The following is a 46,832-nucleotide window of genomic DNA, read 5'->3' on the forward strand; positions in this document are numbered from 1 at the left end:
CGACGGACAACCGTCCGTCGCGCCACCGCCTTGTCCGCATACGTTCTTCCCGCTGCGAGCCGCCGGGTCAACGACGGCTCACCAAACGGGAGATCGGGAGTGCGCGTGCGCATCGGACTGCTGACGGAGGGTGGCTATCCGTATGTGAGCGGTGACGCCGGACTCTGGTGCGACCGGCTCGTGCGCGGCCTCGAACAGCACGAGTTCGAGGTGTACGCGCTCAGCCGGACCGAAGGCCAGGAGAACGCCGGCTGGGTCGCGTTGCCGCCGCAGGTCAGCCGGGTGCGCACCGCACCGCTGTGGACGGCGCGGGACGACGGGGCCGTCCACGGCAGGCGGGCGCGCCGGCGATTCGCCGAGTCCTACGGGGAGCTGGCGGCAGCCCTGTGCGAGGGGGACCCGTCGGACGCGGCCGCGTTCGCACAGGCCGCTCCGACCGCTCAGGCGGACCGTTTCGCCACTGCGCTGTACGGCCTCGCCGAACTCGCCCGCGACGAGGGCGGCCTGGTGGGAGCGCTCCGCTCGGAGGGCGCCGTGCGCGCCCTGGAACGTGCCTGCCGCGCGCCCGGCGCGCTGCGCACGGCGCGCGAGGCGCGCGTACCCGATCTGCTCGCCGTCGCCGCACACCTCGAAAGCGCCCTGCGCCCCCTCTCGCTCGACTGGTACGACGACCTCGGCGAGGAGGGAGGCCGGGGCCTCGCCGCGGTCGACGTCTGCCACGCCGCGTCCGGCGGCGCGGCCGCCCTGCCCGGACTCCTCGCACACCACTTCTTCGACGTGCCGCTCCTGGTCACCGAGTACGGGGTGCGACTGCGCACGCACTACCTGAGCTCGGGGCACGGCGCCTCTTCCGCGGGCCCCGGGGGCACGCCGTCCGCTGCTGTGGCCGCAGCCCCGGCCCCTGCCGCCGTCCCCGCCGCTCCCGCCGTGCGCGCCCTGCTCGCGGCCTTCCACGGCCGGCTCGCGGCCGAGGTCTACCGGCAGGCGGCGTGCGTGACACCCGGCAACGCGCACGCCCGCCGCTGGCAGGAGCGGTGCGGCGCCGACCGCGCCAAACTGCGCACCGTCTACCCGGGCATGGAGACGTCCCGCTTCGCCGACGTGGGCGACTCCCCGGACACCGCCGACCCCCGCACACTGGTCTGGGTCGGCCGGGTGGAACCGGCGAAGGACCTGGTGTCCCTGCTCCACGCCTTCGCGGAGATCCGCAAGGAGGAGCCACGCACCCGGCTGCGGATCATCGGCGCGGCGTCCGGCGAGGAGGGCCGGGCCTACCTCGGCCACTGCCGGATGCTCGCTGCCCAGCTCTTCCCCGACGAGGCGGCCGGACCGCACGCCGTCGGCGACAACCCGGTCTCCTTCGAGGAGATCGGCGGCCCGGAGTCGGCCACCCTCGCCGAGGCGTACGCGGCCGGGGCGGTCGTCGTCCTGTCCAGTGTCGTCGAGGGCTTCCCGGTCGGCCTGGTCGAGGCGATGCTCTGCGGCCGGGCGACCGTGTCGACCGACGTCGGCGCCGTGGTCGAGGTCATCGGAGGCACCGGTCTGGTCGTGCCGCCGCGCAATCCGCGGGCGCTCGCGGACGCCTGCGTCGCCCTGCTGCACGACCCCGAGCGCCGTGCGCGCCTGGGCGCGGCCGCCCGCGCCCGCGCCCTCGAACTGTTCACCGTCGAGCAGAACGTCACGGCGTTCCACGGCATCTACCTCGAGCTCGTCTCCCAGGCCCCGATGCGCCGGTACCTCGTGGACGACGACGGCGACCCCCGCCCGTTCGCCGTCCCGCCCGAGGCGTGTCTGCCCGGCCTGTGGAGCGGCCCGGGCGCGTCGGTCACCGTCCGCCCGGGACCTGCCTGGGCTGCGGCGGACCGACAGACCCGGGACGCCTCGCCGGTCGCCGTGACGGAGGGAGCACGATGAGCGGGCCGGACGGACTGGACGGACGGGACGGACGGGACACACCCCGCGATACCGGTGCTGGTGCTGGTGCTGGTGCTGGTGCCGGTGCCGGGGTCGTCGCCTCCGGCGCCGCTGACGGGGGCGCCGCGGCCGGCGGTCCCGGGCCGGCCGCGCCCCGCCGCGGCGGAGCGGACCCGGTGAAGACCCTGATGCACCGTCACCGCGAACTGTGCGAACGGGCCGTCGACCCGCTGGAGATCGCGGCCGGCCTCGAGGCCCACGGGGTCACCGACCGCACCGCCGCACGCTTCCGGCACCGCGACGTCTTCTCCCTCGCCGAGGAGATGTACGCCCGGGTCCCGCGCGACGGGGACGCACCGCCGCCCGCCGCGCCCACCGCCGCCCCGCGGCCCCGCCTGGACTGGGCGCTGCTCACCCTGCTGCCCGGCCTCCTGTGCGCCGCCACCGTGACCGGCGTGCGCCTCACCCACGGGCGCACCGCTCTCCTCGTCGCCGCCGGGGGCCTCCTCGCCGTCGTCCTCGCCGTGCACGCGGCGCTGCGCCGGGGACCGTTGAGCCGGCGTCGCGGCGCCCACCCCGGTCCGCACCGGACGGAGGCCTGGACCTGCTGGCTCCTCGCCTATGCGGCGCTCGGCGACAGCCTCCTGCGCGCCGCCGTCGGCGGCGGCCCGGACGGCCTGCCCGACGGGACGGCGGACGGCCCCTGGCCCGCGGCCGCCGCGCCGCTGCTCGCCCTCACCCTGGGCTGCGCGCCCGCCGCCTGGTGCGCCCACCTGCTCGCCGCGCGGGCCCGCCGCCGCCTGGACACCAGCCGCGGCCTCGACGAGTTCGCCGCCTCCGTGCAGCCGTTGCTGCTCGGCGTCCTCGCTCTGTTCCTGGGCGCGCTCGCCGCGCTGACCGCTCTCAGCGCGGCCTTCCTGGGCGAGCCCGCCGGATACGGCCACATCCTCACGCTCGGCGGCCTCCTCTTCCTGGCCCGCCTCCTCGTCGTGCACGGTTTCGCCCACGCCCCCGCCGTCGTCCTCGGGGCGGCCGGCGCGGCCGAGGCGCTGGCCCCGGCCGCGGTCTTCTCCGGCCGCCTGCCCGGCTGCGACTTCCTGGCCGTGCCCGTGAACGACCTGGTCGCGGCCTGGGGGCCGGCCGGCGTTCCGGTCCTCGTCTGCGGCAGCGCGGCCCTGGTCCTCCTGGTCCACGCCGCCCGCACGCTGACCCGGGCCTCGGCCCACGCGGGAACGGACCAGCCGTGCTGACGCGAGCCCGCCCCCGCCCGTCCCCGCAGCCACCGCGAACACCTCACGCGGCGCATCCCCCACTGTGCCCCGACCGCACGACGTCCGCGCTCCCGCACTTCGCCGCAGCCCACCGCAACACCCCAGAAGGAGAGACCAGATGACCACCTCCCGATCCGGAACGACCGCAGCCACCGGGGCGCCCGCGGTCGCCGGCGCCCCGGCCCCGGCCGCCCCGGTCCCGGCGTCCGCGGTTCCGGCAACCCAGGTCCCGGCGCACACCCAGGGAGCCGCACGATGAGGGTTCTGCTGATCGGAGCAAACGGCTACCTCGGCCGCTTCGTCGCCGACCGTCTGCTCGCCGACCCCGCCGTCCAGCTCACCGCGCTCGGTCGCGGCGACGACGCGGACGTCCGCTTCGACCTCGCGTCCGGCAGCCCCGGCGCGCTCACCCGCTTCCTCGACGCGGTCCACCCCCAGGTCGTCGTCAACTGCGCGGGCACCACCCGGGGCGGCGCCCGCGAACTCACCCGGCACAACACCGTCGCCGTCGCCACCGTCTGCGAAGCCCTGCGCCGCAGCGGCTGCGGCGCCCGGCTGGTCCAGGTCGGCTGCGGCGCCGAGTACGGCCCGAGCCAGCCCGGCTCCTCCACGGCCGAGGACGCCGTGCCCCGGCCGGGCGGCCCGTACGGCGTCAGCAAACTCGCCGCCACCGAACTCGTCCTCGGCTCCGGACTCGACGCCGTCGTGCTCCGGGTGTTCTCGCCCGCGGGCCCGGGCACGCCCGCCGGCTCCCCGCTGGGCCGCCTCGCCGAGGCCATGCGCCGCGCCATGCAGTCCGGCGACGGCGAGCTCAAACTCGGCGGTCTCGGCGTGCAGCGGGACTTCATCGACGTCCGTGACGTGGCCCGGGCCGTGCACGCCGCCTCGCTGTCCGCGGCGCAGGGCGTCATCAACATCGGCTCGGGGCGTGCCGTGCGGCTGCGCGACGCCGCGGCCGTCCTCGCGCGCGTGGCCGGATACGGCGGCGCCCTCCACGAACTCGACGGCCCGCCCGGCGGCCACCTGCGGTCCGCCATCGGCCACCCCCGCCCCGAGGCCGACCACGCAGGCCCGGTCGCGTACCCGTACCCGGACGGCTGCGGCAGCTGGCAGCAGGCGGACGTGCGCACCGCCCGCGACCGGCTCGGCTGGCGCCCCCGGATCAACCTCGAGGAGTCCCTCGCCGACATCTGGATGGAGGCGGCATGTCGTATCTGACCGGAAGACCGGCGGGCAGCGCGCACCCCGGCACCACCGACGTCCGCACCGGCCTCGGCGTCCCGGGCCTCGCGCATCCGCTGCTCGCGCCCGCCGAGTGGGGCGAACTCGCCCGGCCCGGGCGGCCTCTGCACTGGGTCGCCCTGGACGTCTGCGACGGACCCGGCTCGCGTCCCGACCCGAGCTGCCTGGAATCCGCGGGCCGGCTGCGCAACGCCGGCGTCCGCGTCCTCGGGCGCATCGACGCGCTGTACGGAGCCCGCGCCCTCGCCGAGATGATCTCCGAGGCACAGCGCTACCTCGACTGGTACCAGGTCGACGGCTTCCTCCTGGACCGCTGCCCGGCCGACCGCAGCACGCTGCCCGGACTGCGCCGCACGACCGGCGCGCTGCGCACGCTCCACGACGCGCCGCACGTCGTCCTCGACCACGGCATCCACCCCTGCGCCGGCTACGCCGAGCTGGCCGACCAGCTGGTCACCTTCTCCGGCCCGTGGAGCGACTACCGCTGGTCGCAGGTGGCCGAGTGGACGGCGGAGCACCCGCCGGAGCGCTTCTGCCACTTCGTGCACGGCGTGCCGCGCGGGCATCTCGACGAGGCGCTGCGCATCGCCCGCTGGCAGGGCGCCGCGACGATCTGGTTCACGGACGGCGTCGAACGCGGCGGCGCACGCGACCCCTGGGAGACCATGCCCGGCTACTGGGACGAAATCGTCTCGCGGATCGGAACAGGTGTCTCGGAATGAAAATGGCCATGGCACTGTTACGGGGAGAACAACCGTCATGACTGACCGACCAACGGAGTCCCCGTGTCGCTGCCACCCCTGGTCGAGCCGGCCACCGAGCTCACCGTAGACGAGGTTCGCAGGTACTCCCGCCACCTGATCATCCCCGACGTGGGGATGGACGGGCAGAAGCGGCTGAAGAACGCCAAGGTGCTCTGTGTGGGCGCCGGCGGTCTGGGCTCGCCGGCGTTGATGTACCTGGCCGCGGCGGGCGTGGGCACGCTCGGCATCGTGGAGTTCGACGAGGTCGACGAGTCGAACCTGCAGCGGCAGATCATCCACAGCCAGGCCGACATCGGCCGCTCCAAGGCCGAGTCCGCCCGCGACTCCGTCCTCGGCATCAACCCGTACGTCAACGTGGTCCTTCACGAAGAGCGGCTCGAGGCCGAGAACGTGATGGACATCTTCAGCCAGTACGACCTGATCGTCGACGGCACCGACAACTTCGCGACCCGTTACCTGGTCAACGACGCGTGCGTGCTGCTGAACAAGCCGTACGTGTGGGGCTCCATCTACCGCTTCGACGGCCAGGCGTCCGTCTTCTGGTCCGAGCACGGTCCCTGTTACCGCTGCCTGTACCCGGAGCCCCCGCCGCCGGGCATGGTCCCCTCCTGCGCCGAGGGCGGCGTGCTGGGCGTGCTGTGCGCGTCCATCGGGTCGATCCAGGTCAACGAGGCGATCAAGCTGCTCGCGGGCATCGGCGAGCCGCTGGTCGGCCGCCTGATGATCTACGACGCCCTGGAGATGCAGTACCGCCAGGTCAAGGTCCGCAAGGACCCCGACTGCGCGGTCTGCGGCGAGAACCCGACGGTCACCGAGCTCATCGACTACGAGGCCTTCTGCGGCGTCGTCTCCGAGGAGGCCCAGCAGGCCGCGGCCGGCTCGACGATCACTCCCAAGCAGCTCAAGGAGTGGATCGACGACGGCGAGAGCATCGAGATCATCGACGTCCGCGAGCCGAACGAGTACGAGATCGTCTCCATCCCGGGCGCCAAGCTGATCCCGAAGAACGAGTTCCTGATGGGCACCGCCCTGGAGGGCCTGCCCCAGGACAAGAAGATCGTCTTGCACTGCAAGACGGGTGTCCGCAGTGCGGAAGTCCTCGCCGTGCTGAAGTCGGCGGGCTTCTCCGACGCCGTGCACGTCGGCGGCGGCGTGATCGGCTGGGTCCATCAGATCGAACCGAGCAAGCCCGTCTACTGATTCGGGCGTTCGCTCGGCCCGGCAGATCTGTCGGGCCTCCCGGCGGGATCGGCGGGGGTTTCGCGCACCAGGGGTGTGCGAAGCCCCCGCCGCCGTCATGAGCAGACCGTGCCGTCCCGCGGGACCACTCCCTTCAGCAGGTAGTCGTCCACCGCGGAGTCGACGCACGAGCTCCCGCTCCCGTACGCGATGTGCCCCTCGCCCTTCCAGGTGAGCCGCACGCCCACGCCCTTGCCGAGTTCGTCCGCCATCTTCCGTGTGCCCTCGTACGGCGTCGCAGGGTCCCCGGTAGTGCCGACCAGCAGGATCGGCGCCGCTCCCGCCGCGCTCACCTCCGGGGTGTCGTACTGCCCGGCCACCGGCCAGTCGTGGCACCAGCCGACTGTGTCCCAGGCGAGGAAGTCCCCGAACACGGCAGAGACCTTCTCGAACTGCGGCACCAGCAGCTTCGTCTCCTGCGCGGTCGGCCGCCGCCTGTCGTCCAGGCACGATATGACCCGTTGGGAATGGGCCGTCGTGCCGTAACGCCCGGAGGAGTCCCGCTCGTTGTAGCGGTCGGCGAGCTCGAGCAGTTCGGAGCCGTCCCCTGTCTGCGCGGCCTTCAGGGCCCTGGTGAGCCTCGGCCAGCCCGCCTCGCTGTACAACGGCAGGACGATGCCGATGACCGCCAGCGCCTGTGTCAGCTTGCGCCCGTCCGTCCCGGGCAGCGGGCGGGCGTCCAGCCGGTCCAGCAGGGCCGCGATCCTCGTGCTGCCCGCCTGCGGGTTCTGGCCGGTCGACGCGAGGTAGTCCTCCAGCGCACGCTGGAAACCCCGTGCCTGGTTCAGGGCGTGGCCGACCGCGTCGGCGCTCGGGTCGACGACCGCGTCGAGGGTGAGCCTGCCGACGTTCTGCGGGAACAAGTGGGCGTACACACCGCCGAGTTCGGTGCCGTACGACATGCCGAAGTAGTGCGTCTTCCGGTCGCCGAGCACCTGGCGCATCAGGTCCATGTCGCGGGCCGTGTCGGTGGTCGACACGTGGGCCAGCAGCGTGCCCGCGGCCTTGCGGCATCCCTCGCCGAAGGCGGTGGCGTCCTGGAAGAACGCCTGCTCCTCGGCGGGGGTGTCCGGGGTGGAGTCGAGGGACTCGGCGGCCTGGATGTCCTTGTCGCTGCGGCAGCGGACGCCGTCGCTCGCGCCCACCCCGCGAGGATCCCAGCTCACCAGGTCGTAGCGGTCGCGGAGCGAGGAGACCGTCGAGCCGTAGGAGGGAAGCGTGGACACCCCCGAGGCGCCGGGGCCGCCGAAGTTGAACAGGAGCGAACCGATGCGGTCGCTGCCTTCGGCGCGGGACTTGGCGCGCACGAGGGCGAGATCGATCGTGCGGCCGCCGGGTTGCGACCAGTCCAGCGGCGTCTTCAGCGTGGCGCACTGCCAGTTGCCGCCCGGCGCCGAGGAGTCCGCGGTGGGTCCGCACCGGCCCCAGTCGAGTTTCTGCCCGGTCAGCGCGGCGGGCAGGGCCGCCGACGGCGTGGCCGCGGCCGAGGCGGAGCCGGCTGTGGGCCGGGCGTCGGCCGTACCGCCCCTGCCGCCGGCCTTCTCTTCCGACGCGCCGCCCCCGCCGCAGCCCGTGGCCAGCAGTGCGACGGCGGCCCCCCACGCCGTCCACCGTGCGAATCGCGCCATGCGCGCCTCCCCCCTTGCAGGCCGTCCGCGCTCGGCGGCGGATGGCTCTCAGGCCATGTTAGGCGTCGGCGACCCCAGCCGTCCGAGCCTGTGGATAACCCTGTGACCTGCGAATATCGTGCGCTCGGTCTCGATGCCTGGGCGGGTGTGGCTGCGGTTTGCGGCGGGTCGCGGGGCGGTGCGCGCCCGGCCGGTGCGGTGGGATCCGAGGCCTTTCGCCGCCGGTGATCTGGAGCCGCCGGCCGTCAGGAACAGACGGTCCCGTCGGCCGGCGTCGTGCCGTTCAGCAGATAGCCGTCCACCGCCCGCTGCACACACGGGCTCTTGCTGCCGTACGCGCCGTGGCCCTGCCCCTTGTACGTCAGCTCGATCCCGACCCCCCGCCCCAGCGCGTCCGCCATCTTCCGCGCCCCTTCGTACGGGGTCGCCGGGTCGCCGGTGTTGCCCACCACGAGGATCGGCGCGGACCCGGGCGCGCTCACCTCCGGGTGGTCGGCGGCGCCGGGCACGGCCCAGTCGGTGCAGCCGACCATCGACCAGGCCATGAAGTCGCCGAACAGCGCGGAGGCCGCCCGGAACTGCGGCAGCTTCCTCTCCACGTCGGCGGTCGTGTAGCGCGGCTTGTCGTCGGCGCAGTTGATGGAGACGTTGGCGGCCACGCTGTTGCTGTACTCGCCGTTCTCGCTGCGGCCGTTCATCAGGTCGGACAGCAGCATCAGAATCCGGCCGTCGCCGTCGTAGGCCTGTTCCAGGCCCTCGGTGAGGTACTCCCAGAAGTCCTGCGAGTACAGCGCCTGCGCGATGCCGTTGGTCGCGGCGCTCTGGGTCAGCGAACGGGGGAAGATCCCCGGGACGGGCTTGGCGTCGAGGCGCTTCAGCAGCGCGGCGATACGGGCCTCGACGTCCTGTGCGGTGTCCCCGACGGGACAGTCCTCGAGCTTCGACGTGCAGTCCTTCGCGAAATTGTCCAGCGCGCGCTGGAAACCCCTGGCCTGCCCGAGCGAGCCCTGCTCGGACGTCTGCGTCGGGTCGACGACCGCGTCGAAGACGGCCCGTCCCACCTTCTTCGGGAACAGATGGGCGTACACGCCCCCGAGTTCCGTGCCGTAGGAGATGCCGAAGTAGTGCAGCCGGTCGTCGCCGAGCACCTGACGCATCAGGTCCATGTCGCGGGCCGCGTCGGTGGTCCGCACCCGCGGCAGCATCTTCTTCGAGTGCTTCTCGCAGGCCGCGTTGAACTTCCTGGTGCTGTCCAGCAGCGCGGTGCGCTCCGCGGCGTCGTCGGGGGTGGCGTCCTGCTGGAAGAACGCGTCGAGCTGCTGGTCGTTCTCGCACCGCACGCCGGCGCTGCGGCCCACTCCGCGCGGGTCGAAGCTGACCAGGTCGTACCGGGTGCGCAGGGTCGCGTACTCGTCGCCGAAGGCCGGCAGGGTCGAGACGCCCGAGCCGCCGGGACCGCCGAAGTTGAAGATCAGCGAGCCGATGCGCCGGCTCTTGTCGCCGCTGGCCCGGGCCCGCACCAGCGCCAGGTCGATCGTGTCGCCCTCGGGGTCGTCCCAGTCGAGGGGGGCCTTCATGGTGGCGCAACTCCACGGGTCACCGTCCGGCAGCGGAGACGGCGCGCTGCCGCCGCCCTCCGACTGGGACGGCGCGGGACAGTCCTTCCAGCTCAGCTTCTGCTCCGTCAGATCCCCGGACCCGCCGGACCCTGCGTCCTGCGCACAGCCCGCCACCAGCGAGGACAGCAGCACGGCGGTGGCGGTCACGGCGGCTGCACGCGGGCGGCAGGGGATCGGCATGATCCCATCCTGAGGTGGCGTACGGGCCCGCGCGCGGGGCGCGGGCCGTCCGGGGTACGGGCCGTCGGGGCCCCGTCTAGAGAGCGCCCTTGCGGGTCAGATGGTTGAAGGCCAGCCAGCCCGGCAGCACCGGCAGCCACAGGGTCAGCAGCCGGAAGAGGAGCACCGCGGGCGCGGCGACCTCCTTGGGCAGACCCACCGCGATCAGGCCGACCGTCAGGGTCGCCTCGACCGCGCCGACTCCGCCCGGCGTCGGCGCCGCGGAGCCGAGCGCGTTGCCGGCGAGGAAGACGACGGCGACGCTCGCGATGCTGAGCGACGTCGACTCGTCGCCGAACGCGCGGATCGACGCGTCCAGGCACATCACGAAGCAGGCGGTGAGCAGCAGCATGCCGCCGATGCCGGTGACCAGCTTCTGCGGCCGCTGCAGCACGTCCAGCATGCGCGGCACGACGCCCGCGAACAGCGACCGCACGCGCGTGCTGACGAACTTGCGCAGGAAGGGCACCGAGGTCACGACGAGCACGAGCACCGCCACCGTGAGCAGGCCGGCGATGACCGTGCGGGACGGCGACAGCGACGGCGTCTTCTCGGTGCCGGTCAGATAGCCGAAGGACAGCAGCATCAGGATGTGGCAGCCGAGCCCGAAGAGCTGCGAGGCGCCGACGCTGGCCACCGCGAGCCCCGGCCGCACTCCCGCGCGCTGCAGGAAGCGCGTGTTGAGGGCGACGCCGCCGACCGCGGCCGGCGCGACGATCTTCACGAAGGACCCGGCGACCTGCGCGGCCACGGTCCGCGGGAACGGCACCCGCTCGGGCACGAAGCCCAGCAGGCTCATCGCGGCGGCGACGTAGCTCAGCGCCGAGAACAGCACGGCCGCGGCGACCCAGCCCCATTCGGCGTTGGCGATCAGCGGGCCGAACTCGATGTGGGTGAGCTGGGTCAGCAGGAAGTACGCGCCGATGGCGCCGGCGATGAAGCTCATCAGGGTGCGCGGCCGCACCCGTTCCAGCCTGGCGGGCTCGACCGGCGCCTGGGGGCGGATCAGCAGCACCTCGTGCCGGATCTGCGTCAGCAGGTCCTCCTCGCGCGCCCCCTCCAGCGCCTCGTCGATGGCCCGTTTCTCGGCCCGGGCCTCCGCGCGCACGGCCTTCTTGCCGGGCTTCTCCGCGACGGCTGCCTCGGTGTCGGCCTCGGCCGCCTCCGCGCGGGCCTGCTTGGCCAGCTGGGAGGCCTCCAGTACCGCTTCCCGCTCGCGCTGTGCGCGCTCGCGGGCCAGCCGGCGCAGCGTCGCGCGCGTGGAGCGGGACAGCGCGATGGGCTGGAGCATCGGAAGACAGTCCGCGACCGCGTCCGGCCCGAGCACGCCCACCGCGGAGGTCACCGCCCGCTCGGCGCCCACCCGCAGGCCCAGTGTCGTCACCAGCTGGGCGACGTCCATCCGCAGCAGCAGGTCGCCGGCCGCGATCTCGCCGCCGCGCAGATCGGTGAGGATCACCGTGCCGGAACGATCCACCAGAATCGCGTCGCCGGCGAGCCGCCGGTGCGCGATGCGCCGTGACTGCAGGGCCCGCACCTGGTGCCAGGTGTTGCGCAGCAGGTCGTCGGTGATCTCCTCGTCCGCCAGCGAGTCGAGGGTGCGGCCGCCGGTGTGCTCGTAGACCAGGATCACCGCGTCGGGCCCCAGCTCGGAGGTGGCGATCAGCTTCGGCGCGTTGGCGCCGGCCGCGATGGCCGCGTAGGCGAGCAGCGCCTCCTGCTCCAGCGCCTGGCGCAGCGACTGCAGGCTGCTGCGGGTGGCGAAGCCGCGCAGGGCCAGATTGCGCCATGCGCGGTAGAAGAAGCCCTGGGCCTGCTGCTCCCGGTCGACGACCGTCACGTCCAGCGGCGGTCCGTCCTCCAGGGTGACGAAGTAGCGTCTTCCCCGGTCGCCCTCCGCCGCGTCCGGCGTCTCCTCGCGGGCGGCGCTCACCGGACGGAACCCGACGTGCCGCAGGCCCGCCATGAGGGTCCGCCCCGTGGGTCGCACATTGGGCGAGCCGACGGCGTACAGGGTGCCGTACGCGACCGTCCAGCCGATCAGCACGGTGAGGATGATCGAGAACGGCGTCGTGTATCCGGTGACGAGCATCGAGAAGGCGTCGAGGAGCAGCACGATCCACAGCACCGAGCGCCAGCGGGGGCGACGCGACATGCCGACGGCCGTCATGTACGCGATGACGGGTGCGAGATATCCGTGCACCGGGTCGGTCAGGGCGTGGATGTCACCGGGGGAGGGCTGGGTCAGCGCCTCCTGGATGGAGCCCGGAGCGGCCTTCGCGACCCACAGGTCGGTGGCGAGCGTCACACCGTGCGCGAGGACCGCCGCGAGCACGCCGTCGGCGATGCGCAGCCCGTCCCGCTTGATCAGTCGCTCGATCGCGAAAGCGACCGGGACCAGCAGGATCGCGATGCTCGACGCCAGGCCGGCGATCTTGATGAGCAGGTCGGGCGCCTGTCCGGTGCCCTTGTTGATGTCCTGTTCGAGGCCCGAGGTGGTGCCGTGGGCGAAGGCGGCGATGCCCAGGAGCACGATGACGGCGAGCACGCCGATCATGAGCCGCATCAGGTCGGAGGGGCGGTGCACGCGCGCGGGGAGCAGGGGTTCGTCACCCTCGACCTCGTCGATGTGCACCTCCTCCCGTGGCTCGTCGGGGATGTCCGGGCGCGACGCGGCGTCAGAGGCGCCCTGCGCGTCCTCTGCGTGCACGCCCTGCTGTCTCATCGTCTCTTCTTGGTCTCGTATCACCGGTCACCGCCCGCACGATGGTGGCATGCTCCGCCGACACACGGGGGCATCAGGGTGCAAATGCGGGGGCGCACAGTCTGCCCGAAGCCTCGCCCGGGAGCGAGGGTCACACTGCGTCGCGGGCCCGTCGCATTGTCGGTGCGGTGGGGCAGGATGGGGCGGATGAGCGAGCAGAGCCTTCCGGACGACGCCCGCCCGGAGTACACGCACGCGCTGCCGGAGTACGCCGAGCGGGTCCTCGAGGTCGCGGAGCTGATCCCGCCCGGGCGGGTCATGACGTACGGGGACGTCGCCGAGTGGCTGGAGGAGGGCGGTCCGAGACAGGTCGGCCGGGTGATGGCCCTCTACGGCGGCGCCGTCCCGTGGTGGCGTGTCGTGCGCGCGGACGGGGTCCTCCTCCCGGGGCACGAGCTGCGGGCGCTGGAGCGCTACCGCGCCGAGGGCACTCCGCTGAAGGCGGCGAGCCGGGCCGCGGAGGGCCACGTCCCGCGTCTCGACATGCGACGGGCGAGGTGGGACGGCGGCGAACGCGCGGCGGGTCACACCTGACAGCTTCCGCCATCGGGCGGGCTCGGGAGGCGCCTGTGGCCCGTACGGGCGAAAGGGCGCGTACAGGGCACGCCCGCGGCATGGCGTACGTTCGTGGGGCGTGGGACCTCCGAGATGTGCGGGGCCCGAGGGAAGAAGCGGAAGCCGTCCTTCCGGGCCGGTCGTCGGCGTAGCGTCGGCGGCACGCGTCCCTCTCATCCCGCGATCACCGACCTCCCCGGACGACGATCCGTCGACCAGCACACCCACCAGGACCGGCGAACCACGTGAGCACCTCTTCCTCCAGCAGGCGCCTGTCGCCCCACCCGGGGCGACAGGGGAGCCGTGGCGCTTACCGACTGGTGCGTACCCCGCCCGCCCGGGTGGTTCCCCCTCGTCTGGACGCAGCACAGCGCTCCGTGGTTGATCACGGCGCCGGACCCCTGCTCGTCCTCGCGGGTCCGGGCACGGGCAAGACCACCACCCTCGTCGAGTCCGTGGCGGCCCGGATCGCCCGCGGCGGCGACCCCGCGCGCATCCTCGTCCTCACGTTCAGCCGCAAGGCCGCCGTCGAGCTGCGCGACCGGATGGCGCGGCGCATGGGCGCCGCTCGCGCCCCCCAGGCGACCACCTTCCACTCGTACTGCTACGCCCTGGTCCGCGCCCACCAGGACGCCGACCTGTTCGTGGAGCCGCTGCGGCTGCTGTCCGGCCCCGAACAGGACGTGGCCGTCCGCGAGCTGCTCGCCGGCCAGCTCGACCTGCAACGGCTCGGCCTCGCCCACGTGCGCTGGCCGGACGAACTGCGCGCCTGCCTCACCACCCGCGGCTTCGCCGACGAGGTCCGCGCGGTGCTGGCCCGCAGCCGCGAACTGGGCCTGGACCCCGCGTCCCTGGACGCGTTCGCCCACCGCATCGGCCGTCCCGACTGGCGCGCCGCGGCCGCCTTCCTCGCCGAGTACCTCGACGTGCTCGACCTGCACGGGGTGATCGACTACGCCGAACTCGTCCACCGCGCCGTGCTCCTCGCCCAGCGCGCCGAGGTCGCCGAGCGGCTGGCCGCGCAGTACGACGCCGTGTTCGTCGACGAGTACCAGGACACCGACCCGGCTCAGGTCCGGCTGCTGCACGCCCTGGCCGGCGGCGGCCGCACCCTGGTCGCCTTCGGTGACCCCGACCAGTCGATCTACACCTTCCGGGGCGCCGACGTGAACGGCATCCTGGAGTTCCCGCACGCCTTCTCCCGCCCCGACGGCACACCCGCCCCCGTCGAGGTGCTGCGCACCTCCCGGCGCTCCGGCGCGGCCCTGCTGGCGGCCACCCGGCTGCTGACGCAGCGGATGCCGCTGACCCGGCTGCCGGCGGAGAAGGTCCGCGCCCACCGCGCCCTGACCGCCGCACGCGCCGGCGGCCGGGTCGAGGTCTACACGTATCCGACGCCCGGCGCCGAACTGGACAACGTCGCCGACATCCTGCGCCGCGCCCACCTCGAGGACGGCGTCCCCTGGGGCGAGATGGCCGTCCTGGTGCGCGCCGGATCGCGCACGATCCCCACGGTCCGCCGCGCCCTCACCTCCGCGGGCGTGCCCCTCGACATCGACGGCGACGACCTCCCCCTGCGCCACGAACCCGCGGTGGCGCCCCTGCTGGCGGCCCTGCGGGCGGTGGCGACGGCAGAGGCCTGCGCCGCGCCGACCGAGGACGCGCGCGGCGCGCAGAGCGACGCCGCGGCGGTCGGCGAAGCCGGGCAGGCCCTCGGCTGGCTCGACGCCGAAACCGCCCTGACGCTGCTGGCCTCACCCCTTGCCGGCATGGACGCCGCCGACCTGCGCCGCCTCGGCCGGGCCCTGCGCGAGGAGGAGCGGGCCGCGGGCAACCCGCTGCCGCCGCCCTCCGACGAACTCCTCACGCGCGCCCTGGCCGAGCCGGAGCGCCTCGTCGCCCACGACCCCACGTACGCGCGCGGCGCCCAGCGCCTCGGCGCGCTGCTGGCGACGGCCCGCGCGCGCCTCGCCGAGGGCGGCACGGCCGAGGAAGCGCTGTGGGACCTCTGGGACGGGACGCCCTGGCCCGCGCGCCTGGAGCGGGCCGCCCGTCGCGGCGGCGCCGCCGGCCGCAACGCCGACCGCGACCTGGACGCGGTGTGCGCGCTGTTCGCCACCGCCGCGCGCGCGGAGGAACGCACCGGCGGACGCGGCGCGCTGAACTTCCTGGCAGAGATCGAGGCCGAGGACATCGCCGCCGACACCCTCGCCCGCCGTGCCGTGCGCCCCGACGCCGTACGCCTGATGACGGCACACCGCGCCAAGGGCCTGGAATGGGGTCTGGTCGTCGTGGCAGGCGTCCAGGAAGGCCTGTGGCCGGACCTGCGTCGCCGCGGCTCCCTCCTGGAGGCCGACCGCATCGGCCGCGACGGACTCGCCGAGCCGCTCACCCCGGGTGCGCTGCTCGCCGAGGAACGCCGCCTCTTCTACGTCGCGGCCACGCGCGCGCGGGACCGTCTCGTCGTCACCGCCGTCAAAGCGCCCGCCGACGACGGCGACCAGCCCTCCCGTTTCCTCACCGAACTCGGCGCCGAGCCGAAGGACGTCACCGGCCGCCCCCGCCGGCCCCTGTCGGTCGCCGCGCTCGTCGCCGAACTGCGCGCCACCACGGTCGACCCGCGCGTCTCCGCGCCCCTCCGCGAGGCGGCCGCCCGCCGCCTCGCCCGGCTCGCCGCGCTCGCCGACGAGGAGGGCCGGCCCCTGGCGCCCGCCGCCCACCCCTACCGCTGGTGGGGCATGTTCGAGCCGACCGAGAGCAAGGTGCCGCTGCGCGACCGCGAGCAGCCCGTCGTGCTCTCCGGCAGCGCCCTCGACCAGCTCGCCAACACCTGCGCCCTGCAGTGGTTCCTGGGCCGCGAGGTGAAGGCCGACGCGCCCGCCACGGCCGCCCAGGGCTTCGGCAACGTGGTGCACGTCCTCGCCGACGAGGTCGCCTCCGGGCACACCCCGGCCGACCTCGACGTCCTCATGGAACGCCTCGACTCCGTGTGGAACGCCCTCGCCTTCGACGCGCCGTGGAAGTCCACTCAGGAGAAGGCGCACGCACGCGTGGCGCTCGAACGCTTCCTCCAGTGGCATGTGATGGACCGCACCGGCCGCACGCCGGTCGCCAGCGAGCACGACTTCGACGTCACGCTGGAGGCCGGCGACTACGAGGTGCGCATCCGCGGCCAGATGGACCGCGTCGAGGCGGACGGCGACGGCCGCGCCTACGTCGTCGACTTCAAGACGGGCAAGCAGACGCCCACCGCGCGCGAGGTCGAGCGCCACCCCCAGCTAGCCGTCTACCAGCTCGCGGTCCGCGAGGGAGCCCTCGACGACGCCTTCGACGGGGCACGCCCCGAATCGGGCGGCGCCGAACTCGTCCACCTGCGCCAGGGGGCCGCCCGGCGGGACGGCGGCGACGCCCTGCCCAAGGTGCAGGCGCAGGAGCCGCTGGAAGGCCAATGGGTCGGCGAACTCCTCGCCACGGCCGCCGGCAAGGTCCTCGACGAGCGGTTCACCCCCACCGCCGGCCAGCAGTGCACCCACTGCGCGTTCCGCGCCTCGTGCAGCGCCCGGCCCGAAGGACGCCACGTCGTCGAGTGAGGCGCGGACCGGGCCGTGTGCGGGGGCCGGGACCGTGCGCGGGGCGGACCGGGCCGGGCGCAGGGCGGGCCGTGCGCCGAACGGGACCCGGGCCGGGTCCGGGGCGGACGGTGTGATGGACCGCACCACCTGTCCTGACCTGCAGACATCTCCCGGCGACGGGTGATTTGTCATCGACTGTCAGTGCCCGCCGCTAGCCTCTCCCCCATGCCCGCCCGTATCAGCGATCCCGAGCAGCTCAAGGAGCTCCTCGGGATCCCGTTCACCCCGGAGCAGACGGCCTGCGTCATCGCGCCGCCCGCCCCGCAGGTGATCGTGGCCGGAGCCGGGTCGGGCAAGACCACGGTGATGGCCGCGCGCGTGGTGTGGCTGGTCGGCACCGGCCAGGTCGCCCCCGAACAGGTCCTCGGCCTGACCTTCACCAACAAGGCGGCCGGAGAACTCGCCGAACGCGTCCGCAAGGCCCTCGTCAGAGCAGGCGTCACCGACCCCGACGTCATCGACCCCGACAACCCGCCGGGCGAGCCGGTCATCTCCACCTACCACGCGTTCGCGGGCCGCCTGCTCGCCGACCACGGCCTGCGCATCGGCCTGGAACCGACCTCCCGCCTGCTCGCCGACGCCACCCGCTACCAGCTCGCCGCGCGCGTGCTGCGCGAGGCCCCCGGCCCCTACCCCTCGCTCACCCGCTCCTTCGCCGACCTGATCAGCGACCTCCTCGCGCTCGACGGCGAACTCGCCGAACACCTCGTGCGCCCCGAGGACCTGCGCGCCTGGGACGCGGAGCTGCTGCACACCCTCGACGGCGTCGCACTCACCAACGCCGACCTGCGCAAGGCCCCCGAGGCAGCCGCAGCCCGACGCGAACTGGCCGACCTGGTGCTGCGCTACCGGGCCGCCAAGCGCGAACGCGACCTGCTCGACTTCGGCGACCAGATCGCCCTGGCGGCCCGGCTCGCCCAGGTGCCCGAGGTCGGCCCGCTCCTGCGCGACGAGTTCCGCGTCGTCCTCCTCGACGAGTACCAGGACACCTCCGTCGCCCAGCGGGTGCTTCTCGCCGGACTCTTCGGCGGCGGCTCCGGCCACCCCGTGACCGCCGTCGGCGACCCCTGCCAGGCCATCTACGGCTGGCGCGGCGCCTCCGTCGCCAACCTCGACGACTTCCCCGAGCACTTCGCGCACGCCGACGGCGGCAGGGCGCGCCGCCAGTCGCTCAGCGAGAACCGCCGCAGCGGCGGCCGCCTCCTGGACCTCGCCAACGGCCTCGCCGAGCCGCTGCGCGCCATGCACGCGGGCGTGGAGGCCCTGCGCCCGGCTCCCGGCGCGGAACGCGACGGCGTCGTCCGCTGCGCCCTGCTGGCCACCCACGCCGAGGAGATGGACTGGATCGCCGACTCCATCGCCCATCTGGTGCGCACCGGCAAGGCGCCCGGTGAGATCGCCGTCCTGTGCCGGACGGCCACCGACTTCGCGCAGATCCAGGGCGCGCTGGTCGCCCGGGACGTCCCCGTCGAGGTCGTCGGACTGTCCGGACTGCTGCACCTGCCCGAGGTGGCCGACCTGGTCGCCGTGTGCGAGGTCCTGCAGGATCCCGGCGCCAACGCCTCCCTGGTGCGTCTGCTCACCGGCCCGCGCTGGCGCATCGGACCGCGCGACCTCGCCCTCCTCGGCCGACGGGCCCGGCGGCTCGTCAGCCACACGCGCGGGGGCGACGACGACCCGGACCGGCGTCTCGCCGAGGCCGTCGAAGGGGTGGACCCGTCCGAGGTGATATCGCTCGCGGACGCCCTGGACACCTTCCTGGAGACGCCGCTGTACGGCGGCGACGGCGGGGACGACGACGGGCTGCCGTTCTCGCCGGACGCGCGCGTGCGGTTCGCCCGCCTCGCCGCCGAACTGCGCGACCTGCGCCGCTCCCTCGCCGACCCCCTGATGGACGTCCTGCACCGCGTCCTCGCCGTCACCGGCCTCGAGGTCGAACTCTCGGCGTCCCCGCACGCCCTGGCCGCTCGCCGCCGGGAGACGCTGTCCAACTTCCTCGACATCGCCGCGTCCTTCGCGGCCGGCGAGAGCGAGGCGAGCCTGCTGGCCTTCCTCGGCTTCCTGCGCACCGCCGCCCAGTACGAGAAGGGCCTCGACAACGCCCTCCCGGGCGGCGAGAACACCGTCAAGGTGCTCACCGCGCACAAGTCCAAGGGCCTCGAGTGGGACGTGGTGGCCGTCCCCGGCTTGGTCAGCGGGACTTTCCCCAGCGGACAGGGCCGCGAGAAGTGGACCGCGCAGGCCAAGGTGCTGCCGCACGCACTGCGCGGCGACGCCGACACGCTCCCCGACCTGGCCTCCTGGGACGCGCGCGGCATGAAGGCCTTCCACGAGGCCATGAAGGACCACCAGCACACCGAGGAACTCCGTCTCGGCTACGTCACCTTCACCCGCCCGCGGTCCCTGCTCCTCGGCTCCGGCCACTGGTGGGGTCCCGCCCAGAAGAAGCCCCGCGGCCCGTCCGGCTTCCTGCTGGCGCTGCACGACCACTGCGCGGCCGGACACGGCGAGATCGAGGTCTGGGCCGACCCGCCGCAGGAGGACGAGGAGAACCCCGCGCTGCACCGGGCGAGCGTCGACCAGGTCTGGCCGCTCCCACTGGACGATGCCGCCCTGGCCCGCCGACGCGCAGCCGCCGAGACCGTCCTCGCCTACCTGGAGGACCTCGAGGACCTCGCCCCGCACGACGACGGCCGCCCCCCTGCCGCCCACGACCCGGACGCCCACGACGACCCCGACTGGCCGCCCCCGCCGGACGACGAGCCGCCCCACGACGAGGACGACCCCTTCGGATCGGACCCGTTCGACGCGGACCCCTCCGAGGTGGACCTCTCCGACGTGGATCCTTTCGACGCCGACCCCTTCGAGGGCCCCGTCGAGCACCCCGCCGCGCACCCCTCGATCCCTCATCAGGGCACGGCGCCGGAGGCGTCCGGCGCCCGCCGGAACTCCCTCACCCCGGAGGAGGCCCGCACCGTCGCCTCCTGGGACCGCGACCTCGACGCCCTCGCCGGGGAACTGCTGCGCGCCCGCCGGACCGTCACGGACGTCCCCCTGCCGACGAGCCTGACCGCCTCGCAGGTCCTGCGCCTGGCCGCCGACCCGGACGGTCTCGCACAGGAACTCGCGCGCCCCATGCCACGCCCCCCGCAACCGGCCGCACGCCGGGGCACCCGGTTCCACGCCTGGGTGGAGGCCCGCTTCGAGGAGTTGACGCTCCCCCTGCTGGAGCCGGACGAACTGCCCGGCCGCGACGTCGAGATCGACGACGAACACGACCTCGACGCCCTCAAGGAGGCCTTCGAGCGGACCGAGTACGCCCGCCGCACGCCCTACCGGATCGAGGCCCCCTTCCAGCTCGCCCTCGCGGGCCGTGTCGTGCGGGGCCGCATCGACGCCGTCTACAGAGAAGGCGACGGCGACTCGGCCACGTACGACATCGTCGACTGGAAGACCCACCGCGCCCATACCGCGGACCCCCTCCAGCTCGCCCTGTACCGGCTCGCCTGGGCCGAGCAGCAGGGGGTGCCCGTGGAATCCGTCACAGCGGCATTCCTGTATGTGCGCACCGGGGACGTCGTACGACCGGAGGGGCTGCCCGATCGTCCCGCCCTGGAGCGCCTGTTGACCGGGAAGGAGGGCGCCGGCGACGCCCGCGACGGACCGGCCGGGCGCGTCGGCCGCGCACCGGGGCCCGGCGAGGACGCCGGTGCGGGCCGATAGGCTCGTGACCATGAGCCATCCCGTTGACAGTGCCGTCAGCGCCGTCCGCACGTACGTCGAGCAGCATCGCGCCGCCTTCCTCGACGACCTCGCCGAATGGCTGCGCATCCCGTCGGTGTCGGCGCAGCCCGAGCACACTCCGGACGTACGGCGCAGCGCGGACTGGCTCGCGGCCAAGCTCATGGAGACCGGCTTCCCGATCGCCGAGGTCTGGCCGACGCCGGGCGCGCCGGCCGTCTACGCGGAGTGGCCCTCCGGCGATCCGCAGGCGCCCACCGTCCTGGTCTACGGCCACCACGACGTGCAGCCCGCCGCCCGCGAGGACGGCTGGGACACCGACCCCTTCGAACCCGTCGTCCGCGGAAACCGCCTCCACGCGCGCGGGGCGGCCGACGACAAGGGACAGGTCTTCTTCCACACCCTCGGCGTCCGCGCCCACCTCGCCGCCACCGGACGCACCGCGCCGGCCGTCAACCTCAAGCTGCTGATCGAGGGCGAGGAGGAGTCCGGCTCCCCGAACTTCCGGGCCCTCGTGGAAGAGCGGGCCGCGCGTCTCGCCGCGGACGCCGTGATCGTCTCCGACACCGGCATGTGGTCCGAGGGCACTCCCACGGTCTGCACCGGAATGCGCGGCCTCGCCGAGTGCGAGATCCGGTTCCTCGGCCCTGACCAGGACATCCACTCCGGCTCCTTCGGCGGGGCGGTGCCCAACCCGGCGACCGCGATCGCCCGCCTCGTCGCCGGCCTGCACGACGAGCACGCGCGCGTGGCCGTCCCCGGCTTCTACGACGGCGTCGTCGAGCTCACCGACCGCGAGCGGGAGCTCTTCGCCGAGCTGCCCTTCGACGAGGACCGGTGGCTGCGCACCGCCCGGTCGCACGCCGCCCACGGGGAGGCCGGGCACACCACCCTGGAGCGGATCTGGGCCCGCCCCACGGCCGAGGTCAACGGCATCGGCGGCGGCTACCAGGGACCCGGCAGCAAGACGATCATCCCGTCCTCGGCCTTCGTGAAGCTGTCCTTCCGGCTCGTCGCCGGCCAGGACCCGGACCACGTCGAGAAGGCCGTCCGCGCCTGGGTCGCCGAGCAGGCGCCCGCCGGCATCCGGTACGAGATCGCGTTCAGCCCGGCCACCCGCCCCTGCCTGACCCCGCTGGACCACCCCGCTCTGCGGTCCGTGGTCCGCGCCATGGGCCAGGCCTTCGACAAGCCCGTCCGCTTCACCCGTGAGGGCGGCTCAGGACCGGCCGCCGACCTGCAGGAGGTCCTCGGCGCCCCGGTGCTCTTCCTGGGCGTCTCCGTCCCCTCGGACGGCTGGCACGCGCCCAACGAGAAGGTCGAGCTGGACCTCCTCCTCAAGGGCGTCGAGACCGCCGCACACCTGTGGAGCGACCTCGCCGCGCACTGGCGTCATGCGCCCTGACGACCCCGACCGGCCCGGAGCGAACGCACGCGCGGCGCACACTGAAGCAGCAGCCCCGCACCGCATCGCTCCACGACCGGTCGCCCCCTGCCGTACATCCCGCTGAACCGCCCGCAGAAACATCCGTTCCACCGGGGGAGTTGGAAGTACCCGTGACCACCTGGACCGACCAGAACGCCGATCGACCCATCTCGCTCACCGCGCCGAGCGGCGTGGACCGGGCCGCCCACCACCGGCTCGACGAGGCCTGGCTCGCCGCGGCGTGGAGCCACCCCACGACCCGCTGCTTCGTCGTCTCCGGAGGCCAGGTCCTCATCGACGAGACGTCCGACGGCCGCACCGAACTCGTCATGACCCCGTCGTTCGAGGCGCCCCTCACCGAGGCGCACCGCTACTTCCTCGGGACGGACGACGACGGCGTCAGCTACTTCGCCCTCCAGAAGGACGCGCTGCCCGGCCGTATCGACCAGTCCGCGCGTCCGGCCGGTCTGCGCGAGGCGGGCCTGCTGCTGTCGCCGCGCGACGTGGGCCTGATGGTGCACGCCGTGGGCCTGGAGAACTGGCAGCGCACCCACCGCTTCTGCTCCCGCTGCGGCGAGCGCACGGTGATCGCCGCCGCCGGGCACATCCGCCGCTGCCCCGCCTGCGGCGCCGAGCACTACCCGCGCACCGACCCGGCGGTGATCATGGCCGTCACGGACGAGAAGGACCGCATTCTCCTGGGCCGCCAGGTGCACTGGCCCGAGGGCCGCTTCTCGACCCTCGCCGGTTTCGTCGAGCCCGGCGAGTCCATCGAGCAGTCCGTGCGCCGCGAGGTCTTCGAGGAGGCCGGCGTCACCGTCGGCCAGGTCGAGTACGTCGCCAGCCAGCCCTGGCCCTTCCCGTCCAGTCTCATGCTCGGCTTCATGGCCCGTGCCACGTCCACCGACATCCACGTCGACGGCGACGAGATCCACGAGGCCCGCTGGTTCTCCCGTGACGAGCTCGGCGCCGCCTTCGAGTCCGGCGACGTGCTGCCCCCCTACGGCATCTCCATCGCGGCCCGACTGATCGAGCTCTGGTACGGCAAGCCCCTCCCGACCCGCAGCCTCGTCTGACCGCGCCCGACACGACGAAAGGGCGGCCGCCCCACACCGGGACGGCCGCCCGAGTCGTGTCAGACCCGAGTGCGACACTGCGGTCCATGTCTCTCGCTGATCTCACGTTCGACCAGTGGCGATCCTTCGAACCGTCCACCGCGCGCCGCGTCGCCGAGGAGGCCGCCGGCTCGGTGGACGGTCGGGTGACCCTCATCGAGACCACAGAGCACCTCGGCGCCCCGTTCCATCGCGTCCGGATCGAGCGGAAGGGGCAGGAATTCGCTCTGATACCCGGGGGGCCGGTGTCCCTCGGCTTCGACCTGGACAGCTGGCAACCGACCCCGCAGCAGACCGCCGACTATGCCGAGAGCCTGGAACAGGGCTTCGGCCACGGACCCGACCTGCGGGCTCACCTCGCGCAGGTGCTCAGCCCCCGCCGGAGCGTCGTCCTGGCCACCGTCCTCATGGCGGTGGAGGACGAGAACCTGACCGAGTCGCCTGCCGACACGCCGGCTGTTCTCGCGGCGCGTGGGCTGCGGATGCCGAGCCCGGACGAATGGGAGCACGCCTGTGGAGCTGGGGCGGACACCCTGTTCCGGTGGGGGAACGACTGCCCTCTCGACCGCATCCCCTACGGGGACCGTACCGGCCCGCAGAACCAGCTGAACGCCTTCGGCCTGCGCATCGCCTACGACACCTACCGCACGGAGCTGACGGGCGACGGCACAGCGGTCCACGGCGGAGACGGCGGCGAGTCGGTGTGCGGCGGCTACGGCCACATGCTGGCATGGCTGCCCCTGGCCACCGCCAACCGCAATCCGTCCATGGTCGAGTTCGTGTACGGCCCGGACGGTGAGGACCTCTCCGAGGACTTCTCCACTCGGCCTGTGCTCGCGCTCTGAACCTGGGGCTCCGCCAGGGGAGCACAAAGCCCCCGACCGGCGTCAGCGGCCGGTCGGGGGCTGCGTCCCGCGAGGGTCAGGCGCTGAGCGCCTGCTTCACCTGGGCGAGGCTCGGGTTCGTCATGACGACCTCAGCCCCACCGCCGGTGGGAAAGACCTGAACCGTCGGCACGGTCTGGTTTCCGCCATTCGCCTTCTCCACGAACGCCGCGGACTCCGGGTCCTGCTCGATGTTGATCTCGGTGTACGCGATGCCCTCGCGGTCCAGCTGCTTCTTCAGCCGCTGGCAGTAGCCGCACCACGTGGTGCTGTACATCGTCACAGTGCCCAGCATGTCTCTCATGCTCCTTCGGCGGTCGGGGGACGGGCGGTCCTAGGGGGAACGCGGCCGACGGGGCCGCCATTCCCGGCAGGAACGTCCGCCGTCGTCAGCGGGGACGTCGGCCGTCGTCAGCAGGAACGTCCGCCGTCATTAGTACGACTGCGAGGGCCCGCCTGTGGACAACCGTCCCGCCCGTCTCCGCCGACCTGGCAGCATGGCGGTGTGACAGCAGCAACGCACTCCACCCTGTTCCCGCAGGCCCCGGACTCGGCCGACGCGGTGCTCGACGGGCTCGACCCCGAGCAGCGCGAGGTCGCCACCGCCCTGCACGGTCCGGTGTGCGTGCTGGCCGGAGCCGGCACGGGCAAGACCCGGGCCATCACCCACCGCATCGCCTACGGGGTGCGCGCCGGCATCCTGCAGCCCTCCAGCGTGCTCGCCGTCACCTTCACCAACCGGGCCGCCGGCGAGATGCGCGGCCGGCTCCGCCAGCTCGGCGCCCAGGGCGTTCAGGCCCGCACCTTCCACTCCGCGGCGCTTCGGCAGCTGCAGTACTTCTGGCCGAAAGCGATCGGCGGCTCCCTGCCCCGGCTCGTCGACCGCAAGGTGCAGCTCGTCGCCGACGCGGCCGCCGCCTGCCGTGTCCGGCTCGACCGCGGCGAGCTGCGGGACGTCACCGCGGAGATCGAGTGGTCCAAGGTCACCCAGACCGTCCCCGCCGACTACGCCCTCGCCGCCGTCAAAGCGGGCCGTGAGGCCCCCCGCGACCCCGCCGAGATCGCCCAGCTCTACGCCGCCTACGAGAATCTCAAGCGCGAGCGCGCCGTCATCGACTTCGAGGACGTCCTGCTGCTCACCGTCGCGGTGCTGCAGGACCGGCACGACATCGCCGAGCAGGTCCGCGCCCAGTACCAGCACTTCGTGGTCGACGAGTACCAGGACGTCAGCCCGCTCCAGCAGCGCCTGCTCGAACTGTGGCTCGGCGACCGGGACGACCTGTGCGTGGTCGGGGACGCCAGCCAGACGATCTACTCCTTCACCGGCGCCACCCCCGACCACCTGCTCGACTTCCGCACCCGTCATCCCGGCGCGACCGTCGTCAAACTGGTCCGCGACTACCGCTCCACCCCCCAGGTCGTCCACCTCGCCAACGGTCTGCTCGCCCAGGCCCGCGGCCGAGCCGCCGACCACCGGCTGGAGCTGGTCTCCCAGCGCGCTCCCGGACCCGAGCCGGGCTACGCCGAGTACGCCGACGAGCCCGCCGAGGCCGAGGGCGCGGCCCGCCGTATCCGCGAGCTCCTCGACGCCGGGACCCCGGCCGCGGAGATCGCCGTCCTGTTCCGCACCAACGCCCAGTCGGAGACCTACGAGCAGGCCCTCGCCGACCGCGGCATCCCGTACCAGCTGCGCGGCGCCGAGCGCTTCTTCGACCGGCCCGAGGTGCGCAAGGCGGGTGTCGCCCTGCGCGGTGCGGCCCGGTTCGGCGGCAACGACACGCTCCTCGAGGACGCCGTCGACCTGCCCTCGCAGGTGCGTGCCGTCCTCTCCGGCGAAGGCTGGACCACACAGCCCCCGGCCGGCTCCGGGGCCGTCAGAGAGCGCTGGGAGTCCCTGGCGGCGCTGGTCAACCTGGCGCAGGACTTCGCCGCGGCCCGGCCCGGGGCGACCCTCGCCGACCTGGTCGCCGAACTCGACGAGCGGGCGAGCGCCCAGCACGCCCCGACCGTCCAGGGCGTCACCCTGGCGTCCCTGCACTCCGCCAAGGGGCTGGAGTGGGACGTCGTCTTCCTGGTCGGCGTGGCGGAGGGCATGATGCCGATCACCTACGCCAGGACCGACGAGCAGATCGAGGAGGAGCGCCGCCTGCTCTATGTCGGCGTCACCAGGGCCCGCGCGCGGCTGCACATCTCGTGGGCGCTCTCCCGCTCACCGGGCGGCCGCCCGAGCCGCCGCCCGAGCCGCTTCCTCGACGGTCTCCGTCCCGGTTCGGGCGCCGCCGTGGGCCGTGGGGGCGCGGGGGGCGTCGGAGGCGTCGAGCGGGGGTTCCCGGGCCTCGCCGCGGGCGCCGGCCAGGCCCCGCGCCGGACACAGCGCACCCCGGCCCGCTGCCGGGTCTGCGGGCGCACCCTGACCGACGCCGGCGAGATGAAGCTGATGCGCTGCGAGGACTGCCCCTCCGACATGGACGAGGGGCTGTACGAGCGGCTGCGGGACTGGCGGGCGGTCCAGGCGAGGCGCGCCGGCCAGCCGGCGTTCTGCGTCTTCACCGACAAGACGCTGATGGCGATCGCCGAGGCAGTCCCCGACGAGGAGGGCGAACTGGCCCGGATCCCAGGGGTCGGTGTGCGCAAGCTGCACCGCTACGGAACCGACGTCCTGGCCATATGTGCAGGCCAGGACGTGGTGGAGGGTGACGAAGGGGACTGAGGGAGGGGCGGCCGAAGATTGATCCGAACTCGTCGGAAAAATAGTTTGCGCATGCCCCGGCAATCCCCATAGGTTCTTAGACACCGGAACGGCGGCCTTCTCGAAGGCCCTGATTCCGTGTTGTACTTGCATATCCGTCGGACCGGCTCACCCCGGTCCCCCGAGACGCCGAGAGGAGGCGATTCCAGTGATCATCATCAACCGCAGCTCCACCGCCAAACTGACCGATCGCTCGGTCGTCTCCACGTGCATGCTCGGCGCCTCGGTCCTGGGCACCGGTCTGTCCGGCATTCGCGCCGACCGGCCGGCGTCCGCCTCTGTCTCGCCCGTGAGTCTTCTCGGCCGTGAGCGCAATGAGCGACCGACCAAGGCACTGGAAGCAGTAGAGGCACAGGCCCATGCCTATGCCTTCGCGGCGACCGGTGCCGGATTCCGCAAGCAGACGACGCAGCACCACCTGATGTGGGCCTTCCGTGGGCCAGAACCCTGGAGTGATCCAGCCTGATCTTCGATCAGGCCGGCGCCTTCAGGGCCGCGGAACCCCACCCGGGATCCGCGGCCCTTCTGTTTTCCCCGAACGGGGACGACGGAGCGAAGGGGCCTCGGGACAAGAAAAGAACCCGGTACCCAGCCGACACCCGGTCCCACAGGGCCGGACCGACCAGACGAGGAAGACGAACCGTGCAACTCGAAGCGCACGCCCCGTCCGTACCGCCTTCCGAAACGATCACCCCGCCCGGCCTCACGGAGGACTCCACCTTGACCCCGCTCACGGCGCTCACCGCGCTCGACGACGCCATCGAGAACCTCGGCGTGCCCGTCCCCTGCCGTTCCTACGACCCGGAGGTCTTCTTCGCCGAGACGCCGGCCGACGTCGAGTACGCCAAGTCCCTGTGCCGCACCTGCCCGCTGATGGAGGCCTGCCTCGCCGGCGCGAAGGAGCGGCGTGAGCCCTGGGGCGTCTGGGGTGGCGAGCTGTTCGTCCAGGGTGTCGTCGTCGCCCGCAAGCGGCCGCGTGGTCGCCCGCGCAAGAACCCGGTCACGGCATGAACACCGCAGGAACAATCGACCGTCCCCTCACGCAAGACCCCAAGAAGCAGGCCCCGATGAAGCCGTTCACCAGCGAGCCCGCAGGCTCCGCGACCGAAGACCTCCCGATCACCACCGGCGCGTACGACTCGCGTCAGAACAGGACACGCGAGATGCAACTCATCCCAGAAGCCCTGGCTCGTGCGCATATGCACGACCGCCTGCACGAGGTCGAGCGGGAGCGTCAGGCCGTGCGCCTGGTCGCCGCTCGCCGGATGCAGCGTCGGGCCGAGCGCGCCTCGATGCGCGCCCGCCGGGCGCTCGCCATGGCCGTGATGCAGTAACCGCACACACCTGAAGCGGTGGCCTCCCGAGAGGGAGGCGAAGCTCTCCCCGCGGGGCCGGTCCGTCCGAACGGACCGGCCCCGCGGTGCGCTGTGCGCCCCATCCGGAGCCGCGGCGTATCGTCCTGGGCATGGCGAGTCCGACCGAAGACGGCGACCGAGACGGTTCACCGGTGGAGCCCCTGCCCGTGGTGTGCGGCCGCTGCGGAGCCCTGGCCGCGGATCCGCCGCCGGTCACCTGGACGTGTTCCGTGGAGAACGGCGTCCGCCGTCACTTCTGCGAGACCTGCGCCCGGGAGAACCTCCGGGCGATCGAAGGACGGCTCGACTCCGACTGGTGGTGAGGTATCTCACAGGCGGGCAGGAGTCCCTGTCCGCGGCTCAGGCCTCCGCCACCGCGTCCTCTACCAAGGGGTCCTCCGCCTCCCGGGACGCCAGGTCTTCCGCGGCCTCCAGCTCCTCCTCCAAGAGGAACCCCGGCAGCCAGTCCTCCAGTTCGTCCCGCAGCCGTACCGTCGCGCCGAGCTGGCACAGCACGCCGATCGTGCTGAGGGTCACCCGGTGGATCAGCAGGTACGCCGGCGGCAGGTTGAGCTGTTTGCCCAGCTGGTGGGCGGGAGAGCGGGGGTCGGCTATCCGGGCCGCCTGACTGCGCATCCAGCCGCGGGTGAAGGTGAACTCCTCCGCGCGGGCCGGTTCGATGATCGGCAGGAGGTAGTCGAGGACCGCGTCGGGGTCGAGCTCGATGGTGTCCTTGACGAAGCCCTCCGCGCGGAGGAGTTCGTAGACCGCCTCCGCGTCGCCGTTCAGGGTCATGCGCAGGGACTCGCCGATCGGGTCCGGCAGGCCGCCCGTGAGCCGGTCCACCGTGCCGAAGTCCAGTACGCCCAACCGCCAGTCGTCCTCACCCTCCGGCCCGCCGGGCAGCAGACGGAAGTTGCCGGGGTGCGGGTCGGCGTGCAGCAGGCCGGTGCGCGCCGGGCCGGAGAAGAGAAAGCGCGACAGCAGCTGGCCGGCACGGTCACGCTGCTCCTGGGTGCCCTCGGAGATCACCTCGGACAGGGGAACGCCGTCGATCCACTCGGTGACCAGGATCTGGTCGCACTGATGGACCACCGCCGGCACCACGACGTCGGGATCGCCGGCGAACTCCTCCGCGTGGGCCTCCTGGGCCTGCGCCTCCAGACCGTAGTCCAGCTCCTCCGAGACCCGGTCGCGCAACTCGGCGATCAGCGGCTTCACATCCATGCCCGGGATGAGCGGGCCCAACAGGCGTGCGAAGCGGCTGAGTTGGTTCAGGTCGGACAGCAGGGCCTCGCCGGCCCCGGGGTACTGGACCTTGACCGCGACCTCCCGGCCGTCGTGCCACACCCCTCGGTGCACCTGGCCGATCGAGGCCGCCGCGGCGGGCTTGTCGTCGAACTCCAGGAACAGCCCGGCCCAGTCCTCGCCGAGGTGTTCCGTGAGCACGGCGTGCACGGTGCGGGTCGGCATCGGCGGCGCCGCGTCCTGGAGCTTGGTGAGGGCCGCGCGGTAAGGGCCGGCCACTTCCTCGGGCAGGGCCGACTCGAAGACGGACAGGGCCTGTCCGAACTTCATCGCACCGCCCTTCAGCTCGCCCAGCACCTTGAAGAGCTGCTCCGCGGTGCGCTGCTGCAGCTCGCGGCCGACGATCTCCGCGGACTCGCCCACGATCCGCTTGCCCAGACCCCAGGTGGCGCGCCCGGCGAAGCCGAGCGGAAGCGCGGCGAGCTTGGCGGTCCGGGTGACCGCCTTCCGGGGAAGATCAGACATGCGCCCTCCAAGTCCCAGCCAGCCGCGCGGTGTCCGTCGTACCGCGTAACTCCGTCGAATGCCGTTGCTCTCCCATTGTCGCGTGCGAACCCCCCTCCTCGGAGGTGTGTTCCCGCTTACCTTTCTCCGCGGCCCCGCATGGGCAGGCCCAGTGTGCCCACACCGGCCGGGAGTGCCACTGGAGCGCGGGTGCCGAGACCTCCCACCGAGCGCCCACGCTCGACGGGGCGCGGCCGTCGAGGAAGGCGAGCGCGTGGGCGGCGGCCAGCCCGGCCACCGTCGTGGCCAGCGTCACATCACAGGCGCGCGCCGTGCGCCGGTGACCGGAGTGCCACTGGGCGACCAGCCGCGGCCACGCCGGGTCCCGGTCGGTGCGCTCCTGGTGCAGACAGCCCGCGCAACCCGTCTCGCCCGGCAGGACGAGCGGGCCCACGACGCCCGTGCCCTCGACGACGCCGGCGTACAGATGCGGGGTGCCCGAGGCGATCAGCGACTCCGCCGCGGAGGGGGCGGGCGCGTGCACGGACACGTCGTCCCGCGGGGCGAGGATCACCAGGGAGAAGCCAGGGGTGTCCTCGGTGGGGGAGTTCCCGCTCCGCCGGGGCGGCCGGCCGGGGGCGGCCCGGCGCACGACGCGGCCGGCCGCCTCGTCCCGACGCTCGCCGACCGCCTCGGCGGGCAGCCCGCCGGGCGTGACGTCGCCCGGCTCCACCCTTCCGCCGTCACGCACGTCCACCGCGCCGACGCCCGCGCCCGACAGCAGCGCCGCCAGCGCCGCGCCCACCCGGCCCGCGCCGCGCACCTGCACCCGCATCCCGCGCCGGGCGGCCAGGTGCTCGACGGCGTCACCCGGCTGCGAGGTGACGAGGGACAGTGCGGCAAGATCGGGCCGCAGCCGGTCCATCACGTCCTTCCTCTCCCGCAGGGCGCAGGCCTGCGGCCCGCCGCCGTGTGCGTCGTCGAGCAGCCCCGCCCGGGCCAGCCGCTCGACCAGCCGGTCGACATGGCCGTCGGGCAGATCCATCCGGCGGCCCTCCTCCCGCAACAGGGGGAGCCCGCGGGTGCCGTCCAGCAGGTCGAGGAAGCTGCCCGTGGCCGTGTCCACCGGGCCGAGTGTCAGTGCGTGCGCCGGCGTCATGCCGAACTGCACCGTGTTGAGGTCGCGCCAGCCGCGCCGGAGCGCGGGTTTCACCGTCGGATGCATCGAAGGCCCCCGTATGCCTGGAAAACTCCCCGTCATGTCGACGGAGCGGGGCGTGGGGTGTCCTCGCTCCGCCGACGACTGCCAGCATGCCGGGCCCGCCTGAGCCCCGCCGAAAGTTGTCCACAGGCACGTGAATTCGTCGTATAAATGCGTCGTACGAGGCAAAAGCAGCAGGTCGGATCGGAACCCACCCGACCCGGAGTCGGGACTTCCCCCCTGGGCAACGGGTAACGTCGGGGCGTGCCCGCCGACCCCCTGCACCGCGCCGGACCACCACAGCGCAGCACGACGAGCCCGCCGCCGAGCGGCTCGGGGGCGAGCCCGATCGAGGTCCGCAGAAGCGCCCGGCGACGTCGGACGGTCTCCGCGTACCGCGAGGGCGATCGCACCATCGTGCTCATCCCTGCCCGGATGTCCGAGGCCGAGGAGCAACGCTGGGTGACGGTCATGCTCGACAAGCTCGCCGCGCAGGAGAGCCGGCGCGTGCCCGGCGACGCGGAGCTCGCCGAACGCGCCGAGCGCCTGTCGGCCCAGTGCTTCGGCGGCCGGGCCCGGCCCGCCTCGGTGCGCTGGGTGACCAACCAGAACACCCGCTGGGGCTCGTGCACACCGGCCGAGGGCAGCATCCGGCTGTCGCACCGCCTGAAGGGCATGCCCGAGTACGTCATCGACTACGTCCTCGCCCATGAGCTCGCGCATCTGCTCGTGCCGGGCCACGGCCCCGACTTCTGGCGGCTGCTGGAGGCCTACCCGCGCACCGAGCGCGCCCGGGGCTACCTCGAGGGCGTCGTCGCGGCGGAACGCCTGCCCCACCCGCCGGATACAAACGGGGAGTGACCTGCGGCGCGCGTGGGGTGAACCTCGCGGGCGTCCTGTGACGTCGCTTGTGTACCGGCTCTGTACCGACATCGTGCGTTGTCGGACTTTGCCGTTAGCCTGACGCGACGCACTCGCAATCCGGATGGGGGACGGTCGTTACGCATGCCCAGGGAATTCCAACGCGGCCACAAGGCCAGGATCAGTGACCTCACGGCGGGTACCGATCTGTACGTAGGCGTGCAGATCACCGCCCCCGGCCTGACCTTCGACATCAGCTGCTTCGGTCTCGACGCCGACGAGCGTCTCTCGGACGACCGGTACTTCGTCTTCTTCAACCAGCCCAAGTCCCCCGAGGAGTCCATCCAGCTCCTGGGCGCGCAGGCGGGCGACACGGAGTCCTTCCGCATCACCCTCGACCGGATCCCGCCGCAGATCCAGAAGCTGTCCTTCACGGCGACGCTGGACGGCGCCGGGCAGATGTCGCAGATCAACCCCGGCTACCTGCGCATCGTCGCGGGCGGTGAGGAGGTGGCCCGCTACGCGTTCAACGGCTCCGAGTTCACCAGCGAGCGGGCCGTGATGCTGGGCGACTTCTACCTCAAGGACGTATGGCGGTTCGCCGCCGTCGGCCAGGGCTTCGACGGCGGTCTGGAAGCGCTGCTGAAGAACTTCGGCGGAGAGGTCGCGGAGGAGGAGGCGCCCGCCGCGCCGCAGCAGCCGCAGACCGGCGCCGCTCCGAGTTTCGCCCCGCCCGCCTTCGGCGCGCCCCCCGCTCCGGCACCCGCGCCTCAGCAGCCGCAGCCCGCCGCGCAGGGCTTCGCGCCCCCGCCCGGCGCGACCCCGCCCCCGGCCCCGGCGCCCCCGGTGCACGCCGCGCCGACCATCGTCGCGCCCCTGGTCCCTCCCGGCGGCCACGTCCCGCCGCCCGCCCCCGCCCCGGCTCCCTATGGTCAGCCGCCGCAGCCCCAGCCGTACGGCCAGGGCCCCGCGCCGACCGCGCCGATGCCCCCCGGCTACGGACAGCAGCCCCCGGTCCCGCAGGCCCCTCAGGCTCCGCCCGGCTACGGACAGCCGACCCCGCCGCCCGGCTACGGTCAGCAGCCCCCCTTCGGGCAGGTCCCGGGCCAGCAGGCCTACGGCGTGCCGCAGGGCGCGCCCCAGGGCGGCGCCGGCGTGGCGTCGGCGCTCCAGCAGTTCAAGGAGACGCCCACCGGGCAGCGCTGGACCCAGCAGAACAGGAAGATGATCCGGGTCGACCTCGGCATCGGCGGCCAGCCCGTCCTCGCCCGCCAGGGCAGCATGGTCCTCTACCAGGGCAAGGTCGACTTCAGCTACAAGGGCGCCGGGTTCGCCGGCCGGATCGTCGGCAACGCCACCGGCCAGGAGATGCAGCTGATGCGCTGCACCGGCCAGGGACAGGTGTTCCTCGCCGAGAACTCCACCCATGTGCACCCCATCGAGCTCCAGGGCGACGCGATCTGCGTCTCCGCCGAGAACGTCCTCGCCTTCGACGAGAGCCTCCAGTACGAGGTCCGTCGCATCGAGGGGCACGGCATCCCCGGCGGCGCGCTGTTCACCATGCAGTTCCAGGGCGCCGGCACGATCGTCGTGAAGACGCACGGCACCCCCGTGGTCCTGCCGGTGACGCCCACCACGTTCGCCGACTGCAACGCCGTAGTCGCCTGGTCGGCGGCCTCCCAGGTGGTCGTCTCCAGCCAGGTGCGGATGCGCCGCAACGCCTACCCGGGCGACACCGGAGAGAGCGTCAACCTCCAGTTCCGGGGCGCTCCCGGCAACTTCATCGTCGTCCAGCCGTACGAGGTCTGAGGGAGCCCGTCATGAACCAGCCGCTCGCGGGCTACGCGCCCGCACCCGTCACCGCCCGCATGGAGAACCACGGCAACCACATGCTGAAGGTCGCCATGCAGACCGGTAACGACCTCTTCGCGCGCGTGGGCTCGATGGTCGCCTACGAGGGTTTCGTCCAGTACGAGCCCAACCCGCCGGCCGTACGCCAGATCGCCCGCGACTGGATGACCGGCGAGGGCGCGCCCCTCATGAAGTGCACCGGCGACGGTCTGCTCTACCTCGCCGACTACGGGGCGAACGTCGTCGTCATCAACCTCAACGGCGACGGCATCTCCGTCAACGCCACCAACCTGCTCGCCTTCGACGCGCACCTGACCTGGGGCGTCGAGCGCGTCAAGGGTCTCGCGAAGTTCGCCGGCCAGGGGCTGTGGAACACCAAGATCTCCGGACAGGGCTGGGTCGCGCTGACCTCCCGGGGCAAGCCGATCGTCGTCGACTGCGGCGGCGGCGAGGACGAGACGTACGTCGACCCCGACGCGCTCGTCGCCTGGTCCCCGAACCTCAAGGTGAAGGGCAAGCGCAGCTTCAAGGCGCAGTCGCTCATCGGCCGGGGCAGCGGCGAGGCCTACCAGATGGCCTTCTCCGGCCAGGGCATCGTCGTCGTCCAGCCCAGCGAGGACAGCACCGACCGCCTCCGGGTACGGGGCTGAGGGGGAGCCGGAAACACCATGCAGAGCTCACTTTTCGCACACAACGACTCGCAGACCCAGGACCGCTGGAGTCTGCAGAACAAGCAGATGCTCCGGGTCACCCTGGAGGGCCACGACGACATCCTCGCCCGCAAGGGGACGATGGTCGCCTACCAGGGCCTCATGGAGTTCGACGCCGAGTACCAGAGCAACCAGCAGGGACGCGCGCGTGCCCAGACGGGCGAGGGCCTCAGCCTGATGCGCTGCCACGGCCAGGGCACCGTGTACCTCGCCAACCTCGCCCAGCACATCCACGTGATGGACGTGGAGCAGGACGGGCTGACCGTGGACAGCAGCTATGTGCTGGCCATGGACTCCTCGCTGCACCACGAAGTCATCGCCGTCGACAGCCTCTACGGCATCTCCGGCTCGGGGAAGTACCAGCTCAACATCACCGGCCGCGGCAAGGTCGCCCTGATGACCTCGGGCGCGCCGCTGATGATGCAGGTCACCCCGGACAAGTACGTCAACTGCGACGCCGACGCCATCGTGGCCTGGTCCACCGGACTGCGGGTGCAGATGCAGGCGCAGACGCACTCCTCCGGGGTCTGGCGGCGGCGCGGCAACACCGGTGAGGGCTGGGAGCTCAGCTTCATGGGCGCCGGCTACGCGCTGGTCCAGCCCAGCGAGCTGCTGCCGCCGCAGAACGCCCAGTTCGGGTCGGGTATCGCCGCGCAGTACGGCATGGGCCAGCAGGGGGCGCGGGGACAGAACCAGGGCAACGTCTGGAGCTGACCCGACCGCCGCACGCAGAGGTAAGGGGCGATCACCCGGGGGTCGCCCCTTACCCGTCCCGTCACAGTCGCGCGCGGGCCGCCTCCAGCAGACGCACGACCGACGCGTCGGCCACGCTCCCCACCTCGTCGTAGGCGAACCAGCGCAGGTCCAGGGACTCGCCGCTGATGCTCTCCACCGCCCCGGCCGGGGCGAGCGCCGCGTACTGGACGTCGTAGTGCCAGGCGCAGGGCGTGTGATGCCGGTCCAGGCGCACCGGACCGCCGGGCAGCAGGCTCAGCCCCGGCACGCCCGACTCCTCCGTCCCCTCCCGCAGCGCCGCGCCCGCGAGCGTCGCGTCGACCGGCTCGCAGTGACCGCCCGTCTGCAGCCACATCCGCAGCTTCCTGTGCAGCGTGAGCAGCACCCGGCCACGCTCCGGGTCGATCACCAGCGCACTCGCCGTGATGTGCCCGTCCGCGCAGGACTTCCACACGCCGTCGGGATGGGCCGCCAGATGGTCCAGATACATCCGGCACAGCTCTTCCTGCTCCTCGTACCCCTTCAGGACGAGGACCGCGTCGTCGTGCAGGCTCACTTGGCGTCGTCGCCCCTGGAGTCGTCCCCGTCGTCCGCGGCGTCGTCCTTCTTCAGGTTCGGCCCGTCGCCGAGGCCGCCGCTGGCCGCCTCGCCGAGCATCTTGTCCAGCTCCGAGAAGTCCATCTGCTCGCGGTGCACGAAGCCGTCCGGGTCGTCCAGGTCGGAGGCCGTGGGCAGCATGTCCGGGTGGGCCCACAGGGCGTCCCGGCCGTCGACCCCGCGCGCGTCCGTCAGCGAGGCCCACAGGCGGGAGGCGTCGCGCAGACGGCGCGGGCGCAGCTCCAGGCCGATCAGCGTCGCGAACGTCTGCTCGGCCGGACCGCCCGTGGCCCGGCGGCGGCGCAGGGTCTCACGCAGCGCGTCGGCGGACGACAGGCGCGGCTTCGCAGCGGCGTGCACCACGGCGTCCACCCAGCCCTCGACGAGCGCCAGAGCCGTCTCCAGACGGGCCAGGGCCGCCTTCTGCGCCGGGGTGTCCTCCGGCTGGAACATGCCCTGCTGGAGCGCTTCCTGCAGCTGCTCGGGATTGTTCGGGTCGAACTGCCCGACCACGTCCTCCAGCTTGGCGGTGTCGACCTTGATCCCCCGCGCGTACCCCTCGACCGCGCCGAACAGATGCGAGCGCAGCCACGGCACATGGGCGAAGAGGCGCTGGTGGGCGGCCTCGCGCAGCGCCAGGTAGAGCCGCACCTCGTCCTTGCCGACGCCCAGGTCCTTGCCGAAGGCCTCGATGTTCACCGGCAGCAGCGCGGCGCGCCCGGCCGGACCGAGCGGCAGACCGATGTCGCTCGAGCCGACGACCTCTCCCGCGAGCACGCCCACGGCCTGGCCGATCTGCGAGCCGAACATCGCGCCGCCCATGGAGCGCATCATGCCGATCAGCGGGCCTGCCATGGCCTGCATCTCCTCCGGCAGGACGTCGCCCATGGCCGCGCCGACGCGCTCGGCGACCGGGTCCACGAGCTCCTTCCACGCGGGCAGGGTCGCCTCGACCCACTCCGCGCGGGACCACGCCACGGCTGAGGCGGCGCCCGACGGCAGCGATGTGGCGTCGTCGAGCCACAGGTCGGCCAGGCGGACGGCCTCCTGCACGGCGGTGCGCTCGGACGGACCGACGCTGGAGTCCTTGACGCCGTCGGAGGTGCCCTGGGCGACCGTCTGGCGGGCGATCTGCTTGGCCATGTCCCAGTTCACCGGGCCGCCCTCGTACGAGAGCATCTGACCGAGCTGCTGGAACGCGGCCCCCAGGTCGTTGGGGTTCAGCGAACCGAACATCGCGGCGAGCGGGTTGTCCGCGCCGGGGGCGCCGAAGCCGCCTGCGCCGGGCAGCCCGCCGAAGCCGAACGGGTTGGCCTGTCCCTGACCACCGCCGCTCTGCGAGTCCTTCTTCTTGCCCTCGTCGCCGTCTTCCGGCTCCTCCGGCGGAAGGCCGAATCCGAATGGGGTGTCACTCACGGGGTTCCTCGGCTGGTAAGGCCACCGGTTTGCGGCCGGCGGCGACTGCCCTGCAACACCACCCAGCGTAGACACCCCGGCTCGATCGGGCCTCGGTGCTTCGCCGACTCCTGCGCTGCGGCAGGATGGATGCCACCTGGTACGTACGCGTCACTCGCGCCCGTATGCCATGACAACCGCTGGAGACACCTGGTGAGTTCCCCAGATCCGCAGGTTCGCGCAGCGCGAAACCCTTCGCCCCGGGCCGGGGCCCGCGGGCCCGTCGTCGCCGTGACCGGCGCGGCGACCGGGGTGGGCGCGCTGCTCACGGAGCGGCTCGCCGCGTCGGAGGAGATCAAGCAGGTCGTCGCCGTCGACGAGCGGCGAGGCGAGTGCGACGCGGCGCAATGGCACATCCTCGACGTCCGCGACCCGGCGATCGCCGACAAGCTGCGGGGCGCGGACGTCGTGGTCCACCTCGCGCTCGACCTCGACCTGGGGAGTGACGCCGCCGCCCGGACGGCCTACAACGTGCGCGGAACGCAGACCGTCCTGACGGCCGCCGCGGCGGCCGGGGTGCGCCGCGTCGTGCTGTGCACCTCCGCGATGGTCTACGGAGCGCTGGAGGACAACGAGCTGCCGCTCTCGGAGGACGCCGAGCTGCGGGCGACGGCGGAGGCGACCGGCGTCGGAGACCTCCTGGAGATCGAACGGCTCGCGCGCCGCGCACCCCGGGCGCATCCCGGTCTGAACGTCACCGTGGTGCGGCCCGCGACCCTGGTCGGCGGCACGGACACGGCGCTGACCAGGTACTTCGAGTCGCCGCGACTGCTGGTCGTCGCCGGGTCGCGGCCGGCCTGGCAGTTCTGCCACGTCGAGGACCTGGTGAGCGCCCTGGAGTACGCCGTCCTCGAGAAGGTCGACGGGGAACTCGCCGTCGGGTGCGACGGGTGGCTGGAGCAGGAGGAGGTCGAGGAGCTCAGCGGCATCCGGCGCATGGAGCTGCCGTCGGCGGTCGCCCTGGGCGCTGCCGCGCGGCTGCACCGGATCGGGCTGACGCCGTCCCCGGCGGGCGACCTGGCGTACACGATGTACCCCTGGGTGGTGAGCGGAAGCCGTCTGCACGACGCGGGGTGGCGGCCGGGCTGGACCAACGAGGAGGTCCTGGCGGAGCTGCTGGAGGAGGTGGCCGGCCGGCACACCGTCGTCGGACGGCGGCTCGGGCGCAAGGACGCGACGGCCGCGGGCGCGGCGGGGGCGACGGTCGCCCTGCTGGGTGCGGCTGCCGTGGTGAGACGGGCCCGCAGGGCCCGGCGGCGCTGAGCGCGGGGGCGCCGCGGACTGCTCCGCCGCGGGCCCCCTTGGAGGTCGCTCCAAAGCGCCACGCGCGCGTACCGGGCGATCACGCTATTTCGTCGGCTTCCCGCGGTGCGGCACGATGGTGGGTATGGCAGCAAACGACGAGCACCCCGGCGAGCGGGCGGCGCAGGATCCCATCAAGCTGATCGCCGTCCGCGACACCGCGCTCTCCCTGGACGAGGTGTTCAAGGCGGTCGGGGACGACGCCGCCGGCGGGACGGCGCTCTTCGTGGGCACCGTGCGCAACCACGACGCGGGCGCCGACGTCGACGCGCTCGGATACTCCTGCCACCCGAGCGCCGAGGCGGAGATGCGGCGGATCGCGGAGAAGATCGCCGCCGAGTACCCGGTGCGGGCGCTGGCGGCCGTCCACCGCGTGGGGGAGCTGGCCGTGGGCGATCTGGCAGTCGTCGTCGCCGTGTCCTGTCCGCACCGCGGGGAGGCCTTCGAGGCGTGCCGGAAGCTGATCGACGACCTCAAGCACGAGGTGCCCATCTGGAAGCACCAGAGGTTCTCCGACGGCACCGAGGAGTGGGTGGGCGCCTGCTGAACCACCGGCCGCCTTGCCGACCCATCGGCCGCCCTCCCGTCTCACCAGTCACCCGTTTCGACCGACCGGCCGCCCTTTGATCGACCGGCCGCTCGTCCTGATCCATCGGGCACCACCCGTCCGGTTGCGTAACCGGCCCCCTGCCGTGAGCGTTGTCACTGCGGATGGTTAATCTGCTGATCAGTCAGTTGTGGTTGCTCACTGGGGTTGGGAGGTCGGCATGGCGGCGCTCGCCTGGTTGCTGATTCCGCTTGTCGCCGCGATCGGTGCGGGGCTGTGGGGGAGTTGGGCCAACCGGACCCGCAAGGCCCGCGGTGACGGCCCTGAGCTGGACGGATACGCCCGATTCCGGGCCGCCATGGAGAAGCCGCACTCCCGCGCGTGACCCGGGTGGCAGCCCTGACCGTGCGCTGACAGAGGCGTCCCGTACTGTCGAGTCATGCCACGCCGCACCGCGACGATGCTCGCCTCCACCCTGATGCTCATCGCACTGCTGTGCGCGGGAGTGCTCATCCCCGTGCCGTACTCGGAGATGTCCCCGGGGCCGACGGTGAACACGCTCGGCGATCACGACGGCGAGCCGGTGCTGCAGATCTCCGGACGCAAGACCTACGCGACCACCGGTCACCTGAACATGACCACAGTGCGGGTGACCAGCGCCGACTACCGGATGAACCTGGTCGAGGCCGTCTACGGATGGCTCGCGCACGACAACAAGGTCGTCCCGCACGACACGCTGTACCCGGACGGCAAGACCGAGGAGCAGTCCACCCAGGAGAACGCCGAGGAGTTCAGCCAGTCCCAGGAGAGCGCCAAGGTCGCCGCCCTGAAGGAGCTGAACGTCCCGGTGACGTCCTGGGTGATCGTCTCGACCGTGGTGAAGGGGTCCCCGGCGGAGGGCAGGCTGCACGCCGGAGACGTGATCAAGGCCGTGGACGGCGCCGCGGTGAAGGAGCCGGGTGACGTCGCGAAGCTGGTGACCGAGCACAAGGCCGGCGAGAAGGTCGTCTTCACGATCGTCCCGGCGAAGGAGCAGGCGGCCGCCGAGAAGGCGCACAGGACCGCGACCGCCACGCAGAAGGTCTCGATCACCACCGCGGCCTCCGACGACAGCGGCGCGAAGCGCGCCATCGTCGGGATCTCGGCCGGGACCGACCACACCTTCCCCTTCACCGTCGACATCAAGCTCGCCGACGTCGGCGGTCCCAGCGCCGGCCTGATGTTCGCGCTCGGCATCTACGACAAGCTCACCCCGGGCAGTCTCACCGGCGGCAGGTTCGTGGCCGGCACCGGGACCATCGACGACGACGGCAAGGTCGGCCCGATCGGCGGCATCGAGATGAAGACCGTCGGCGCGCGCAGCAAGGGCGCCCAGTTCTTCCTGACGCCCGCCGACAACTGCAAGGCGGCCGCCAAGGACACCCCGTCGGGGCTCACGCTCGTCAAGGTCGACACCATCGACGACGCCCTCGCCGCCCTCAAGGACATCCGCAGCGGCGACACCGCGGCCCTGCCGAAGTGCACGAAGTAGCCGCCGGGGCCTGATCCGGACGACAGGCCCCGGGCCCCGCCGGGGGCCGCGAGGCGGCAGACCCCCGGCCGCCCGCCGGGGCCGGCGGAGGCGCTGCTACTCCGCGAACGTCGCCGACAGCGCCTCCGCCAGACCCGGCACGAGCCCGGCGCCCGTGAGGACCTCCGTCGGGGCGTCCTTCTCGCGCAGCCGCAGCGCAGAGTCCCGGGTGCCGTCGCGCAGCACGCCGACCGTCATCCGGACCTCGTGGCGGTCGGGGTGCTCGGCCACCCACTTCGCGAGCTTGGCGTCGCTGAGGCCCTGCGGGACCTGGGACTCGGCGGACGGCGGCAGCATCAGGCGCTCGACGGTGAGGGCGCAGCCGACCACCGCGTCCGGCCAGGCGATCGTGGCGAGGAACTCGTCGAGCGGCTTGTCCGTTGGCACTTCGTCCTGCTCGATCGGGGTGAGACCGGTGGTCTCGGGCTCGTCCTGAAGGCCGAGCTGGGTCGCGAGCGACGGTTCCTGGGCTCGCAGCCGAGCGGTGTCTACGAGGGCGAAAAGGCGGGCGGGCTGGTCCCAGCCGAGGCCGGAGGCGTACTCGTCGATCTCGAGTACGGCCCGGGTGAGCGGGCTCGCCGCCATGGGAGTGTTGGACATGGTCACAATCCTCTCTCGTTCCTGGGCGGAATCGGGAACCGAGTAAACGGTGAGTAAGTTGCATAGGTGTGGGCCCGCGATCACGGGGGGCCACGAACGGTCCACGAACACGCGGGCCTGACGGATCAACTGCGACATTCGAGGTGCGCACCTTGGCTTTCCAGATGCCGGACCGCGGCGGAGGCCCCACGGGGCCGCGGATCAGAGTGGGCCGCCCGTCCCGGCGCGTCCGGACCCTGCTGACGACACTGGGCGTCCTAGCCGTACTCGGCATGGCGTTCACGATGTTCGCCGGGTTCTGGACGGACTGGCTCTGGTACCGCTCGGTGAACTACTCGTCCGTGTTCACGACCATGCTCTGGACCAAGATCGGGCTGTTCTTCGTCTTCGGCCTGCTGATGGCCCTCGCGGTCGGCTTCAACATCTGGCTGGCCCACCGGCTGCGGCCGCCGCTGAGCGCGATGTCGGTGGAGCAGCAGAGTCTCGACCGCTACCGCATGGGCATCGCGCCGTACAAGACGTGGCTGCTGCTCGGCATCACCGCCCTGGTCGGCCTGGTCGCCGGAGCCTCGGCGGCGGGACAGTGGCGCACCTGGCTGATGTGGGTCAACGGCGTGCCCTTCGGGCAGAAGGACCCGCAGTTCCACCTCGACGTGTCGTTCTTCGCCTTCGACCTGCCCTGGTACCGGTTCCTGCTCGGCTTCGGCTTCGCCGCCACGATCCTCTCCCTGATCGCCGCCGCGCTCACCCACTACCTGTACGGCGGGCTGCGCGTCACCAGCCCCGGCGCGCGTGCCACCTCCGCGGCCACCGGGCACCTTTCGGTGCTGCTGGGCGTCTTCGTCGCGCTGAAGGCGGTGGCCTACTGGCTCGACCGGTACGGCCTGGCGGTGAAGTCCAGCGACTTCAAGGCCACGGACAACTGGACGGGCCTGCGGTACGTCGACGCCAACGCCTATCTGCCGGCCAAGACGATCCTGTTCTGCATCGCGGTCATCTGCGCCCTGCTGTTCTTCGCCACGCTGTGGCGGCGCACCTGGCAGCTGCCCGTGATCGGCTTCGGCCTGATGGTGCTCTCGGCGATCCTCATCGGCGGGCTGTACCCGGCGATCGTTCAGAAGTTCCAGGTCCAGCCCAACGAGCAGGCCAAGGAAGCCCCGTACGTCGCGAAGAACCTCAAGGCGACACGTGAGGCGTACGGCATCGACGGCACGCAGGTCACCGAGTACAAGGGCACGAGCGCCACCAAGGACAAGACGACGCTGCGCGACGACGTCGACGCGACCGCCAGCATCCGCGTCCTGGACCCGAACATCGTCTCCCCGACGTTCCAGCAGCTCCAGCAGATGCGTAAGTACTACGCGTTCCCGACCAACCTGGACGTGGACCGCTACAGCGTGAAGGGCGCCGACCAGGACACGGTGATCGGTCTGCGCGAGCTGAACCTCGCGGGCGTGGACAAGCAGAACTGGATCAACAACCACTTCCGCTACACCCACGGTTACGGGGTGGTCGCGGCGAACGGGACCACGTCCGACTCCGAGGGCCGGCCCCTGTTCACCGAGTCCAACCTGCCGTCCGAGGGCGAGCTCGGCACGTACGAGCAGCGCGTGTACTACGGCGAGAAGACCACCACGTACTCGATCGTCGGCGGTCCCCAGAAGGAGATCGACTACTCCGACGACGCGGGCGAGAAGACCACTAGCTACCAGGGAAAGAGCGGGGTCAACCTCTCCAACCCGGTCAACCGGGCCGCGTACGCGGTGGCGTTCGGTGAGCCGCAGATCCTCTACTCCGGGGCGATCGGCGAGGGTTCGCGGATTCTGTACAACCGCACGCCCAAGGAGCGCGTGGAGGCCGTCGCCCCCTGGCTGACCATCGACGGCGACGCCTACCCGGCCGTGGTCGACGGCCGCATCCAGTGGATCGTCGACGCGTACACGACGACGAACGGCTATCCGTACGCCTCCCGTACGACCCTCGGCGACACGACGGCCGACTCGCTGACGGCGACCAACGACAACCGCGCGGTGGTGGCCCAGCAGAATCAGGTCAACTACATCCGCAACTCGGTGAAGGCCACCGTCGACGCGTACAGCGGCGAGGTCAAGCTCTTCCAGTGGGACACCGAGGACCCGGTCCTGAAGACCTGGATGAAGGCGTTCCCCGGCACGGTGAAGGCCAAGTCGGCGATCTCGAAGTCGCTGATGGCGCATCTGCGGTACCCGCAGGACCTGTTCAAGGTCCAGCGCGAGCTGCTCACCCGCTACCACGTGAAGGACGCCACGACGTTCCTCAGCGGCAGCGAGGTGTGGCAGGTGCCGGACGACCCGTCCAACAAGTCGGGCGACGCGGTGCCGCCGTACTACCTGAGCATGAAGATGCCCGACCAGAAGGCGCAGGCGTTCTCGCTGACGACGACGCTGACGCCCAACGGTCGGGACAACCTCAGCGCGTTCATGGCGGTCGACTCCGAAGCGGGCACTCCCGACTACGGCAAGATCAGAATCCTGAAGCTGCCGACGAGCACGACCGTCGACGGTCCGAAACAGGTGCAGAGCCAGTTCAACTCCGAACAGGACATCGCCGAGTCCATCAGGCTCCTGAAGGGCGGCGACTCCGACATCGAGTACGGCAACCTGCTGACGGTGCCGCTCGACGGCGGACTGCTCTACGTGGAGCCGGTGTACGTGCGCGGCGGCGGGCTCAAGTACCCGCTGCTGAAGAAGGTGTTGGTGACCTACGGCGGCAACACCGCCTTCGAGGACACCCTTGACGAGGCCCTCAACAAGGTCTTCGGCGCGGAGGGCGCCACGCCGCCGCCGGCGGACGAGGGAGGCGGCGCCACTCCGCCGCCGACGTCGAGCAACCCGACCGTCCGGCAGGCGCTGGCCGACGCCCAGAAGGCCTTCACCGCCGGCCAGGAGGCTCTGAAGAAGCCTGACTGGGCCGCGTACGCCAAGGCGCAGAAGGACCTCGAGGACGCGCTGAAGCGGGCCGAGGAGGCGCAGGCGGCGGCCGACAAGGGCGTCAAGCCGAGCAGCAGCCCGAGCCCCACCGGTTCGGCGAGTCCGAGCGGCGGTTCGAGCGGCGGGACCGCCGGCAAACCCAGTCCCACACCGAGCCCCAGCAGCGGCTGATCATGCTCACCCCGCGTCGTGGTACGGTTGTGGAACACGACGCGGGGTGGAGCAGCTCGGTAGCTCGCTGGGCTCATAACCCAGAGGTCGCAGGTTCAAATCCTGTCCCCGCTACTGAAGACGAAGGCCCGGATCTGGAAACGGATCCGGGCCTTCGTGGTGTGCGAACGCATGTGCCGGAGAAACCGATGGCCGCGCCGCTGTGGGGAGTTGCGCCATCTGTGTTTGACTTGTCTCTCTGTGGGCAAGTCGACAAAACGCTGAAGTGACCTTACGGGCCGCGGTATACCAGGTGTACCCGGGTTGCGGGTGGTGCGACGATGGACGTTATGGGGGACAAGGCAACTCTGTTCGAGACAGGGCGGTTTGTGCAGACTTCCGACGAGGAAGCGACCCCGGACGAGAGCCGGGACGAGACGGCCGACGCCGTCGACACGGGGGAGGCCGTCGAGGAGATGCGCCTGCGGCTGGCGGCGGAAGCCGGCGACGCCGAGGCCATGAGCGTCCTCGGGGCCATGCTGCTGCGCCGCGGCGACCTGGACGGCGCGGAGCCCCACCTGCGCGCCGCCACCGCGGAGGGCGACCGCGCCGCCGCGAACAACCTGGGCGTGCTGCTCCACCAGCGGGGCTACCCCGACGAGGCCGCGGGCTGGTGGCGGGTCGCCGCGGTGGCCGGCTCCGCCGCTGCCGCCCACGCGCTGGGCCGCCACCGCCGCGAGTGCGGGGACGAGCCGGCCGCCGAGTACTGGCTGCGCCAGGCAGCCGAGCAGGGGCACACCCTGGGCGCGTACGCCCTCGCCGACCTGCTGGAGCACCGCGGGGACGCCGGGGCGGAGCAGTGGATGCGGGTCGCCGCCGAGCGAGGCCACCGCGAGGCGGCGTACCGGCTGGCCCGCGCCCTCGACCAGCACCGCAGCGCGCTTGAGGACGGCGCCCCGCAAGAGCGCGCACGCGACAACGGTGTCGACGGGCGGACCGAGGCCGAGCAGTGGTACCGGCAGGCCGCCGCGCGCGGACACCGCCGCGCCGCGCTGCACCTCGGGACGATCCTGGAGGGCCGGGGCGATCTGAAGGAGGCCGGGCGCTGGTACCTCACGTCGGCCAAGGACGGCGAGGCGCGGGCCGCCTGTGCGCTCGGGTTCCTGCTGCGCGACGCCGGCGACGCCGAGAACGCCGCCGTCTGGTGGCTACGGGCCGCCCAGGACGGCGACGGCAACGCGGCGAACGCGCTGGGCGCGCTGCACGCGGAGCGCGGGCAGACGCAGACCGCCGAACGCTGGTACCGGGCCGCGATGGACGCCGGGGACGACAACGGCGCCTACAACCTCGCCCTGCTCTGCGCCGAGCAGGGCCGCACCGCGCAGGCCGAGCAGTGGTACCGGCGCGCCGCCTACGCCGGGCACCGGGAGGCGGCCAACGCCCTCGCCGTCCTGCTGCTCCAGGTCGGCGACACCGCCGGGGCCGAGCCCTGGTTCTCCAAGGCGGCGGAGGCGGGCAGCGTCGACGCCGCGTTCAACCTGGGCATCCTGTTCGCCGGGCGCGGCGAGGAGGCGGTCGCGCTGCGCTGGTACGAGCGGGCTGCGGCCGCCGGGCACACCGAGGCGGCGCTGCAGGTCGGCATCGCGCGTCTGCGCGACGGGGACGAGCAGGAGGCCGAGCGGCATCTGCGCTGCGCGGCCGGCGGCGGGAACGCGGAGGCCGCGTACCGGCTGGCGGCCGTGCTCGACGCGCGCCGGCCGCCCCAGCCCGCGCACGAGCTCGGGGAGATCGTGCACGAGAAGACCGAGTGCGAGGAGTGGTACGAGCGCGCCGCGACCCAGGGGCACCGCCGGGCGCAGGTCCGCGTCGGGATGCTGGCCGCCGCGCGCGGTGACGTCGTCGAGGCCGCGCGCTGGTACCGGACGGCCGCGGAGGCCGGCTCGCGCAACGGCGCCTTCAACCTGGGGCTGCTGCTCGCGCGGGAGGGCAGCGAGCCCGAGGCGGCCGTGTGGTGGACGCGTGCTGCCGACGCCGGGCACGGACGGGCGGCGTTGCGGCTGGCCCTGGTCTACGCGCGTCGTGGCGAGCTGGCGGAGGGCAAGCGGTGGGCCGACCGGGCGGTGTCCCTCGGCCCGGCGGAGGTGTCCGAGCGGGCGGCCCGGCTGCGCGACGCGCTGCGGGAAGAGCTGTCGGCGTGACGCGCCGCCGCCCTCGCCGATCCCGTGGGCCTGGGCCCGCCCGACCGCGCGGACCTGGGCGTATAGGCGGCCGTCGTATTGATTTGCCTTCCTCGTCGCCCTTCACGTAACGTGGGGTTCACCGACGCGGGGTGGAGCAGCTCGGTAGCTCGCTGGGCTCATAACCCAGAGGTCGCAGGTTCAAATCCTGTCCCCGCTACTGAAGGCCGAGGGCCGG

At 72.7% G+C, this 46,832-nt stretch carries 36 protein-coding genes and 2 tRNA genes; 29 read left to right on the plus strand and 9 right to left on the minus strand.

Annotated features, from left to right (window positions below; translation table 11 throughout):
• Positions 1-105 precede the first annotated feature (105 nt).
• The 6 genes from ABT300_RS17030 (at position 106) to moeZ (ending at position 6,391) form a co-directional block, all read left to right on the plus strand.
• The gene (locus ABT300_RS17030) at positions 106-1,914 is read left to right on the plus strand and encodes a DUF3492 domain-containing protein (RefSeq protein ID WP_351676055.1); all 1,809 of its coding nucleotides are present in this window, start codon (positions 106-108) and stop codon (positions 1,912-1,914) included.
• Between the two features lie 176 nt (positions 1,915-2,090).
• Positions 2,091-3,164 (plus strand): hypothetical protein, encoded by a 1,074-nt coding sequence (locus ABT300_RS17035; RefSeq protein ID WP_502977951.1) that lies wholly within the window; start codon positions 2,091-2,093, stop codon positions 3,162-3,164.
• A 139-nt stretch (positions 3,165-3,303) separates the two neighbouring features.
• Positions 3,304-3,444, plus strand: coding sequence for a hypothetical protein (locus ABT300_RS17040; protein WP_351676060.1), 141 nt, complete (start codon positions 3,304-3,306; stop codon positions 3,442-3,444).
• Positions 3,441-4,403, plus strand: a complete 963-nt coding sequence (locus ABT300_RS17045; RefSeq protein ID WP_351676063.1) for an NAD-dependent epimerase/dehydratase family protein — start codon at positions 3,441-3,443, stop codon at positions 4,401-4,403. The genes ABT300_RS17040 and ABT300_RS17045 overlap by 4 nt, the downstream gene beginning before the upstream one ends.
• On the plus strand, positions 4,391-5,149 hold the full coding sequence (locus ABT300_RS17050; RefSeq protein WP_351676066.1) for a spherulation-specific family 4 protein: 759 nt from the start codon (positions 4,391-4,393) through the stop codon (positions 5,147-5,149). Before ABT300_RS17045 ends, ABT300_RS17050 begins: the two co-directional genes overlap by 13 nt.
• Positions 5,150-5,212: 63 nt before the next feature.
• Complete coding sequence (gene moeZ / locus ABT300_RS17055) at positions 5,213-6,391, plus strand: adenylyltransferase/sulfurtransferase MoeZ (protein WP_351676069.1); 1,179 nt, start codon at positions 5,213-5,215, stop codon at positions 6,389-6,391.
• A 95-nt stretch (positions 6,392-6,486) separates the two neighbouring features.
• On the opposite strand, the gene ABT300_RS17060 is transcribed toward moeZ, so the two are convergent.
• From ABT300_RS17060 to ABT300_RS17070, 3 genes are all read right to left on the minus strand, one after another.
• Entirely contained in the window at positions 6,487-8,058 is a 1,572-nt protein-coding gene (locus ABT300_RS17060) for an alpha/beta hydrolase (RefSeq protein WP_351676072.1), read from the minus strand.
• A 245-nt stretch (positions 8,059-8,303) separates the two neighbouring features.
• Positions 8,304-9,857, minus strand: a complete 1,554-nt coding sequence (locus ABT300_RS17065; protein ID WP_351676075.1) for an alpha/beta hydrolase — start codon at positions 9,855-9,857, stop codon at positions 8,304-8,306.
• Positions 9,858-9,933: 76 nt separating this feature from the next.
• Positions 9,934-12,621, minus strand: coding sequence for a lysylphosphatidylglycerol synthase transmembrane domain-containing protein (locus ABT300_RS17070; RefSeq protein ID WP_351676077.1), 2,688 nt, complete (start codon positions 12,619-12,621; stop codon positions 9,934-9,936).
• A 186-nt stretch (positions 12,622-12,807) separates the two neighbouring features.
• Here ABT300_RS17070 and ABT300_RS17075 point away from each other — a divergent pair, with 186 nt between their 5' ends.
• The 6 genes from ABT300_RS17075 to ABT300_RS17100 all read left to right on the plus strand — a co-directional run bounded on the left by ABT300_RS17075 (position 12,808) and on the right by ABT300_RS17100 (position 23,974).
• Entirely contained in the window at positions 12,808-13,194 is a 387-nt protein-coding gene (locus ABT300_RS17075; protein WP_351676080.1) for an MGMT family protein, read from the plus strand.
• A gap of 266 nt (positions 13,195-13,460) precedes the next feature.
• Complete coding sequence (locus ABT300_RS17080; protein ID WP_351676083.1) at positions 13,461-16,805, plus strand: ATP-dependent helicase; 3,345 nt, start codon at positions 13,461-13,463, stop codon at positions 16,803-16,805.
• A 207-nt stretch (positions 16,806-17,012) separates the two neighbouring features.
• Positions 17,013-20,570, plus strand: a complete 3,558-nt coding sequence (locus ABT300_RS17085; protein WP_351676086.1) for an ATP-dependent helicase — start codon at positions 17,013-17,015, stop codon at positions 20,568-20,570.
• A gap of 10 nt (positions 20,571-20,580) precedes the next feature.
• Positions 20,581-21,993: a dipeptidase gene (locus tag ABT300_RS17090; RefSeq protein ID WP_351676089.1), complete on the plus strand. Its 1,413-nt coding sequence runs from the start codon at positions 20,581-20,583 to the stop codon at positions 21,991-21,993.
• Between the two features lie 152 nt (positions 21,994-22,145).
• Positions 22,146-23,090: an NAD(+) diphosphatase gene (gene nudC, locus ABT300_RS17095; RefSeq protein WP_351676092.1), complete on the plus strand. Its 945-nt coding sequence runs from the start codon at positions 22,146-22,148 to the stop codon at positions 23,088-23,090.
• A gap of 86 nt (positions 23,091-23,176) precedes the next feature.
• Complete coding sequence (locus ABT300_RS17100) at positions 23,177-23,974, plus strand: hypothetical protein (protein ID WP_351676095.1); 798 nt, start codon at positions 23,177-23,179, stop codon at positions 23,972-23,974.
• A 76-nt stretch (positions 23,975-24,050) separates the two neighbouring features.
• Here ABT300_RS17100 and ABT300_RS17105 read toward each other — a convergent pair whose 3' ends face one another.
• The gene (locus tag ABT300_RS17105) at positions 24,051-24,308 is read right to left on the minus strand and encodes a mycoredoxin (protein WP_351676098.1); all 258 of its coding nucleotides are present in this window, start codon (positions 24,306-24,308) and stop codon (positions 24,051-24,053) included.
• 210 nt (positions 24,309-24,518) lie between these two features.
• Here ABT300_RS17105 and ABT300_RS17110 point away from each other — a divergent pair, with 210 nt between their 5' ends.
• The 5 genes from ABT300_RS17110 (at position 24,519) to ABT300_RS17130 (ending at position 28,440) form a co-directional block, all read left to right on the plus strand.
• Positions 24,519-26,723: an ATP-dependent DNA helicase UvrD2 gene (locus ABT300_RS17110; RefSeq protein ID WP_351676100.1), complete on the plus strand. Its 2,205-nt coding sequence runs from the start codon at positions 24,519-24,521 to the stop codon at positions 26,721-26,723.
• Between the two features lie 187 nt (positions 26,724-26,910).
• The gene (locus ABT300_RS17115; protein WP_351676103.1) at positions 26,911-27,228 is read left to right on the plus strand and encodes a hypothetical protein; all 318 of its coding nucleotides are present in this window, start codon (positions 26,911-26,913) and stop codon (positions 27,226-27,228) included.
• A gap of 176 nt (positions 27,229-27,404) precedes the next feature.
• Positions 27,405-27,773, plus strand: coding sequence for a WhiB family transcriptional regulator (locus tag ABT300_RS17120; RefSeq protein ID WP_351676105.1), 369 nt, complete (start codon positions 27,405-27,407; stop codon positions 27,771-27,773).
• A complete protein-coding gene (locus tag ABT300_RS17125) occupies positions 27,770-28,096 on the plus strand; it encodes a putative WhiB-interacting protein (RefSeq protein ID WP_351676107.1) in 327 nt (108 codons plus the stop codon). The genes ABT300_RS17120 and ABT300_RS17125 overlap by 4 nt, the downstream gene beginning before the upstream one ends.
• Positions 28,097-28,227: 131 nt before the next feature.
• On the plus strand, positions 28,228-28,440 hold the full coding sequence (locus ABT300_RS17130; protein WP_351676109.1) for a hypothetical protein: 213 nt from the start codon (positions 28,228-28,230) through the stop codon (positions 28,438-28,440).
• Between the two features lie 37 nt (positions 28,441-28,477).
• On the opposite strand, the gene ABT300_RS17135 is transcribed toward ABT300_RS17130, so the two are convergent.
• Both ABT300_RS17135 and ABT300_RS17140 read right to left on the minus strand, forming a co-directional pair.
• Positions 28,478-29,890: an ABC1 kinase family protein gene (locus ABT300_RS17135; RefSeq protein ID WP_351676111.1), complete on the minus strand. Its 1,413-nt coding sequence runs from the start codon at positions 29,888-29,890 to the stop codon at positions 28,478-28,480.
• Positions 29,883-31,094 (minus strand): TOMM precursor leader peptide-binding protein, encoded by a 1,212-nt coding sequence (locus tag ABT300_RS17140; protein WP_351676113.1) that lies wholly within the window; start codon positions 31,092-31,094, stop codon positions 29,883-29,885. The genes ABT300_RS17135 and ABT300_RS17140 overlap by 8 nt, the downstream gene beginning before the upstream one ends.
• Before the next feature lie 240 nt (positions 31,095-31,334).
• Between ABT300_RS17140 and ABT300_RS17145 the strand changes: the two genes are divergently transcribed.
• The 4 genes from ABT300_RS17145 to ABT300_RS17160 all read left to right on the plus strand — a co-directional run bounded on the left by ABT300_RS17145 (position 31,335) and on the right by ABT300_RS17160 (position 35,206).
• On the plus strand, positions 31,335-31,931 hold the full coding sequence (locus ABT300_RS17145) for a M48 metallopeptidase family protein (protein WP_351676115.1): 597 nt from the start codon (positions 31,335-31,337) through the stop codon (positions 31,929-31,931).
• Between the two features lie 144 nt (positions 31,932-32,075).
• Positions 32,076-33,740, plus strand: coding sequence for a TerD family protein (locus tag ABT300_RS17150; protein ID WP_351676117.1), 1,665 nt, complete (start codon positions 32,076-32,078; stop codon positions 33,738-33,740).
• A gap of 11 nt (positions 33,741-33,751) precedes the next feature.
• Entirely contained in the window at positions 33,752-34,432 is a 681-nt protein-coding gene (locus ABT300_RS17155) for an AIM24 family protein (protein ID WP_079659796.1), read from the plus strand.
• Between the two features lie 18 nt (positions 34,433-34,450).
• On the plus strand, positions 34,451-35,206 hold the full coding sequence (locus tag ABT300_RS17160; RefSeq protein WP_351676119.1) for an AIM24 family protein: 756 nt from the start codon (positions 34,451-34,453) through the stop codon (positions 35,204-35,206).
• Positions 35,207-35,267: 61 nt separating this feature from the next.
• On the opposite strand, the gene ABT300_RS17165 is transcribed toward ABT300_RS17160, so the two are convergent.
• The gene (locus ABT300_RS17165) at positions 35,268-35,783 is read right to left on the minus strand and encodes an NUDIX hydrolase (protein WP_351676121.1); all 516 of its coding nucleotides are present in this window, start codon (positions 35,781-35,783) and stop codon (positions 35,268-35,270) included.
• Positions 35,780-37,240, minus strand: coding sequence for a zinc-dependent metalloprotease (locus tag ABT300_RS17170; RefSeq protein WP_351676123.1), 1,461 nt, complete (start codon positions 37,238-37,240; stop codon positions 35,780-35,782). Before ABT300_RS17170 ends, ABT300_RS17165 begins: the two co-directional genes overlap by 4 nt.
• Before the next feature lie 192 nt (positions 37,241-37,432).
• On the opposite strand from ABT300_RS17170, the gene ABT300_RS17175 reads away from it, so the two are divergent.
• The 4 genes from ABT300_RS17175 (at position 37,433) to ABT300_RS17190 (ending at position 40,659) form a co-directional block, all read left to right on the plus strand.
• Positions 37,433-38,542 (plus strand): SDR family oxidoreductase, encoded by a 1,110-nt coding sequence (locus ABT300_RS17175; protein WP_351676126.1) that lies wholly within the window; start codon positions 37,433-37,435, stop codon positions 38,540-38,542.
• 124 nt (positions 38,543-38,666) lie between these two features.
• The gene (locus ABT300_RS17180) at positions 38,667-39,128 is read left to right on the plus strand and encodes a molybdenum cofactor biosynthesis protein MoaE (RefSeq protein ID WP_319278710.1); all 462 of its coding nucleotides are present in this window, start codon (positions 38,667-38,669) and stop codon (positions 39,126-39,128) included.
• Positions 39,129-39,318: 190 nt separating this feature from the next.
• Positions 39,319-39,513: a hypothetical protein gene (locus ABT300_RS17185; RefSeq protein ID WP_157876474.1), complete on the plus strand. Its 195-nt coding sequence runs from the start codon at positions 39,319-39,321 to the stop codon at positions 39,511-39,513.
• A 54-nt stretch (positions 39,514-39,567) separates the two neighbouring features.
• The gene (locus ABT300_RS17190; RefSeq protein WP_351676129.1) at positions 39,568-40,659 is read left to right on the plus strand and encodes a YlbL family protein; all 1,092 of its coding nucleotides are present in this window, start codon (positions 39,568-39,570) and stop codon (positions 40,657-40,659) included.
• Positions 40,660-40,755: 96 nt separating this feature from the next.
• Here ABT300_RS17190 and ABT300_RS17195 read toward each other — a convergent pair whose 3' ends face one another.
• Positions 40,756-41,298 (minus strand): PPA1309 family protein, encoded by a 543-nt coding sequence (locus ABT300_RS17195; RefSeq protein ID WP_057584738.1) that lies wholly within the window; start codon positions 41,296-41,298, stop codon positions 40,756-40,758.
• A 164-nt stretch (positions 41,299-41,462) separates the two neighbouring features.
• Here ABT300_RS17195 and ABT300_RS17200 point away from each other — a divergent pair, with 164 nt between their 5' ends.
• The 4 genes from ABT300_RS17200 to ABT300_RS17215 all read left to right on the plus strand — a co-directional run bounded on the left by ABT300_RS17200 (position 41,463) and on the right by ABT300_RS17215 (position 46,814).
• Positions 41,463-44,438, plus strand: coding sequence for a UPF0182 family membrane protein (locus ABT300_RS17200; RefSeq protein ID WP_351676137.1), 2,976 nt, complete (start codon positions 41,463-41,465; stop codon positions 44,436-44,438).
• Between the two features lie 40 nt (positions 44,439-44,478).
• A tRNA-Met gene (locus ABT300_RS17205) sits at positions 44,479-44,552 on the plus strand.
• Positions 44,553-44,758: 206 nt separating this feature from the next.
• Positions 44,759-46,615 (plus strand): sel1 repeat family protein, encoded by a 1,857-nt coding sequence (locus ABT300_RS17210; RefSeq protein WP_351676134.1) that lies wholly within the window; start codon positions 44,759-44,761, stop codon positions 46,613-46,615.
• Positions 46,616-46,740: 125 nt separating this feature from the next.
• Positions 46,741-46,814, plus strand: a tRNA-Met gene (locus ABT300_RS17215).
• Positions 46,815-46,832: the final 18 nt, after the last annotated feature.

Source organism: Streptomyces sp. NPDC001027 (assembly GCF_040299045.1).
Classification (GTDB): Bacteria; Actinomycetota; Actinomycetes; order Streptomycetales; family Streptomycetaceae; genus Streptomyces.

Coding starts and splice junctions, on each gene's coding strand:
- ABT300_RS17040 (WP_351676060.1), top strand. CDS start 3,304: ATGACCACCTCCCGATCCGGAACGACCGCAGCCACCGGGGCGCCCGCG.
- ABT300_RS17045 (WP_351676063.1), top strand. CDS start 3,441: ATGAGGGTTCTGCTGATCGGAGCAAACGGCTACCTCGGCCGCTTCGTC.
- ABT300_RS17050 (WP_351676066.1), top strand. CDS start 4,391: ATGTCGTATCTGACCGGAAGACCGGCGGGCAGCGCGCACCCCGGCACC.
- ABT300_RS17060 (WP_351676072.1), bottom strand. CDS start 8,058: ATGGCGCGATTCGCACGGTGGACGGCGTGGGGGGCCGCCGTCGCACTG.
- ABT300_RS17065 (WP_351676075.1), bottom strand. CDS start 9,857: ATGCCGATCCCCTGCCGCCCGCGTGCAGCCGCCGTGACCGCCACCGCC.
- ABT300_RS17070 (WP_351676077.1), bottom strand. CDS start 12,621: ATGAGACAGCAGGGCGTGCACGCAGAGGACGCGCAGGGCGCCTCTGAC.
- ABT300_RS17075 (WP_351676080.1), top strand. CDS start 12,808: ATGAGCGAGCAGAGCCTTCCGGACGACGCCCGCCCGGAGTACACGCAC.
- ABT300_RS17085 (WP_351676086.1), top strand. CDS start 17,013: ATGCCCGCCCGTATCAGCGATCCCGAGCAGCTCAAGGAGCTCCTCGGG.
- ABT300_RS17090 (WP_351676089.1), top strand. CDS start 20,581: ATGAGCCATCCCGTTGACAGTGCCGTCAGCGCCGTCCGCACGTACGTC.
- ABT300_RS17100 (WP_351676095.1), top strand. CDS start 23,177: ATGTCTCTCGCTGATCTCACGTTCGACCAGTGGCGATCCTTCGAACCG.
- ABT300_RS17105 (WP_351676098.1), bottom strand. CDS start 24,308: ATGCTGGGCACTGTGACGATGTACAGCACCACGTGGTGCGGCTACTGC.
- ABT300_RS17125 (WP_351676107.1), top strand. CDS start 27,770: ATGAACACCGCAGGAACAATCGACCGTCCCCTCACGCAAGACCCCAAG.
- ABT300_RS17130 (WP_351676109.1), top strand. CDS start 28,228: ATGGCGAGTCCGACCGAAGACGGCGACCGAGACGGTTCACCGGTGGAG.
- ABT300_RS17135 (WP_351676111.1), bottom strand. CDS start 29,890: ATGTCTGATCTTCCCCGGAAGGCGGTCACCCGGACCGCCAAGCTCGCC.
- ABT300_RS17140 (WP_351676113.1), bottom strand. CDS start 31,094: ATGCATCCGACGGTGAAACCCGCGCTCCGGCGCGGCTGGCGCGACCTC.
- ABT300_RS17150 (WP_351676117.1), top strand. CDS start 32,076: ATGCCCAGGGAATTCCAACGCGGCCACAAGGCCAGGATCAGTGACCTC.
- ABT300_RS17155 (WP_079659796.1), top strand. CDS start 33,752: ATGAACCAGCCGCTCGCGGGCTACGCGCCCGCACCCGTCACCGCCCGC.
- ABT300_RS17160 (WP_351676119.1), top strand. CDS start 34,451: ATGCAGAGCTCACTTTTCGCACACAACGACTCGCAGACCCAGGACCGC.
- ABT300_RS17180 (WP_319278710.1), top strand. CDS start 38,667: ATGGCAGCAAACGACGAGCACCCCGGCGAGCGGGCGGCGCAGGATCCC.
- ABT300_RS17190 (WP_351676129.1), top strand. CDS start 39,568: ATGCCACGCCGCACCGCGACGATGCTCGCCTCCACCCTGATGCTCATC.
- ABT300_RS17195 (WP_057584738.1), bottom strand. CDS start 41,298: ATGTCCAACACTCCCATGGCGGCGAGCCCGCTCACCCGGGCCGTACTC.
- ABT300_RS17200 (WP_351676137.1), top strand. CDS start 41,463: ATGCCGGACCGCGGCGGAGGCCCCACGGGGCCGCGGATCAGAGTGGGC.
- ABT300_RS17210 (WP_351676134.1), top strand. CDS start 44,759: ATGGACGTTATGGGGGACAAGGCAACTCTGTTCGAGACAGGGCGGTTT.